This is a genomic window from Streptomyces sp. NPDC048002, from assembly GCF_040653275.1.
Lineage (GTDB): Bacteria > Actinomycetota > Actinomycetes > Streptomycetales > Streptomycetaceae > Streptomyces.
The window spans coordinates 247245-304915 of sequence record NZ_JBEZNL010000006.1 but is presented as its reverse complement, the minus strand read 5'-3'; the positions used below and the strand labels follow the sequence as shown (position 1 = coordinate 304915).

The window sequence follows — 57671 nt, the reverse complement described above, 5'->3', positions numbered from 1 at the left end:
CGTCCGAGACGTAGGTGGTGTGACCGTCGCCGCGGTCCGCGAGGCGCTCCATCAGGGCGTCCCCGTAGTCGCTGCCGACGCCCACGCCGAAGAGGGTGATGCCGTACTCCTCGCGGGCGCCCGCGACCCGTTCGAGGATGGTGTCGGCGTCCGTGTCGCCCGTGTTGGCGAGCGCGTCGGAGATCAGGACCACCCGGTTGGTCGCGCCCCGGCGCAGGCCCTCCACGGCCGTCGCGTATCCCTCCTCCACGCCCGCGCCCAGGTTCGTGGACTGGGCCGGTTCCAGGCCGTCGACGGCCGCGTGGATCTCGTCGCGGTGGCCGCCCACCCGGGTCATCGGCAGGACGGTCTCGGCCTCGCCGCTGAACGTGACGACCGCGACCGAGTCGTTCTCGCGCAGGCGGTCGGTCATCACGCCGAGGGACTCCCGGGCCAGGTCCAGGCGGCCCGGCTCGCTCATCGAACCCGACACGTCGATCACGAACGTCAGCGCGGCGGGCGGGCGTTCCTCCTCGCCCTCGGCGGCCCGGGTGGCCAGGCCCACGCGGAGCAGCGACCAGTCCTCGCGTTCGGTGCGCGCGCCGTCGACCGTCACCGTGAACCCGTCGCCGTCGGGGCGTTCGTAGTCCTGGCGGAAGCTGTTGACGAACTCCTCGGGGCGGACCGTCCACGGGTCGGGCAGCCGTCCGTCGGCCAGGGTGCGGCGGGCGTAGCCGTAGGAGGCGGTGTCCACGTCGAGGGCGAAGGTGGAGACGAGGTCCGGCGCGGGGGCGACGTCCCGGGCGGATCCGTCGCTCTCCTCGCTGTCCTCGCCGCGCTCACCGCCGTACTGGCCGCCGTCGGGGGCGGGTTGCCGGCCTTCGTCCCGATGCGCGCCGTCCGAGGCGCCGCCCTGGTTCGGGCCGGCGCTGCACCCCGTCAGCAGCAGTCCCGTCGCGGTGAGCGCGAGCACCGCGCCCCGCAGCCCCCGTCGTGTGCCGTACCGTGCCATCTTCCCTGCCCCCTCGGTCCGTTGACGTCACGTCGACTTCTGCGACTGTGACGGGGCGAGGGGGCGGAACGTGCGCCACGGAGCGTTGCGGGTCGGTCTCGAAGTGGGCACGACCGGCGCCCGCCGAGACCGGTGGGTGATCCTCCGTTGACCTAGGAGACGATGTCCTTGCGGGCGAAACCGCGGAAGGCCAGCGCGAACAGGATGACGGCGTACGTTACCGAGACGGCGGCGCCCTGGATCATGCCGGACCACTCCGGGGTGGGCTGCACGGCGTCCGCCCAGGCGAACTGCCAGTGCGCGGGCAGGAAGTGGCGCCAGTCGCCGAGAGCGGTCACCGCGTCCAGCACATTGCCGACGATGGTCAGGCCGACCGCGCCGCCGACCGCGCCGAGTGGGGCGTCGGTCTTCGTCGACAGCCAGAACGCGAGCCCGGCGGTGACCAGTTGGGAGACGAAGATGTACCCCACGACGACCACCAGGCGCTGGGCCGCGGTGCCCGCGTCGAGCGAGCCGCCGGTGGGGATGGCCAGCGGGCCCCAGCCGTAGGCGGCGGTGCCCACGGCCAGCGCGACCACCGGCAGCAGCACCATCGCGGCGAGGCTCAGGCCGAGCCCCACCACGAGCTTGGACCACAGCAGCCGGGCCCGGGGCACCGGTGCCGCGAGCAGATAGCGCAGCGAGGACCAGCCGGCCTCCGAGGCGACCGTGTCGCCGCAGAACAGGGCGACCGGGATGACCAGCAGGAACCCCGCGGAGACGAACAGGTTCACCGCGGCGAAGTTGGCGCCGGAGGAGGTGGCGGTGTCCATCAGGGTGATCCGGTCGCCGCGGCCGCCCGGCTCGCCGCCGATCGCGAAGGCGACCACCAGGACGAACGGCAGCGCGGCCAGGATCGCGCCCATGACCAGGGTGCGGCGGCGCTTGAGCTGGCGGACCAGTTCGACGCGCAGGGGCAGGGTGTGGCCCGCCCGGTAGCCGGAGGCGGCCTCGGTGAGCGTGCTCATGCGGAACCTCCGATCAGGGTGAGGAAGGCGTCCTCCAGGCGGCGGTGCGGGCCGACGGACCGCACCGGCACCTCCAGGCGGACGAGTTCGGCGATCAGGCGTTCCGCGCTGCCGTCGGCGTCCAGCCGGACGAGCAGTCCGTCGTCGGCGGGGACGGCCGAGGCGATGCCGGGCAGCGCCGCCACCTTCTCCGCCACGGGCTCCTCCACCGGTTCGGCGGTGCCGACCAGCAGGGTGTCGCCGGAGCCGACGATCTCGCCGACCGGGCCCGCCTGCACCAGCTGCCCGCGGTCCATGACCACGAGGTGGGTGCAGGTCTGCTCGACCTCGGAGAGCAGATGGCTGGAGACGATCACGGTGCGTCCGGCGGCCGCGTACCGGATCATCACCTCGCGCATCTCGCGGATCTGCGGCGGGTCGAGTCCGTTGGTGGGCTCGTCCAGGATCAGCAGGTCCGGCAGGCCGAGCATGGCCTGGGCGATGGCCAGGCGCTGGCGCATGCCCTGGGAGTAGGTGCGCACCGCGCGGGAGAGGGCGTCGCCGAGACCGGCGATCTCCAGCGCCTCGTCCAGGTGGGCGTCCTCGGCGGGGCGGCCGGTGGCGGCCCAGTACAGCTCCAGGTTCTCCCGCCCGGACAGGTGCGGCAGGAAGCCGGCGCCCTCGACGAAGGCGCCGACCCGGGAGAGCACCGGGGCGCCGGGGCGGATGGCGTGGCCGAAGACGCGGATCTCGCCGCCGTCGGGGCGGATCAGGCCCATCAGCATGCGCAGGGTCGTCGTCTTGCCCGCGCCGTTCGGGCCGAGCAGGCCGAGGACCTGGCCCCTGTCGACGGTGAAGGAGAGGTCGCGGACGCTGTAACGGTCGCCGCCCGCGTACTTCTTGCTCAACTCCGTGATCCGCAGCGGCACCTCGGCCAGCTCCGGGTCGGGGGCGGGGGCCGCCGTGCGGCGGCGGGCGGTCAGCAGCAGGGCCGCCGCGGCCAGCACACCGGCGAGCGGCAGCCACCACACCCAGGCGGGCAGCGGGGCGGCGGCGGTGCTCACGCCGGGGGCGGTCGGCACGGCCAGGCCGCTCCTCAGGGAGACCTTGTACGTGGCCGGGGCGGCCGGGGAGGCGTAGCCGAGGTCGGTGGAGGCGAGGACCAGGCGGAGCCGGTGGCCCTTGTCGATCTCGTGGTCGACGGCCGGGAGCGTGATCGTGACGTCCTTGCCGGACCCGGCGCCGGTCACCCGCAGCGGTGCGACGAGCTGGGCGGGCAGCACCTGCTGGGTGCCGTCGGCGCCGACGTCGTACACCTTGGCGAAGAGGACGGCGTCCTCGCTGGTGGACTCCACGTGGACGGTGACCGTCGGGGAGCCGGTGACGCGCAGGTCGTCCGTGACGGGGGCCGAGTCGAAGCGGGCGTACTGGCCGGGGAAGTCCAGCGAGACGCCGACGCCGAGGGAGGAGAGCTGGGCGAGTCCGCCGCCGCCGAGTCCGGGCAGCGCGGAGACGGCGGGCGGGCTGGCGCCGGCCGGGTTGGTGAAGCTCTGCTCGCGGCCGGTGAGGGCGATGTCCCGCGCCCCGCTCTCCAGGCCGGGGTAGCTGTCCCCGCTCGCGCCCCGCAGCTGGGCCTCGCCGTCGGTGGAGTCGACGCCGCCGGTGCGGGTGACGCGGAAGGCCGGGCCGGTGTCGGCGGACGTGTCGTCCTTCAGGTACCGGTCGAACCACGCCTGGACGCGGGCCCGGACGCGGTCGCCCTCCAGGTCGCCGCCGTCGTGGCCGCCCGCGATCCAGTCCACGGCGACGGGGGCGCCGTTGGCCTCGATCGCCTTCGCGGCCTGGTCGGCCTGGCCGAGCGGGAAGAGGGAGTCGGTCTGCCCCTGCACCAGGAGGGTGGGCACGTCGATACGGTCGGCGACGGCCGACGGCGAGCGCTCCTCCAGCAGCGCGCGGGCCGCGTCGTCCGGGACACCGGACTCGGCGACCCGGTCGTACATCCGGCAGAGCCGCTCCTCGAACCGGTCACAGCCGCCCGCGGTGTTGACGAAGATGCCGGCCCACAGCTTCTTGAAGACGCCGTCCGGGAACAGGGCGTCGGCGAGGTTCCAGTAGGTGATCGCGGGGGCGATGGCGTCGACGCGGTCGTCGTACCCCGCGCCGAGCAGGCTGATCGCGCCGCCGTAGGAGGCGCCCGCCATGCCGACGCGCGGGTCGCCGGCCTTGTCGAGCCGGACCCCGGGCTGCTCCGCGAGCCAGTCGATCAGCTCGGAGACGTCGGCGACCTCGCCCTCGGGGTCGTTCAGTCCGACCTTGCCGGTGGACTCGCCGAAGCCGCGGGCCGACCAGGTCAGCACCGCGTACCCGTCGGCGGCGAGTTCCTCGGCCTGCTCGCGCACGTCGTCCTTGCTGCCGCCGAAGCCGTGGCCGAGCAGGACCGCCGGACGGTCCCCCGCGGTGGATGCGGTGAAGTACGAGGTGTCCAGGCGCACTCCGTCGGCCACGGACAGCAGCCGGTCGGTACGGCGGACGGCGGGCCCGTCCTCGGCGGCGACGGCCGTCCAGGTGCCGGCGGCGGCGAGCACGGCGACGGCGGCCCCGGCGGCCAGCAGTCGCCGGGGCCGCCGGAGCAGCCCTCGCGGTCGAAGATCCATGAACCAACGGTACGGGGTGAACCTGTCGGGGAGTTGTCGACCACAGACCGAACCGGCGGACCTCCCAGCGGCGTACGGCGGTCGCCGCGCATACCGCGCCCGCGGTACGAGGACCGCTGTTCGACGGGCCACCCGATCCACTGAAATACCCCTCGCGCGGCGAGTGAATACCGCGAAAACGGGAGGTCCGGACGGAGGGCTCGGCAGATCCTCGAAGGTCAGCACCCTGTGAACGGAGACGCCCTGTGCGCACCACGGACATCCAGCGCTGCGAGGCCCGGCCGGGGAGGCTCGTCGAGTTCACCCTCTCCCCGGCGACCGTCGCGGCGGCCGCCGGCCTCCCGGACGACCCCCGGCCGCCCTCCTACATCCAGGAGTCCCACATCCGTACCGCCCGCTCGGTGCGGGAGGACGGTCTGGCGGTGCCGACCTGGCTCGGGGCCGCGTTCGACGTGCCCGGACCGGTCGACCTCGACGCGCTCCAGGAGGCGCTGCGGCAATGGACGCTGCGGCACGAGACGCTGCGCAGCGGCTTCCGGGCGGACGGCGGCGGACTGCGCCGCTTCACGCTCGACGCCGGCGCGGTGTCCCTGCACCGCCAGACGGTCGGCGACTTCACCGACGCCGGCGCGCTGGTGCGGCACCTCCAGGACCGCTTCGACGCCGCCGCGGACGCGCTCGGCTGGCCGAACCTGATCTACGCGGCGGTCGTCCGGGACGACGGCGCCAGCGTGTACATGGCCTTCGACCACAGCAACGTCGACGCCTACTCCCTGTACCGCATCCCCGCCGAGATCCACGAGCTGTACGCGGCGGCGGTCCGGGGCGAGCCGGTGGAGGAGTCACCGGTGTGCAGCTACATCGACTTCTGCGAGACGGAGCGGGCGGACGCCGACCGGATCGACGCGGACCACGAGATCGTGGGGCGCTGGCGGGAGTTCATCGCCCGGTGCGACGGCACGCTGCCGTCGTTCCCCGTCGATCTCGGGGTGCGGCCGGGCGGCCCGCTGCCCCCGCAGCGGCTGATGCGCGAGCCGCTGGCCGACGCGGAGGCCGCCGCCGCCTTCGAGGCGTACTGCCGGCCCCACGGCGGCGGCCTGGTCGGTGTCCTCGCGGCCACGGCGCTGATCGTGCGGGAGCTCGGCGGCGCCTCCGTGTACCGGACGGTGGTGCCCTTCCACACGCGGGTGAAGTCGCGCTGGTCGGACTCGGTCGGGTGGTACGTCGGGGGCGCGCCGATCGAGGTGCCGCTGGATCCGGAGCCCGACTTCCCGGCCGCCCTGCGCAGCGTGCGGGCCCAGTTGCAGGCGGCGCGGCCGCTGGCGCGGATGCCGCTGGCCCGGGTGCTGAACCTGCTGGGCACCGACTTCCGGCCCACCTCGCCCGACCTGTACTCGATCGTGTCCTACGTGGACGCCCGGGGCTTCCCGCGCGCCGCGGACTGGGCCGGGCTGTCGGCGTACGGGCTGATCCGGGTGTCGTACGGGGACCAGGTGTGCGCGTGGGTGAACCGGCTGCACGAGGGGCTGTGGTTCGCCGCCCGCTACCCGGACACCGAGGTGGCGCACAAGAACCTGCGGCTGTACACGGAGCGGCTGCGGGCCGTCGTGGCGGGGGTGCCCGCTACCGCTCGTCCGTCGGGAGGGTGACCAGCCAGCGGGTCTCGCGGCGGGGGCGGAGGTAGAGGGCCCAGTACAGGGTCGCGGCGAGGGTGATGCCGCCCGTCCACAGCAGGTACTCGGTCTCCTGCTGGGTCAGGATGTACGCGAGGACCGCGATCAGCAGGAGCGGCATCGCCGGCCACAGGGGCATCCGCCAGGCCGGGGTGTCCCGGTGGGCGCCGCGGCGGGCGAACAGGGCCGCCACCGCCACCAGCAGGTACATGCCGGTCACCGACACGCCCGTCACGCCGTACAGGGTGTCCAGGTTGACGAAGCAGAGGGCGGCGCCGGGGACGCCGACCGCGAGGGTCGCGACCCACGGGGAGCCGAACCGGCCGAGCTTGGCGAAGACCTCGTTGACCGGCCGGGGCCACGCCTTGTCCCGGGCCGAGGCGAACAGGACCCGGGAGTTCTGGATCACCATGACGATGCCGGCGTTGACGATGGCCAGGGCGACACAGAGGCTGACGAAGGTGCCGACCGCGGAGTTGGACCAGGCGGTGACCATCGAGCCGATGTCGCCGCCGGTCAGCTCGGCGAGGTCGGAGGCGCCGAGGGTGATGCCGATGACCGGGACCAGGATGATGACGGCGGAGATGGCGAGGGTGGCCAGCACCGTGCGGGCGACGTTGCGGCGCGGGTTCTCCAGCTCCTCGGAGAGGTAGACGGCGGTGGAGAAGCCCTGGGTGACGAAGAGGGCGATGGCGAGACCGGAGACGATCAGCAGGGCCGTCACGGTGTCGGTGGAGCCGTCGGCGCCGGCCACCTCCAGCGAGACCAGGCTGCCGGGGCCGCGCTCGGCGTGGGCGAAGCCGAGGACCGCGACGACGGCGGCCGCGACGACCTCCAGGACCAGGAAGATCCCGGTGATCCAGGCGTTGGCGCGCAGGTCGAGCAGTCCGGCGAGGGTGGCGAGCAGCATCACGCCGGCGGCGGCCGTCGACGGGTCGAGGTGGACGACCGGGGCGAGGTAGTCGGCCGTGCCCATGGCGATCACCGGCGGCACGATCATCACGACGAGCAGCGAGAGCACGAACACCAGCCAGCCCGCGAGCCGTCCGGCCATCGTGGTGACCATCGCGTACTCGCCGCCCGCGCTGGGGATCAGGGTGCCCAGCTCGGAGTAGCAGAAGGCCACCGCGATACAGAGCAGGGAGCCGATCGCGATGGTGAGGGCGGTGGCGGTGCCGAGCGAGCCGAACAGGTCGGGGACGACCACGAAGAGCGTGGAGGCGGGCGTCACGCACGAGAGCGTGAGGAGGGTGCCGCCGACGACCCCGATCGAGCGCTTCAGCTCCGGAGCGGGGTCCGAGGGCCCTTCCGTGAGCGGGGTGGTCTTCTCCAGCGTGTCGGTCATGCTGCGGTTCCGATCGGCAGTTGCGGCGGGGTTCGTTCGGGAGCGCTATCGCCTCCGGCGGCTTCGTTCGTTCGTCTGTCGTCCGCTCCCGGCGCTGCATCGAACACCCACGAAAACCAGCACGTCAATGGGTCTCAGGCTACGAAATCCGCATCCCCACGGGCCTCTTGATGGCGGATACGGCAGCACTGGCCAGTGATTGCCGCTCGGTCGACGGTGCGGGAACCGCAAGGTGAGGGCCGAAAAAACTGCCGACGACCGGCATACGGACGTGTCGGTGGGGGCCGCTACAGTCATTTGGTCACACAGCGGAGACACAGTGATGGACGGGGACACACAGATGAAGCTGAGGCACACCACGGCCTGGGTGGGGCTCACGGCGGCGGCCCTGGTGGCGGTCACCGGGTGCGGTTCCGGGGGAGCCGGGGAGACCACGCGCAAGGCCGCCGAGGCGGTCACCAACTCGGACAAGATCATGGCGGCGCTGACCCGCGCCACCGACCGGACCGAGGAACTCGGCTCCGCCGAGGTGAAGATGACGACCGACCTGGGCACCGGCACGCCGATAGCCATGAACGGCACGTACTCGTGGGGCGACGGCATCGCCTACGACGTCCAGATGGACACCAGGGCCGCCCAGATGGAGGCGCTCCAGGACGACCCGACGATCCACTGTCTGCTGGTCGACGGCGTGTACTACTACGACGTCGACGCGCAGCCGTCGGGCCCCATCGCGGGCAAGGAGTGGATCAAGGTCGACTCCTCCGCGGTGTTCGGAGACAGCGGCAGCGAGGCCTACAAGGGCGGCGGCGAGAACGGCAACCCGACGGCCTCGCTGAAGAGCCTGAAGTACGCCGACGACGTCGAGAACCTCGGCACCGAGACGGTGAACGGGCAGAGCGCCACGCACTACCGCGCGGTCCTCGACAAGGAGGACCTGGGCCAGTACCAGGAGGCCTACAGCGGCGAGGACAGCATGATCGGCGACATGACCGGCGGCGCCGACAGCATGTCCATGGAGATCTGGGTCAACGACGACGACCTGCCGGTGCGCCTGGAGCAGGTCATCGGCTCGCTGAAGGTGTCGATGGACTTCGACCGGTTCGGCGCCACGAAGGACATCTCCGCTCCTCCGGCCGCGCAGACCGCCGACCTGACCGAGGCCCTGAAGGAGGCCAACGGCCAGTGACCCGGACGGGCCCGGGCACCCGGGGCGAAGCACGCCCCGGGTGCCCGGGCCCCGCCGGTGCCGGTCAGTGGTTGCGCGGGAAGCCCAGGTCGACGCCGGCCGGCGCCTCGGACGGGTCCGGCCAACGGGTGGTGACGACCTTGCCGCGGGTGTAGAAGTGCGTGCCGTCGTTGCCGTAGATGTGGTGGTCGCCGAAGAGGGAGTCCTTCCAGCCGCCGAAGCTGTGGTAGCCGACGGGGACCGGGATCGGGACGTTCACGCCGACCATGCCGGCCTCGATCTCCAGCTGGAAGCGGCGGGCGGCGCCGCCGTCCCGGGTGAAGATCGCGGTGCCGTTGCCGAACGGCGAGCCGTTGATGAGGGCCACGCCGTCCTCGTAGGTGTCCACGCGCAGCACGCACAGCACCGGACCGAAGATCTCGTCCTGGTACGCCTTGGCGCTGGTGGGCACCTTGTCGAGGAGCGAGATGCCGATCCAGTGGCCGTCCTCGTGGCCGTCGACGGTGTAGCCGGTGCCGTCCAGGACGACCTCGCAGCCCTCGGCGGCGGCGCCCTCGACGTAGGTGGCCACCTTGTCGCGGTGGACCTTGGTGATCAGCGGGCCCATCTCGGACGTCGGGTCGTTGCCGGGACCGATCTTGATCTTCTCGGCGCGCTCGCGGATCTTCTCCACCAGCTCGTCGCCGATCGCGCCGACCGCGACGACCGCGGAGATCGCCATGCAGCGCTCGCCCGCGGAGCCGTAGGCCGCGCTGACGGCCGCGTCCGCCGCCGCGTCCAGGTCGGCGTCCGGGAGGACCAGCATGTGGTTCTTGGCGCCGCCGAGGGCCTGGACCCGCTTGCCGTGGGCGGAGGCGGTGGTGTGGATGTAGCGGGCGATCGGGGTCGAGCCGACGAAGGAGACGGCCTTGACGTCCGGGTGCTCCAGGAGCCGGTCCACGGCCACCTTGTCGCCGTGGACGACGTTGAAGACGCCGTCGGGCAGGCCCGCCTCGGCGAGCAGCTCGGCGATCCTGACGGCGGCGGACGGGTCCTTCTCGGACGGCTTCAGCACGAAGGTGTTGCCGCACGCGATGGCGATCGGGAACATCCACATCGGGACCATCGCCGGGAAGTTGAACGGCGTGATGCCCGCGACGACGCCCAGCGGCTGGCGGATCGAGGACACGTCGACGCGGCTGGCGACCTGGGTGGACAGCTCGCCCTTGAGCTGCACGGTGATGCCGCAGGCCAGGTCGACGATCTCCAGGCCGCGGGCGACCTCGCCGAGGGCGTCGGAGTGCACCTTGCCGTGCTCGGCGGTGATCAGCTCCGCGATGGCGTCCCGGTTGGCGTCCAGCAGCGCCCGGAACTTGAACAGGATCGTGGTGCGCTGGGCCAGCGAGGACTGGCCCCAGGTCGCGTAGGCCTCCTTGGCGGTGCGTACCGCGGCGTCGACCTCGTCGACCGAGGCGAACGCGACCTTCGTGGTGACGGCGCCGGTGGCCGGGTCGGTGACCGGCCCGTAGGTGCCCGACGCGCCTTCGACGGACTTGCCGCCGATCCAGTGGTTGACGATCTTCGTCATGACCCAGAACTCCTTCACAAGTGGCGGCGTCGAGCAGAGACGTGCCGGTCGTACTCCTCACGGGCCTTGACCGCCGACGGTCGGGTCGCGGTCTCGGCCACAGGAACATCCCACCAGGCCTGCGCCTCGGGCGCGCCCGACACTGTGTCGGGCGTTTCGGTCTCCACGTAGACACATGTGGGAGTGTCGGCGGCCCGCGCCTCGGCGAGCGCCGCACGCAGGTCACGGACGGTACGGGCGCGCAGGACGCGCATCCCGAGGCTGGCGGCGTTGGCGGCGAGATCGACCGGGAGGGGGGCGCCCGAAAGAGTGCCGTCGGGCGCCGGGAAGCGGTAGGCGGTGCCGAACCGCTCGCCGCCCACGGACTGAGAGAGGCCGCCGATGGAGGCGTACCCGTGGTTCTGGACCAGCACCATCTTGATGGCGACGCCCTCCTGGACGGCGGTGACGATCTCCGTCGGCATCATCAGATAGGTGCCGTCGCCGACGAGCGCCCAGACGGGCCGGGCGGGCGCGGCCAGCTTCACCCCGATCGCGGCGGGGATCTCGTAGCCCATGCAGGAGTAGCCGTACTCCAGGTGGTACTGGTCGGCGGAGCGGGCCCGCCAGAGCTTGTGCAGGTCGCCCGGGAGGGAACCGGCCGCGTTGATGATCACGTCCGACTCGTCCACCAGCGCGTCGAGGGCGCCGAGGACCTGGGGCTGGGTCGGCCGGGCGTCCTCGTCGGGGGCGGCGAAGCAGGCGTCGACGCGCCGCTCCCAGTCCGCCTTGCCAGCGCCGTACTCGGTGACGTAGGCGTCGTCGACCCGGTGGCCGTCGGCCCCAAGCGCCTCGGTCAGCGCGGTCAGTCCGCCGCGGGCGTCCGCGACCAGCGGCAGCCCGGCGAGCTTGTGGCCGTCGAAGGCGGCGATGTTGAGGTTGAGGAAGCGGACGCCCGGCCGCTCGAAGAGGGTGCCGGAGGCGGTGGTGAAGTCGGTGTACCGGGTGCCGACGCCGATGACCAGGTCGGCCGAGCGGGCCAGCGCGTCTGCGGTGGCGGTGCCGGTGTGGCCGATGCCGCCGACGTCCTGGGGGTGGTCGTGGCGCAGCGAGCCCTTGCCGGCCTGGGTGGAGGCGACGGGGATGCCGGTGAGGGACGCGAACTCGGCGAGGGCCCGCTCGGCGCGGCTGTGGTGGACTCCGCCGCCGGCCACCAGCAGGGGGCGCCGGGCGGCGCGGATGGCGGCGACCGCCCGGTCCAGTTCGGCCGGGTCGGCGGCGGGCCGCCGTACGGTCCAGACGCGGTCGGCGAAGAACTCCTCCGGCCAGTCGTACGCCTCGGCCTGTACGTCCTGGGGCAGGGCGAGGGTGACGGCGCCGGTCTCCACCGGGTCGGTGAGCACCCGTACGGCCTGGAGGGCGGCCGGGATCAGGGCCTCGGGGCGGGTGACGCGGTCGAAGTACCGGGACACCGGGCGCAGGCAGTCGTTGACGCTCAGGTCGCCCGCGTAGGGGACTTCGAGCTGCTGGAGCACCGGGTCGGCGGGGCGGCCGGCGAAGGTGTCGCCGGGCAGCAGCAGGACCGGCAGGCGGTTGACGGTGGCGAGGGCGGCGCCGGTGACGAGGTTGGTGGCGCCGGGGCCGATGGAGGTGGTCACGGCGTGGGTGGACAGGCGGCCCGACTGGCGGGCGTAGCCGACGGCCGCGTGCACCATGGACTGCTCGTTGCGGCCCTGGTGGTAGGGCATGAGGTCGGCGTACTCGACGAGTGCCTGGCCGAGCCCGGCGACGTTCCCGTGGCCGAAGATGCCCCAGGTGGCGCCGATCAGCCGCTGCCGTACGCCGTCCCGCTCGGTGTACTGGGCGGACAGGAAGCGCACGAGTGCCTGTGCGACGGTGAGCCGGGTGGTCATCAGTAGCCCTCCGTGTGGTCGGGGTGGAAGCAGATCCGCCACTCCCGGGTCTCGCCCGGTCCCGCCATGACGTTCAGGTAGTACATGTCGTGGCCGGGCTGCGCGATCGACGGGCCGTGCCAGCCGTCGGGGACGAGGACGGCGTCGCCGGAGCGGACCTCGGTGAGCAGTTCGGCGCCGCCCTCCCGGGAGGGCGTGATCCGCTGGTAGCCGTAGCCGTGCGGGCCGTCGATCTCGAAGTAGTAGATCTCCTCCAGCTCCGACTCCGCGCCGGGCCGGTGCTCGTCGTGCTTGTGCGGCGGGTACGAGGACCAGTTGCCGCCGGGGGTGATCACCTCGACGGCGATCAGCCGGTCGCAGTCGAAGGCGTCGGCGGAGGCGAAGTTGCGGACGTGGCGCAGCCGGTTGCCGCTGCCGCGCTGTTCCACGGGGACCTCCGGCGCGGGGCCGTAGCGGGCGGGGAGTCGTCGCTCGCACCTTGCTCCTGCCAAAGCAAAGCGGCCACCCGCGCCGGAGGCGATCTGTGCCCGGGCGTCTCGGGGTACGTACGCGAAGTCGGTGACCGACGCGAACACGCTCTCCCGGCCCAGGAGTTGGAATTCCCGGTCCTCCACTCGCACCGTACAACCGCCGCTGAGCGGCAGTACGATCCACTCGCTGTCCCCGGCGGTCAGGGTATGGGTCCCGCCGGGTTCCAGTTCCACGATCCGCAGCCCCGAGTGGTGCCAGCCGGCCCACTCGGGTCCGATGTCGAGCGCACGGCCCCGGCCGGCGGTCGAGCCCCGGGGGACGTACAGCCGCGTCTTGTTCGTCATCCGGCCCTCACAGCAGTCCTACGGCGGTGTCGACGGCGGCGGTCACGTCCCCGTCCGCCGGGTACAGCAGGGAGCGGCCGGCCACCAGTCCGCGCACGGTGGGCAGCCGGAGGGCGTCGCGCCACTTCTCGTAGGCGGAGACCTGGTCCTCGGCGGAGTCCCCGATGTCGCCGCCGAGCAGCACGGCGGGGAGCGTGGAGGTCTCCATGACGCGGGCCATGTCGTCCGGGTCCGCGGTGACCGGGACCTTGAGCCAGGTGTAGGCCGAACTGCCGCCGAGCCCGGAGGCGATGGCGATGGACCGGGTGACGGCGTCGGCGGAGAGATCGTTGCTCAGCTTCCCGTCGGGCGCGCGTCGGGAGATGAACGGCTCGACGAACAAAGGGAGTTGCCGGGCCGCCATCTCGTCGACGGCGCGGGCGGTGGACTCCAGGGTGTTGAGGGAGCCCGGGTCGTCGTAGTCGATGCGCAGCAGGAGCTTGCCCGCGTCGAAGTTGAGGCGCCGGATGTCCTCGGGGCGGTGGCCGGTGAAGCGGTCGTCCAGTTCGAAGCTGGCGCCCTGGAGGCCGCCGCGGTTCATCGAGCCCATCACGACCCGGTCGTCGAGGGCGCCGAGCAGGAGCAGGTCGTCGAGGATGTCGGCGGTGGCGAGGACGCCGTCGACGCCGGGGCGGGAGAGGGCCAGGCAGAGGCGTTCGAGCAGGTCGGCGCGGTTGGCCATGGCGAACTTGCGGTCGCCGACGCCGAGCGCGCCGCGGGCCGGGTGGTCGGCGGCGACGATCATCAGGCGGCCGGACGCGCCGAGCAGCGGGCGGCGCCTGCGGCGGGCGGCCGCCTCGGCGATGGCCTCGGGGTGGCGGGTGCGGGTGCGGACGAGTTCCGCGACGTCGACGGTCACCGGACGGCTCCGGCGGTCAGGGCGGCCGTCACCTCGGCGGGGGTGGGCATCGCGGAGGAGCACTCCAGACGGGAGGCGACGATGGCGCCGGCGGCGTTGGCGTGCCGCATGACCGTCTCCAGGTCCCGGCCGGCGAGCAGGCCGTCGGCGAGGGAGCCGCCGAAGGCGTCCCCGGCGCCGAGGCCGTTGAGGACGTCCACCGGCAGCGGCGGCACCTCGGCGCTCTCCCCGTCGCTCCGCACCGCGAGGACTCCCTTGGGGCCCTGCTTGACGACGGCGAGTTCGACTCCGGCGTCGAGGAGGGCGCGGGCGGCGGCGTGCGGTTCGCGGACTCCGGTGGCGACCTCCACCTCGTCGAGGTTGCCGACCGCGACGGTGGTGTGGCGCAGGGCCTCGGCGTAGAAGGGGCGGGCCTGGTCGGGGTCCTGCCAGAACATGGGGCGCCAGTCGAGGTCGAAGACCGTGATGCCGGAGCGGGCACGGTGGGCGAGCGCGGCGAGGGTGGCGGTCCGGCTGGGTTCCTCGCTCAGGCCGGTGCCGGTCACCCAGAAGACGCGGGCCTCGCGCACGGCGTCCAGGTCGAGGTCGTGGGCGTCGATCTCCAGGTCGGGCGCCTTGGGGCGGCGGTAGAAGTAGAGCGGGAAGTCGTCGGGCGGGAAGATCTCGCAGAAGGTGACCGGGGTGGCCAGGTCGGCGACCGGGGTGACCCAGCGGTCGTCGACGCCGAACTCGCGCAGGGCCTGGTGGAGGTAGGTGCCGAAGGGGTCGTCGCCGGTGCGGGTGATGACGGCGGTGTTCCGGCCCAGGCGGGCGGCGGCGACCGCGACATTGGCCGCCGAGCCGCCGAGGAACTTGCCGAAGGAGGTGACCTGCGGCAGGGGGACACCGGTCTGCAACGGATAGAGGTCCACCCCGATCCGCCCCATGGTGATCAGGTCGTACGCCATCGCGTTCCCTTCGTATCGGCTCTCCCCGGCTTTCTAGTCCCGCGCACGGAGCCCTGTCAATGTTTTGTCCGGACATTCGGACGAGAGAGCTTTCCGGCCCGCGCGCACCGGACCGCCCGCACCGGACCGCGGGACGGCGGACCCCGACCGAGTCAACGCGCCGCGCCCGTGCACCGGCGTGCGCCATTGCGCCAGTTGCGTCACAAACACCCCGCTTGTGTCACACATGTCGCGTGTACGCGGGTCCTGTGTCACACCCGGCGCACAGCACCTGACCCAGGGTCACCGGGCGCCGTTCACGGGGCACAGGCTTCGTGATCGCCCGCTTCGTGATCACCAGCGCGGCGCCCGGTACCCCCGACGGCCGATCCCGGCCGCCGCCGCGGCGCGCGCGGGGAGGTGCACCTCATGACCGACCGACCGCTGTGGTCCTACAAGGACATCGCGGCCCACATCCGCGTGCAGCCCGACACCGTGCGGTCCTACCGCAAGCACGGGCTGCTGCCGCCGCCCGACCACGTCGAGGGCGGCAAGCCGTACTGGTACGCCGACACCGTCCGGGCCTGGGTCGCCTCCCGCCCCGGCAACAGAGGCCGCAGGGAGGACTGAGGCGGCCGCCCCAGGGGCTCAGGCCCAGGGGGCGACGACCGTGACCCCCGGCCCCGGCGCGGCGCCGAGCGCGGCGAGCGCGGCCGGGGCCTCGTCCAGCGTGACGGTGCGGGTGACCAGCAGGTCGGGGCGTAGGGCACCGGAACGGACCAGTTCCAGCATCGGTGGGTAGGTGTGCGCGGCCATGCCATGGCTGCCGAGCAGTTCCAGTTCCCGGGCGACGGCGCGGGCCATGGGGACGGGAGTGGTGCCGTCGGACGAGGGCAGCAGGCCCACCTGGACGTGCCGGCCCCGGCGGCGCAGGCCGTTGACCGAGGCGGCGCAGGTGGCGGGCGAGCCCAGCGCGTCGAGCGAGAGATGGGCGCCGCCGCCGGTCAGCTCCCGCACCGCCGCCGCCGTGTCCGGCACCTCCCTCGCGTCGACACGGGCGGCCGCCCCGAACCGCCGCGCCAGGTCCAGGGCCCCGGGCGAGACGTCCACGGCGACGACCCGGGCGCCGGCGGCGGCCGCGATCATCACCGCCGACAGGCCCACCCCGCCGCAGCCGTGCACCGCGACCCACTCCCCCGCAGCGACCCGGCCGCGCTGCACCACCGCGCGGAACGCGGTGGCGAACCGGCAGCCGAGCGAGGCCGCGGTCGCGTACGACATGTTCTCCGGGACCGCGACCAGGTTCACGTCCGCGTGGTCGAGGGCCACGTACTGGGCGTAGGAGCCCCAGTGCGTGAAGCCGGGCTGGGTCTGCCGCTCGCAGACCTGCTGCTCGCCCGCCGCGCAGGCCGGACAGGAACCGCAGGCGCAGACGAAGGGCACGGTGACCCGGTCGCCGGGGCGCCACGCGGTCACCCCGGGGCCCACCGCCTCGACGACACCGGCGAGTTCGTGTCCGGGCACGTGCGGCAGCGTGATGTCCGGATCGTGCCCCTGCCAGCCGTGCCAGTCACTGCGGCACAGGCCGGTGGCCTCCACCCGCACCACCACGCCGTGCCCGGCGGGGCGGGGGTCGGGGACGTCGCGCACCTCGGCGGGTGCGCCGAACCTCTCGAAGACCACGGCTCGCACGGCGGCTCCTCTCGTTCCGGGGAGGCTGCGGCCTCACCACGACTCCGGCTCCCGCAGGGTCTCGCGCGGCGCCGGGCGCTCGCCGCGCAGCCGCAGTCCGAGCGACGGGAACACCAGCACCGAGATCATCGCCGCGGCGACCAGCGCCGCGGCCTCGTCGGAGCGCATGGTGCCGGCGTCGACGCCGATCGTGGTGATGGCCACCACCAGGGGCAGGGCGGTGGCGGCGAACAGGGTCAGGGCGCCCTTCTCGGAGCGGTCCAGGTCGCGCGGCGCGAGGACGTACACCGGCAGCCCGCGCACCACCAGGAAGAGCGCCAGGAACACCGGCAGGAGCAGCAGGGCGCGGCCGCCGTCGAGCAGGGAGTCCAGGTCGAACTCGATGCCGGTGACCACGTAGAAGACCGGCACCAGGAAGCCGAAGCCCATCGCCTCGACCTTCTCCATCACCGGCTCCGCGCTGCGCGGCGCCGCCCCGTGCAGCAGCAGGCGCGCCAGGACCCCGGCGGCGAAGGCGCCGAGCAGGGTGTCCAGGCCCATCTCCTGGGAGATGCCGAGCATGACCGCGAGCAGCAGCACCATCAGCCGTACGGCGAACTGGCCGCTGGTGTGCAGCGTCTTCTCGACCACCCGGGAGAACCAGGGCGGACGCGGCCGGGTCGCCCACCACACGGCCGCCGCCGTCAGCAGCGCGAACGCGGCCAGCACCACGGTGGAGCGGCCCGGCGAACGGCCGCTCAGCAGGACCGCGATGGCGATGATCGGCCCGAACTCCCCCACCGCGCCCACCGCGGACATCACCGAGCCGAACCGGGTGCGCAACTGCCCCGCGTCCCGCAGTACCGGCAGGACCACGCCGAGGGCGGTGCTGGTCAGCGCGGTGCCGATGTAGACGCCGCGGTCCCAGCCGGAGAGCAGGGTGCCCAGGCTCAGCCCCACCGCCAGGGAGATCAGCCAGGCCCACCCCGACCGGCGCAGCGTGTCGCCGCGGATGCGGTCGAACTCGATCTCGTAGCCCGCGAGGAAGATCAGCATCGCCAGACCGAGGTCGGCGAGGGTGTCGATGACCTGGCCCTCGCCCGCCCAGCCCAGGACGTCCGGGCCGACCAGGACGCCGAGCGCGATCTCGAAGATCACGAGGGGAACGGGCAGCCACCGGCTCACCCCGTGCGCGAGCAGCGGCGCCAGCACCGCGATGGACATGATGAGGATGAGCGTCCCGGCCTGCGACATAAGGGGTACCTACCATAAAGTGCGGTCGAATCAGCCCAATGGGGAACGCCCGCCGGGCTGCGCCGACCCTCCTTGGAGAAATACCCCGTAGGGGTATACGGTGGATGGAGTACGGGAAGACTCGTGGACCCCGTCAGCCCCATCCGCCTCTCCCGAGGAGAACAACATGAGCGTGAGCGCCGTCTACAAGGTCAGCGGGATGAGCTGCGGCCACTGCGAGGGCGCCGTCTCCGGCGAGATCTCCGAACTGCCCGGGGTCAGCTCGGTGCAGGCCGTCGCCGCCACCGGCGAGGTCACCGTCGTCTCCGTGGCCGCGCTGCGCGAGGAGGACGTCCGGGCCGCCGTCGACGAGGCCGGGTTCGAACTCGTCGGCGCCGTCTGAGGCCCTCCGGAGTCCGGCCCATGTCCTCCACCGCCCAGGCCCCGATAGCCGGCCCCGCCGAGGTCGAGCTGCTCATCGGCGGCATGACCTGCGCCTCCTGCGCCGCCCGCGTCGAGAAGAAGCTCAACCGGCTGGACGGGGTCACGGCCAGCGTCAACTACGCCACCGAGAAGGCGCGGATCAGCTACCCGGCGGGCGTGGAGGTGGCCGATCTGATCGCCACCGTCGAGCGCACCGGGTACACGGCCGAGGAGCCCGCCCCCCAACCCCCCGCGGCGGAAGCCGGGCCCGAGGACGATCCCGAGACGGCCGGCCACCGGCGGCGCTTCACCGTCTCCGCGCTGCTCGCGGCGCCGGTGGTCCTGCTCTCCATGGTCCCCGCGCTCCAGTTCGACAACTGGCAGTGGCTGGCCCTCACCCTCGCCGCGCCCGTGGTCGTCTGGGGCGGGCTGCCCTTCCACCGTGCCGCGTGGACCAACGCCCGGCACGCCGCCGCCACCATGGACACCCTCGTCTCGCTCGGCACCCTGGCCGCCTTCGGCTGGTCGCTGTGGGCGCTGTTCCTCGGCGACGCGGGCATGCCGGGGATGCGGGAGGAGTTCCGGCTCACCGTCGGCGGCATGGACGGCGCCTCGACGATCTATCTGGAGGTCGCCTCCGGGGTCGTCGCCTTCATCCTGCTGGGCCGCTGGCTGGAGGCCCGCGCCAAACGGCGCTCCGGCGCGGCGCTGCGGGCGCTGATGGAACTGGGCGCCAAGGACGTGGCCGTCCTGCGGGACGGGCGCGAGCTGCGGATCCCGGTCACCGCGCTGGCCGTCGGCGACCTGTTCGTCGTACGCCCCGGCGAGAAGATCGCCACGGACGGCACGGTCGTCGAGGGCGCCTCGGCGGTGGACGCCGCGATGCTGACCGGAGAGTCCGTGCCGGTGGACGTGACGGCCGGGGACACCGTCACCGGGGCCACGGTCAACGTCGGCGGGCGGCTCGTCGTCCGGGCCTCCAGCGTCGGCGCCGACACCCGGCTGGCGCGGATGGCGCGGCTGGTGGAGGAGGCGCAGAACGGCAAGGCCGAGGTGCAGCGGCTGGCCGACCGGATCTCCGCGGTGTTCGTACCGGTGGTCCTGGTCCTGGCGGTCGCCACCTTCGGCGGCTGGCTGGGCGCCACCGGCGACACCGTGGACGCGTTCACCGCGGCCGTCGCCGTCCTGATCATCGCGTGTCCGTGCGCCCTGGGCCTGGCGACCCCGACCGCGCTGATGGTCGGCACCGGACGCGGGGCCCAGCTCGGCATCCTGATCAAGGGCCCGCGGGTACTGGAGTCCACCCGCCGGATCGACACGGTCGTCCTCGACAAGACCGGCACGGTCACCACGGGCCGGATGACCCTGCACGAGGTGTACGTGGCCGAGGGCACCGACGAGCGGCAGGCGCTGCGGCTCGCCGGCGCCCTGGAACACGCCTCCGAGCATCCCGTGGCACGGGCGGTCGCCGCGGGCGCCGAGGAGCGGGCCGGGCGGCTGCCGCGGGCCGAGGACTTCGAGAACGTGCCCGGACGGGGCGTGCGCGGACGGGTGGAGGGCCACGAGGTCGCCGTGGGGCGCCTCTTCGCCGAGCTGCCCGAGGAACTGGCCCGCGCCCGGGAGCGGGCCGAGCGGGACGGACGTACGGCCGTGGTGGCGGGCTGGGACGGCGCCGTGCGGGCCGTGCTGGCGGTGGCCGACACGGTCAAGGAGACCAGCGCCGAGGCGGTGCGCGAGCTGCGCGCGCTGGGGCTCGAACCGGTGCTGCTGACCGGCGACAACCGGACGGTGGCCGAGGCGGTCGCGCGGGCCGTGGGCATCGAGCGGGTGATCCCGGAGGTGCTGCCCGAGGAGAAGGTCGAGGCGGTCCGGCGGCTGCGGGCCGAGGGGCGGACCGTCGCCATGGTCGGCGACGGCGTCAACGACGCGGCCGCCCTGGCCGCCGCGGACCTGGGGCTCGCCCTGGGCACCGGCGCGGACGCGGCGATCGAGGCCGGTGACCTGACGCTGGTGCGCGGGGACCTGCGGGTCGCGGCGGACGCGATCCGGCTGTCCCGCCGGACCCTCGGCACGATCAAGGGCAACCTGGTGTGGGCCTTCGGCTACAACGTGGCCGCGCTACCGCTCGCCGCGGCCGGACTGCTGAACCCGATGATCGCGGGAGCGGCGATGGCCTTCTCCTCGGTCTTCGTGGTCTCCAACAGTCTGCGATTGCGTACGTTCCGCTGAACCCGGCGGAAGTTGCCGGGAGTTTGGCACGGTGAGGGCGGGGGCCCTCTGGAGTCCGGCGCGAGCCTCACATAAGCTCTTCACAAGGCTCGCGCATCATCCTTACGCTTGGGTCTCGTCCGGCGTATCCGTGCCCTTGCGCATCTAACGGACATATGCAAGAGACGCAGATCACAGTGATGTGAACGTAACCATCGAAGGGGTTCGAAGGTCTAAGTTGGCGATGTCAGGAAGCGTCTTGGGGGGCGCGGACTGGCATCTGGGGATGTCTTGGGGGACTTCCTCAGAGATGCGTTGCCGGGGCACGCACCCCGGGGAGCTTGAGCGGCCCTCCCGAGTGCGCTGTCCCGGCAGACCGCACGACGAGTAGTACGGGCGTGCACGCCCGATCCACTCAACGCAGTACCGAACAACAGCGAATTCAGGCGCTGTCCTCACAGACGCCCGGCCGGATCCCGTGGGGGGAATCCGCACCGGGACATGGGAAGGCGCCCTGGACGTCGGCCCGTGGGGGGACCGGCGCCAGGGCGCCTTTCACTATCTCCGGCGGCTCTCCGGATCACGCGGGGCCCACCCGTGCGGCAGGCCCCTTCCGCTACGGCGCGCTCAGCGCTCCTCGACCGGGACGAAGTCGCGCTCGACGACGCCCGTGTAGATCTGGCGCGGGCGGCCGATGCGGGAACCCGGCTCCTTGATCATCTCGTGCCACTGGGCGATCCAGCCCGGCAGACGGCCGAGGGCGAACAGGACCGTGAACATCTCGGTCGGGAAGCCCATGGCCCGGTAGATCAGGCCGGTGTAGAAGTCGACGTTCGGGTAGAGGCTGCGCGAGACGAAGTAGTCGTCGGAGAGCGCGTGCTCCTCCAGCTTCAGCGCGATGTCCAGCAGCTCGTCGGACTTGCCGAGGGCGGACAGCACGTCGTGCGCGGCGGCCTTGATGATCTTGGCGCGGGGGTCGAAGTTCTTGTAGACCCGGTGGCCGAAGCCCATCAGGCGGACGCCGTCCTCCTTGTTCTTCACCTTGCGGATGAAGGAGTCGACATCGCCGCCGGATGCCTGGATGCCCTCCAGCATCTCCAGGACGGACTGGTTGGCGCCGCCGTGCAGCGGGCCCCAGAGCGCGGAGATACCGGCGGAGATCGAGGCGAACATGTTCGCCTGCGAGGAGCCGACCAGGCGGACCGTCGAGGTGGAACAGTTCTGCTCGTGGTCCGCGTGCAGGATGAGCAGCTTGTCGAGGGCGGAGACCACGACCGGGTCCAGCTCGAACTCCTGCGCCGGCACCGAGAAGGTCATGCGCAGGAAGTTCTCGACGTAGCCGAGGTCGTTGCGCGGGTAGACGAACGGGTGGCCGATCGACTTCTTGTAGGCGTAGGCCGCGATCGTCGGAAGCTTGGCGAGCAGGCGGATCGTGGAGAGGTGGCGCTGCTTCTCGTCGAAGGGGTTGTGGCTGTCCTGGTAGAACGTCGACAGCGCGGAGACCACCGAGGAGAGCATCGCCATCGGGTGGGCGTCCCGCGGGAAGCCGCGGTAGAAGTTCTTGACGTCCTCGTGCAGCAGGGTGTGCTGGGTGATCTCGTTCTTGAACGTGCTGAGCTCGTCGACGGTGGGCAGCTCGCCGTTGATCAGCAGGTAGGCGACCTCCAGGAAGGTCGAGCGCTCGGCCAGCTGCTCGATCGGGTAGCCGCGGTACCGCAGGATGCCCTGCTCGCCGTCGAGGTAGGTGACGGCGGATTTATACGCGGCCGTGTTGCCGTAGCCGCTGTCCAGGGTCACCAGACCGGTCTGGGCGCGGAGCTTGCCGATGTCGAAGCCCTTGTCGCCGACGGTGCTGTCGATCACCGGGTAGGTGTACTCGCCGTCGCCGTACCGCAGTACTACAGAGTTGTCGCTCACGTCATCCCTCACCGACGTTGTGCCTCTTCTTCGAGGTTGCCCTGACTGTCTCTACCATCCCCCATTTGGCGCAGGAGAGTGCACTCGGGGTCGACCATTGGGCTCATTGGCGGCACTGAGTGCCGCCAACCTGCTCATCCTGCCCCCTTGATACCGGCATCCGGAAGAGCTGTGTGACCTTTACGACTCGTTTGATCGATCAAATTTCACTCACCGCTCCTCCGGCGACGCCGAGAGGGTGCCGCGAGGGTGGCACTCAGCCCTCCAGCGGGCGTGGTGCGAGCCTGAAGTCCAGCGCCGTACAGCGGCGTCCGGCCGACACCGTGCGCACCGCCTGGCCTATCGCCTTGCGCGAGCCGACCAGCACGACCAGCCGCTTCGCCCGGGTAACGGCCGTATACAAAAGGTTCCGCTGGAGCATCATCCACGCGCCCGTGGTGACCGGGATCACCACCGCCGGGTACTCGCTGCCCTGGGAGCGGTGGATGGTCACCGCGTACGCGTGCGCCAGCTCGTCCAGTTCGTCGAAGTCGTAGGGCACCTCCTCGTCCTCGTCGGTCAGGACCGTCAGTCGCTGGTCGACGGGGTCGAGCGAGGTGACCACGCCCACGGTGCCGTTGAAGACGCCGTTCGCGCCCTTGTCGTAGTTGTTGCGGATCTGGGTGACCTTGTCCCCGACCCGGAAGACCCGCCCGCCGAACCGCTTCTCCGGCAGGTCGGGGCGGCCCGGAGTGATGGCCTGCTGGAGCAGGCCGTTGAGGGTGCCCGCGCCGGCGGGCCCGCGGTGCATGGGGGCGAGGACCTGGATGTCCCGGCGCGGGTCGAGCCCGAATTTGGCCGGAATCCGACGGGCCGCCACGTCCACGGTGAGCCGGCCGGCCTCCTCGGTGTCGTCCTCGACGAAGAGGAAGAAGTCCTTCATCCCCTCGGTGACGGGGTGCTGCCCGGAGTTGATGCGGTGCGCGTTGGTGACCACGCCGGACTGCTGGGCCTGGCGGAAGACCCGGGTGAGCCGGACGGCGGGCACCGGGCCGCCCTCGGCCAGCAGATCCCTCAGCACTTCCCCCGAGCCGACGCTGGGCAGCTGGTCGACGTCGCCCACGAAGAGCAGGTGCGCGCCCGGCGGCACCGCCTTGACCAGCTTGTTGGCGAGCAGCAGGTCCAGCATCGACGCCTCGTCGACGACCACCAGATCGGCGTCGAGCGGGCGGTCCCGGTCGTAGGCCGCGTCGCCGCCGGGCTTGAGCTCCAGCAGCCGGTGCACGGTGGACGCCTCGGCGCCGGTGAGTTCGGCCAGGCGCTTGGCCGCGCGGCCGGTGGGGGCGGCGAGGACCACCTTCGCCTTCCTGGCGCGGGCCAGCTCGACGACCGACCGGACCGTGAACGACTTGCCGCAGCCGGGGCCTCCGGTGAGCACGGCGACCTTCTCGGTCAGCGCCAGCTTGACGGCGGCCTCCTGCTCGGGGGCCAGGTCGGCGCCCGTGCGGTCCTTCAGCCAGGCCAGCGCCTTGTCCCAGGCCACGTCACGGAAGCCCGGCATCCGGTCCTCCTCGGTGCGCAGCAGCCGCAGCACCTGGCCGGAGAGGGAGAGTTCGGCGCGGTGGAAGGGGACGAGGTAGACGGCGGTGACGGGCTCGCCGTGCTCCCCGGGCACCTTCTCCCGTACGACGCCGGACTCGCCCGACTCCTCGTCGGGGACGGCCAGTTCGGCGAGGCACTCGATGACGAGCCCGGTGTCCACCTGGAGCAGTTTCACCGCGTCGGCGATCAGCCGTTCCTCGGGGAGGAAGCAGTGGCCCTGGTCGCTGCCCTGGGAGAGCGCGTACTGGAGGCCGGCCTTGACCCGCTCGGGGCTGTCGTGCGGGATGCCGACCGACTGGGCGATCCGGTCGGCGGTGAGGAAGCCGATGCCCCACACGTCGGCGGCGAGCCGGTAGGGCTGGTTCTTCACCACGGAGATGGAGGCGTCGCCGTACTTCTTGTAGATGCGCACGGCGATGGAGGTGGAGACCTCCACGGTCTGAAGGAAGAGCATGACCTCCTTGATCGCCTTCTGCTCCTCCCAGGCGTCGGCGATCTTCCTGGTCCGCTTCGGGCCGAGCCCGGGGACCTCGACGAGCCGCTTGGGCTCCTCCTCGATGATCCTCAGGGTGTCCGTGCCGAAGTGCTGGGTGATGCGGTCGGCGAAGACCGGTCCGATGCCCTTGACCAGCCCCGATCCGAGGTAGCGGCGGATGCCCTGGACGGTGGCGGGCAGCACGGTGGTGTAGTTGTCGACGGTGAACTGCTTGCCGTACTGCGGGTGGGAGCCCCAGCGTCCCTCCATCCGCAGGGACTCGCCGACCTGCGCGCCGAGGAGCGCGCCGACGACGGTCAGCAGGTCGCCGGCACCGCGGCCGGTGTCGACTCTGGCGACCGTGTAGCCGTTCTCCTCATTGGCGTACGTGATGCGTTCCAGCACGCCTTCGACCACCGCCGGATTGGACATGCCCCGACGGTACCGTCCGGCACCGACAGCCCGGCCGGGTACCGGATCGGGCGGATCCGGCGGAACCGGGGGCGGGCCGTGGGCGGTCGGGGAGAGAGTGGTCGGGACGGAGCGCGCCGCGGCCCGGCCCCGGCGGGCTCCTGACGGTTCGTCGCGACGGGGGGACTCTCATGTACGACTACGACCTGCTGGTCGTGGGATCGGCCAACGCCGACCTGGTGATCGGGGTGGAGCGCAGACCGGGGGCCGGGGAGACGGTGCTCGGCTCCGATCTCGTGGTCCACCCGGGTGGCAAGGGCGCGAACCAGGCCGTCGCGGCGGCCCGGCTCGGTGCCCGGACGGCGCTGCTGGCCCGGGTCGGCGACGACGCCCACGGCAGGCTGCTGCTGGACTCGCAGCGGCGGGCCGGGGTGGACACGGTGGGCGTGCTGGTCGGCGGGGCGCCGACGGGGGTGGCGCTGATCACCGTGGATCCGTCCGGGGACAACAGCATCGTGGTCTCACCGGGCGCCAACGCCCTCCTCGCGCCCGGGGACGTGCGGGCCGCGGCGAGTCTGTTCCAGGCTTCCCGGGTGGTGTCGGCGCAGTTGGAGATCCCGCTGGGGACGGTCGTGGAGGTGGTGCGGAACCTGGCGGACGGCGGCCGGTTCGTGCTGAACCCCTCGCCGCCGCGGCCGTTGCCGTCGGAGGTGCTCGCCGTCTGCGATCCGCTGATCGTCAACGAGCACGAGGCGCGGGTGATCCTGGGGGACGCGTGCGTCGGCGCCGGGCCCGCGGACTGGGCGCGGATCCTGCTGGCGAAGGGGCCGCGGTCGGTGGTCGTGACCCTCGGGGCCGAGGGTGCGCTGGTCGCCTCGGACCAGGGGGTGTCCCGGATCCCGCCGGTGCGGGTGACGGCCGTGGACACCACCGGCGCGGGTGACGCGTTCACCGCGGCGCTGGCGTACCGGCTGGCGGGCGGTGCCTCGCTCGCCGACGCGGCGGCGTACGCGGCGCGGGTGGGCGCGGTGGCGGTCACGCGGGGCGGGGCGCAGGACTCCTATCCGTCGGCCGCGGAGGTCGAGGCGCTCTGACGGGGGCTCGGGCGGCGGGGTCTTCGGTTGACGGGTTCTTTCGCGCGGAGACGCTTCGAGGGGGCCCGGTCCGTCGACCGGGCCCCCTCGCGCTGTCCCCCTCCGTGTCAGAACCCCCCGCGATCCCCCCAGATCCCCCTCCAAGAAGTTCCGACGCCATGTACGACCCGCGACCCCCGGGAAGGGTTGCACGGTCTTCCGAAGATTTTTTCCGCGTCCCGCGGACGGGGTCGCGGGACGCTGATCATCCTTGCCTGCGGGGGCAGACGCCGGGGTGTCACCAGCGCTAAGCTGCCCGCCATTGTTTGAGCCGTGGCCAGATCCGGTGGGGGGCAGGGGTCATGGAGGGGGAACTCGATTTCTCCGGCGGGGACGTGGCGCGGCTGCGGTTCGCCGTGTCGCCGCTGTGGGAGGTGGCGACCAGCTTCCGGCTGCTCGCCGAGGGGCGCGCGCATCCGGTGCACGGGCGGTGGCTGGAGCAGGTACGGCCGCGGGTGACGGCCGCGGGCCTTGATCGCGAACGGCTGGCCGAACTCGTGCCGTGCGACGGCTATGTGCCCGACTTCCTCAATCCGGCGCCGGCGCACCCGGCGCCGACCCTCGGGGAGGAACTGTCCGCGCTGCGGGCCGCTCCGGCCGAGCGCGTACGGCGGGACCTGATCCGTCTGGAACGCGAGCAGGGCCTGTCGCTGGGGCCCCGGCTGCGGGCGCTGTACGACGAACCGGAGGCACAGTTGCCGAGGTTCGCCGAGGAGATCGAGGCGTACTGGCAGCTGGCGCTCGCGCCCTACTGGGCCCGGATCCGGGCCGTGCTGGACGCCGATGTGCTGTACCGGGCCCGCCGGCTCGCCGAGCACGGCACCGCCCGTCTGCTGGACGAACTGCGCTACCCGGCCGAGGGCGTGGGGGGACCGCTGCGCCTGAGGGAGCGCAGGCGCGGGCTGTCCCGGGCGGTGGCGGGGGCCGGGCTGGTCGTCGTGCCGTCGGTCTTCACCGGTCCGGGACTGCTCACCCGGGTGGCTCCTCCGGAGCCGCCGCAGCTCGCCTATCCCGCCCGCGGCACCGCGACCCTGTGGCAGCCCCGGCCGACGCCCGCCGCCGACGCCCTGGCCGCGGTGCTCGGGCGTTCCCGCACCCGGCTGCTGACCGAGCTGGACGTGCCCGCCTCCACGACCGGCCTCGCGGCCGGCACGGGGCTGTCCCCGGCCGCCGTCTCCCAGGCGCTCACCGCGCTGCGGGACGCCGGTCTGGTCAGCGCGCACCGCGCCGGACGCTGGGTCCTGTACGCCCGCACCGCCACGGCGGACGCGCTGCTCACCGCGCACGTCTCGGACGCGCCGGAGGTACCGCCCCAACGCACGATCGCCCCCCGCCCGGCGGCAGGCGCGCGCAAGGGGGACGCCACGGGCTGACGCCCCCGGCCGGCGCACCGCCCTCCGGCGGCCGGCACGCGAGAAGGGGGACGCCACAGGCCGACGTCCCCGGAGACGGCCACCCCCACGCGCCCGCCGCCCCACAGCCACTCGCCGCACGACTCCCCGGCCCGAACCCACCACCCCGAGACACGATCGACAGCGGGCACGCGGTTGCCGTCCCCCGGTGTCCACGGCCGCGAGGGACCCCCGGTGGCGGGCGTGGGAAAGGGGGACGTCACCGGGTGACGTCCCCCTTTCCCGGCCGAGCCGGTGGCCCGCACGCCGCCGGCTCGTGCCCTGCCTCTTCCCTCAGTCCGCGTGCTGGAGGAAGCGCCGGGCCGTCTCGGCCAGTACCTCGCGGCCGTCCCTGGCCCACAGGGCGTCGTTGAACAGCTCCACCTCGATGGCACCGGTGTAACCGGCCGCCTCGACGTACCCGCGCCACTCGCGCATGTCGATCGAGCCGTCCCCGATCTGCCCGCGGCCGTTGAGCACGCCCTCGGGCAACGGGGTCGTCCAGTCCGCGAGTTGGAAGGTGTGGATACGGCCGCCCGCGCCCGCCCGCGCGATCTGCGCGGGCGCGTCCTCGTCCCACCAGATGTGGTACGTGTCGACCGTGACGCCGACCTGGCGGGCCGGGAAGCGTTCCGCGAGGTCCAGGGCCTGGGCCAGCGTGGAGACCACGCAGCGGTCGGCGGCGTACATGGGGTGCAGGGGTTCGATGGCGAGCCGCACCCCGTGGTCCTCGGCGTACGGGCCGAGCACCGCGAGCGCGTCGGCGATCCGCTCCCGCGCCCCGCGCAGGTCCGTGGAGCCGGCCGGGAGGCCGCCCGAGACCAGGACCAGGGTGTCCGTGCCGAGCGCGGCGGCCTCGTCGACCGCCCGGCGGTTGTCGTCCAGCGCGCGGGCCCGCTCGTCGGGGTCGATCGCGGTGAAGAAGCCGCCGCGGCACAGGGTCGTGACGGTCAGCCCCGCGTCCCGGACCAGCTTGGCGGTCGCCTCCAGGCCGTACTCCTGGACGGGCTCCCGCCACAGGCCGACCTGACCCACGCCGAACTCAGCGCAGGCGGCGACGAGTTCGGGCATCGACAGCTGCTTGACCGTCATCTGGTTGATGGAGAAACGCGCGAGTCCGCTCACTGGTCCACCCCGTACACCGACAGCAGGTTCTTCATCCGTTCCTCGGCCAGCTTCGGATCGGGGAACAGGCCGATGGTGTCGGCGAGTTCGTAGGCGCGGGCGAAGTGGGTCAGGGAGCGGGCCGACTGAAGGCCGCCGACCATCGTGAAGTGCGACTGGTGGCCCGCGAGCCAGGCCAGGAACACCACGCCGGTCTTGTAGAAGCGGGTCGGGGTCTGGAAGAGGTGCCGGGACAACTCGACCGTCGGGTCCAGGAGTTGACGGAAGCCCGCCTTGTCGCCGGTGTCCAGGATCCGTACCGCCTCGGCGGCCAGGGGGCCCAGCGGGTCGAAGATGCCGAGCAGGGCGTGGCTGAAGCCCTGCTCGTCACCGGCGATCAGCTCGGGGTAGTTGAAGTCGTCGCCCGTGTAGCAGCGGACGCCGTCGGGGAGCCTGCGCCGCAGGTCGATCTCGCGCTGCGCGTCCAGCAGCGAGACCTTGATGCCGTCCACCTTGTCCGGGTGGGCGGCGATGACCTCCAGGAAGGTCTCGGTGGCCGTGTCCAGGTCGGCGGAGCCCCAGTAGCCCTCCAGCGCCGGGTCGAACATGGGGCCGAGCCAGTGCAGGATCACCGGTTCGGCGGCCTGGCGCAGCAGGTGGCCGTAGACCTCCAGGTACTCCTCGGGGCCGGAGGCGCTCGCGCACAGGGCGCGGGAGGCCATCAGGATCGCCTGGGCGCCCGCCTCCTCCACCACCGCGAGCTGCTCCTCGTAGGCGGCCCGCACCTGGGTGGTGGAACCCGCGGCGAGCTGGTCGGTGCCGACGCCGCAGGCGATGCGTCCGCCGACGGAGCGGGCCTCGGCGGCGCTGCGCCGGATCAGTTCGGCCGCGACCGCCCAGTCCAGGCCCATGCCGCGCTGGGCGGTGTCCATCGCCTCGGCGACGCCGAGTCCGTGCGACCACAGATGGCGGCGGAAGGCGAGGGTGGCGTCCCAGTCGACGGCGGCCGGCGCGTCGGGGCCGGCGTCGGCGAAGGGGTCGGCGACGACATGGGCGGCCGAGAAGACCGTACGGGAGGCGAAGGGGGCGGACGAGCCGGGCACGAAGGGGTCCGTGCGGGGCTCGTAGGTCCGCAGCCCGCCGCTCGCGTCGGGGAGTCGGAGGGTCACAGCGAGATCTCCGGCACGTCGATGCGGCGGCCCTCGGCCGAGGACCTCAGGCCCAGGTCGGCGAGCTGGACGCCGCGGGCGCCGGCCAGCAGGTCCCAGTGGTAGGGGGCGTCGGCGTAGACGTGGCGCAGGAACAGCTCCCACTGCGCCTTGAAGCCGTTGTCGAACTCGGCGTTGTCGGGGACCTCCTGCCACTGGTCGCGGAAGACCTCGGTGGCGGGGATGTCCGGGTTCCAGACCGGCTTGGGGGTGGCGGAGCGGTGCTGGACGCGGCAGTTGCGCAGTCCGGCGACGGCGGAGCCCTCGGTGCCGTCGACCTGGAACTCCACGAGTTCGTCGCGGTTGACGCGCACGGCCCAGGAGGAGTTGATCTGGGCGATGGCGCCGCCCTCCAGCTCGAAGATGCCGTAGGCGGCGTCGTCGGCGGTGGCGTCGTAGGGCTTGCCGTTCTCGTCCCAGCGCTGCGGGACGTGGGTGGTGGCGATGGCCTGCACGGACTTCACCCGGCCGAACAGCTCGTGCAGGACGTACTCCCAGTGCGGGAACATGTCGACGACGATGCCGCCGCCGTCCTCGGCGCGGTAGTTCCAGGACGGGCGCTGGGCGGCCTGCCAGTCGCCCTCGAACACCCAGTAGCCGAACTCGCCGCGCACGGACAGGATCCGGCCGAAGAAGCCGCCGTCGATCAGGCGCTTGAGCTTGAGCAGGCCCGGCAGGAAGAGCTTGTCCTGGACGACGCCGTGCTTGATGCCGGCCGCGTCGGCGAGCCGGGCCAGCTCCAGGGCTCCGTCGAGGCCGGTGGCCGTGGGCTTCTCGGTGTAGACGTGCTTGCCCGCGGCGATGGCCTTCTTGATCGCCTCCTCGCGGGCCGAGGTCACCTGGGCGTCGAAGTAGATGTCGACGGACGGGTCGGCGAGGACCGCGTCGACGTCCGTGGAGATGTTCGCCGGGTCCAGGCCGTGCCGTTCAGCAAGCGCGTTCAGCGCGTGCTCGCGACGGCCCACCAGGACCGGCTCCGGCCACAGCACCGTGCCGTCACCGAGGTCGAGGCCGCCCTGCTCGCGCAGCGCGAGGATGGAGCGGACCAGGTGCTGGCGGTAACCCATGCGCCCGGTCACGCCGTTCATGGCGATACGCACCGTCTTGCGTGTCACGTCAATCCCTTCGTAGGTGTCGTACGCGGGGTACGCGGTCGTGCGCGCCGCGTACGTCCCACCGGCCCGGCGATCCGTCGGTATGACTGGTGAGCCATGCAGCAAGCGCTTTCTATACGAGGAGAAGCTAGCCTCTCAGCAGTGGTCCGGACAAGAGCGCGACTCGGAAGAGTTGTTCGAGGGGGCGAACAAACGGGGTGCCCGGCCTTATGGTCTGCACGGCACCTTGGAACCGCGGGCGGCACAGGCCTGTCTACGAGCACGGACGACGTACGAGGGGGTACGAGAGATGCGCGACCGAAGGACGACGAGATGACGGTGACCCTGGCGGACGTGGCGGCCCGCGCCCAGGTCTCCCCCGCGACGGTGTCGCGCGTACTGAACGGGAACTACCCCGTGGCCGCTTCGACCCGGGAACGGGTGCTGCGCGCGGTGGACGAGCTGGACTACGTGCTGAACGGGCCGGCCAGCGCGCTGGCCGCCGCCACGTCCGACCTGGTCGGCATCCTCGTCAACGACATCGCCGACCCCTTCTTCGGGATCATGGCGAGCGCGATCCAGGCGGAGATCGGCGGACCCGGCGGACGCGCCGGCGGTGAGCGGCTGGCGGTGGTCTGCAACACGGGCGGCTCGCCCGAGCGCGAACTGACCTATCTGACGCTGCTTCAGCGGCAGCGGGCGGCCGCGGTGGTGCTCACCGGCGGCGCCGTGGAGAACGCGCCGCACGTGGCGGCGGTCTCGGCGAAGCTGCGCAAGCTCGCAGACGCGGGCACCCGGGTCGTGCTGTGCGGGCGCCCGCCCGCGCCGGACACCGGGGCCGTCGCGCTGAACTTCGAGAACCGCGGCGGCGGCCGGGAACTGACCGAGCACCTGATCGGCCTCGGCCACCGGCGGCTCGGCTACATCGCGGGCCCGGAGGAGCGCACGACCACGCGGCACCGTCTGGAGGGACACCGGGCGGCGCTGCGGGCGCACGGCATCGAGGAGGACCCGCGCTGGACGGTGCACGGACGGTACGACCGCCGTTCCGGGTACGAGGCCACGCTGGAGCTGCTGCGCCGGGATCCGACGCTGACGGCGGTGGTCGCCGCGAACGACTCCGTCGCCCTCGGCGCGTGTGCCGCGCTGCGGGAGTCCGGGTTGCGCATCCCCGAGGACGTCTCGGTGGCCGGCTTCGACGACCTGCCGTTCAGTGTCGACGCGGTGCCGTCCCTGACGACGGTGCGGCTGCCGCTGGCGGAGGCGGGGGCGCGGGCCGGCCGCATCGCGATGGGCCGCGAGGAGGAACCTCCCGGTGGGATCGCCACCATCCGTGGGGAGCTGATGGTCCGGGGGTCTACGGGGGTGCCGCGCGGCTGAGGGGTTCGATTCCCTCGGCTGCGGCATCGTGACGGGCCGATGCGGCGGGGTCGTGTTTCGGGTGCGGCGGTGTGGGGGCTGGTCGCGCCGTTCCCCGCGCCCCTGAAGACCGCGTGCCGGACGCCTAGGGGTGCGGGTCCGTGGCGGGGGCGTGTTTCAGGTGCGGCCGTGTGGGGGCTGGTCGCGCCGTTCCCCGCGCCCCTGAAGACCGCGTGCCGGACGCCTAGGGGTGCGGGTCCGTGGCGGGGGCGTGTTTCGGGTGCGGCCGTGTGGGGGCTGGTCGCGCCGTTCCCCGCGCCCCTGAAGACCGCGTGCCGGACGCCTAGGGGTGCGGGTCCGTGGCGGGCTGGTGCGGCGGGGTCGCGTTTCGGGTGCGGCCGTGTGGGGGCTGGTCGCGCCGTTCCCCGCGCCCCTGGAAGGCGGGGGCCGGGGTCGGTTTCCCTCGTCAGGGGAACACACTCGGACTCACGGCCGGGTGCCGGACGGCCCCTCGCCTGCCGCGGCGCGGGTGGGGTGGGCGCGTAGAGTCGCGGGCATGAAGCTGGCGTTCTCCACTCTCGGTGTCCCCGGTCTTCCGCTCGACGACGTGGTGCGGCTCGCGACCGCCCACGGCTACCACGGGGTCGAGCTGCGCGCGCATCCCGAGGAGCCGGTCCATCCGGGCCTCGGACCGGACGGGCGGGCCGAGGCGGCCGCGGTGTTCAGGGCGGCCGGCGTCGAGGTGGTCGGGATCGCCGGGTACGCCAAGGTGGCCGCCCCCGGCCCGGACGCGCCGGTCGTCGAGGAGATCCGCACCCTGATCGACCTCGCCGTCGACCTCGGCACCGGATTCGTCCGGGTCTTCCCCGGCGGCGAGGAGTCGCGAAGCCCCGAGGAGGCCGAGGCCACGGCCGCCCGCCGGCTCGGCACCGCCGCCGAGTACGCGGCCGGGGCCGGCGTGCGGATCCTGCTGGAGACGCACGACTCGCACCGCACCGGGGCCGCCGCGATCCGGATCCTCGGCCCGGTCGGGCACCGGAACATCGGCTCGCTGTGGGACGTGATGCACACCTGGCTGGGCGGCGAGCAGCCCTCGGAGTCGTACGCCGCGCTCGCGCCCCACCTCGGCTACGTCCAGGTCAAGGACATCGCCTCGGCCTCCGACACCACCCCGCTGGCGCTCGGCGCGGGCGTGCTGCCGCTCGCCGAGTGCGTGGAGGTCCTCTCCCGGCACGGCTGGGACGGCTGGCTCTGCTGGGAGTACGAGAAGCGCTGGTACGAGAAGGCGGCGCCGCTGCCGGATCTGCTCGGCGCCGGCCACGACCACCTCTCCCGGCTGCTCAACGACTCCGCGTAGTGCGGGGGCCCGCCCGCGCGACGGCCCCTACCGGTTCGCGGTGAGGCGGGCGGTGCGGCCCAGGCACCAGTCCAGGACCGAAGGCCAGGGGCCGTAACCGGCGTCCAGGTCCAGGTGGGCGGCGCCCGGGAGCACGTCGCAGGGGATGCCGAGCGGGTCGGCGAACAGGGCGCGGGCGCCCTCCGGGCAGTACGGGTCGTCGTCGCCCGCGACCAGCCGCGTCGGCCCGGGGAGCCGGAAGTCCAGGGCGGGCGGGGAGAACGCGGCGACCTCCGGGTGGCGGCGCAGCACCGCGCCGGCCGGCGGGGCGACCAGCAGCACCCGGTCGACGTCGGCGACACCGGGCAGCGAGCGCGCGGCCGCGTGCAGCCACAGCACGGCGGAGAGGCTGTGCGCGACCACGACCCGCTGCCCCGGCAGGTGCCGGGACAACTCCTGGAGCCACACCTCCGGTTCGGGGTCGTCGGCGTCGGGCAGCTGCGGGTAGGTGACCTGGTGGCCGAGTGCGGTGAGACGGTCGGCGAGCCAGTGCTGCCAGTGCGGTTCGGGCCGGTGGTTCTGCCAGCCGTGCAGGATGAGGTACGCGGTCATGGGCCGATGTTTTCCGATCACCGATCCCCCGGTCCAGTTAATCTTTCGCGATGGAACCGGTAAGCGAGACCTTCACGGTCGATCTGCGCCGACTCGCGGTGCTGCGTGAACTGCGGCGCCGGGGCAGCCTGGCCAGCACCGCCGAGGCCCTCCATCTGACCCCGTCGGCGGTCTCCCAGCAGCTCGCCGCGCTGGCCAGGGATGTCGGCGTACCCCTGACCGAGCGGGAGGGCCGGGGCGTACGGCTCACCGGGCAGGCCCGCATCCTCCTCGCGCACGCGGACCTGATCGCGGCCCAGCTGGAGCGGGCCCGCGCCGACCTGGCGGCCTACGGGGAGGGCGGGCGCGGGCAGGTGACGATCGGCTGTTTCTCCAGCGGCATCCTCGGCCTGCTGCCCGGGGCGCTGGCCTCGCTCGCCGAACGGCTGCCCCGGCTGCGGGTGGACGTGGTGGAGGCCGAGCCGCCGGACGTGTTCACCGCGCTGGACGCGGGCCGGGTCGACGTGGCGGTGGCCGTCGACTTCGCGGCGACGCCCCCGCACACCGACCGCCGGTACCACCGCGTGGACCTGCTGACCGACGTGCTGGACCTCGCCGTACCGGCGGACCACCCGCTGGCGGACCGGCGGGACGTCGCCCTCAAGGAGCTGGCCGGGGAGCCGTGGATCGTCGGCGACGCCCGCAGCTGCTGCGGCGCGGTGACCCGCTCGGTGTGCGCCGCGGCCGGTTTCACCCCCGACATCCGGCACGCAGTGAACGACTGGGCGGCGCTCACCGCGCTGGTCGCGGCGGGCCGGGGAGTGGCACTGGTCCCGCGTCTCGTCCAACGTCCGCACCCGCACCCGCACCCGCACGCCGGCCCGGTGCTGCTGCCCGTCCGGGGCGAACCGCCGTCCCGGAACGTGTTCGCGGCCGTACGGGCCGGCGCGGAGCGCGACCCGGTGCTGGCCGCCGTGCGTCAGGCGCTGGCCGGGGCGGTCTGACGAGGGGGCACAGCAACGGTCACAGACGGGCGCGCAGCGCGGCGAACTCCTCGTGGAAGCCGGGGAAGGTCTTGCGCACGCAGCCGGGGTCGTCGAAGGAGATGCCCGGCACCCTGAGTCCGGTGACCGCGAAGGACATCACCATGCGGTGGTCGCCGTGGGTCCTGATCCCCGTACCGGACGGCACCGCTCCGGGCCGGATCTCGATCCAGTCGGGTCCGGTCTCCACCGTCACGCCGAGCGCCCGGAGGTTCTCCGCGCAGGCCTCCAGCCGGTCGCACTCCTTGACCCGGGTGTTGGCGACGTCCTCGATGCGCACCGGGCCCGAGGCGAAGGGGGCGAGGGCGGCGAGGGTGGGCATGGTGTCGGAGATGTCCCGCATGTTGACGGTCAGGCCGCGCAGTTCGCCGGTGCCGCGGACCGTCGTGCGGTCGGTGCCGATCTCCACGTGCGCGCCCATCCGGCGCAGCACCTCCACGAAGCCCAGGTCGCCCTGGAGCGCGCCCTCGCCCAGCCCCGGCACGGTCACCTCGCCGCCGGTGAGGGCGGCCGCGGCGAAGAAGTAGCTGGCCGTGGAGGCGTCGGGCTCGATCGCGTAGGTGGTGGCGCGGTAGCCGCCCGGCGGGACGACGAAGTCGTCGCCCTCGCGGGTCACCGTCACCCCGAACTCCCGCATCATCGCCAGGGTGATCTCGACGTAGGGCACCGAGACCAGGTCGGTGACCTTGATGCGCAGGCCCTTCTCGGTGAGCGGACCGAGCAGCAGCAGGGCGGTCAGGTACTGCGAGGACTGGCCGGCGTCCAGCGTGACCTCGCCGCCCGGGACGCCGGACGCCCGCACGGTCAGCGGGTGGTGGCCCTCCCGCTCCTCATGGCGCAGGTCCACGCCCAGGTCGCGCAGGGCGCGGGTGAGGGGCAGCAGGGGGCGGCGGCGCATCTGCTCGGAGGCGTCGAAGCGGTAGGTGCCGTGGCCGGCCGCGGCGAGGGTCGGCAGGAAGCGGGCGGTGGTGGCGCCGTCCCGGCAGTAGACGTCCGCCTCGGCGACGGCGGGGCCCTGCGGGCGGCCGTCCACCTGCCAGCTCTCCGGAGTCCGGCCCACCCGGTAGCCGAGGCTGACCAGCCCTTCGGCGAAGCCCTCGGTGTCGTCCGACCGCAGCGGCCGCACGAGGGTGGTGACTCCGTCGGCCGCCGCCGCCAGGAAGAGGGCGCGCGCGGTGATGGACTTGGAACCGGGAATGTCGGCAACTGGCATACCCCCATGATCGCCCGCCCCGTCCCCCCACCGCCCCCAAGTCCACAAGATGGACCCCGAACAGCCAGCCCCCGGCCATGTCCCCAGGGCCGCAAGGCCCCAGGGGCGCGGGGAACTGCGCGACCAACCCCCACCCACCCGCACCCAAAGCACAGCCCCAACCCCCACCCCCCAGGGGCGCGGGGAACTGCGCGGCCAACCCCCACCCACCCGCACCCAAAGCACAGCCCGCCGAACCACCCCGCCGAATCAGTCGGTCACGACATCCTCCGGCGCCGACCGCGCCAACTGCGCGAGAAGCGACAGCGCGGACGCCAGTTCGTCGGTCCGCGGCGTCGCCAACCCCACCCGCACCGCGTTGGGAGCGTGCGCGTCCCCGACGGTGAACGCGGCGGCAGGCGGCACCCCGATCCCGTACCGCGCGGCGGCGGCGACGAACGTGTCCGCGCGCCACGGCCGCGGCAACCGCCACCAGCAGTGGTAGGACCGCGGATCGGTCCGCAGCTCGAACCCGGACAGCTGCCGCGCGGCGATCTCCTGGCGCACGGCGGCATCCTGCCGCTTGGCCCGCACGAGCCGCCCCACGACCCCCTCCCCCTGCCAGCGGACGACGGCCTCCAGGTTGAACCGCTGCGCGGTCCACCCGCCGGACCGCAGGCCCGCGGCCAGACTCCCGAGCAGCGGGCCCGGGGCGGCCGGGGCGACCACGAAGCCCAGCGAGAGACCGGGCGCGACCCGCTTGGAGAGGCTGTCCACCAGCACCGTCCGCTCGGGCAGCAGCGCGGCCAGCGGGGGCAGTTCGTCGTGCAGGAAGGCCCAGATGGTGTCCTCGACCAGGGGCAGGTCCAGCCGCCGCAGCACCTCGGCGAGCCGTCGCGCGCGCGGGGCGGGCATGGTGAGGGAGAGCGGGTTGTGCAGGACCGGCTGGGCGTAGACGGCGGCGAGCGGTCCGGCCCGGTGGGCCTCCTCGACGGCTTCCGGGACGAGTCCGTCGTCGTCCATGGCGAGCGGGACGAGGGTGATGCCGAGGCGGCCGGCGATGGCCTTGACCACGGGGTACGTCAGCTCCTCGACGCCGAGCCGGGCGCCGGGCGGGACCAGGGCGGCGAAGACGGCGGAGAGCGCCTGCCGGCCGTTGCCGGCGAACAGCACCCGCGCCGGGTCGGGCCGCCAGCCGCCCCGTACGAGCAGGTCGGCGGCGGCCTCCCGGGCGGCGGGGTGACCGGCCGGGCCGACCGGGCGCAGGGCGTCCGCGAGCACGTCGGGGCGGAGCAGGCCCTCCAGGGACGCGGCGAGCAGTTCCGGCTGCCCGGGGGCGACCGGGTAGTTGAACTCCAGGTCGACGCGGCTGCCCGCGGGTTCGCCGAGCGCGGGCGGGTCGGTGGGGGCGGCGGCGCGGACGAAGGTGCCGCGGCCGACCTCGCCGACGGTCAGTCCGCGGCGGCCGAGTTCCTGGTAGACGCGGGTGGCGGTGGAGTTGGCGATGCCGTGCCGCCGGGCGAAGGCGCGCTGCGGGGGGAGCCGGTCGCCCGGCTTGAGCACGCCGGAGGTGATCTCCGCCGCGACCTGGTCGGCGACGCTCCGGTAGTCCCGCACGACGGCTCTCCTCTCGGCTCCGGGTGACCGGTCGGCTCCGGGTGACCGACCACCCAACCACAGAATTGCACCGAGAGCAATATCGTCATTGCATCGAGGCAATATCCCTCCCTAGACTCGGTGCATTGCCAGACGGCGCGGCACGTGCGCGGAAGCGGCACGGGAAGAGGGGGACTCCATGGTCACGGCGAGCGGAGTGCTCGGGGTGTTCGTCATCGCCCTGGGCATGGTCCTCACCCCCGGTCCGAACATGCTGTACCTCGTCTCCCGCAGCATCACCCAGGGCAGACGCGCCGGGGTGATCTCGCTCGGCGGGGTCGCCGTCGGCTTCCTCGTCTACCTGACGGCGGCCAACCTGGGCCTGTCGGTGGTCTTCTACGCGGTGCCGGAGCTGTACGTCGCGGTGAAGCTGGCCGGCGCCTGCTATCTCGGGTGGCTCGCGTGGCAGGCGCTCAAACCCGGCGGGATCTCGGTGTTCGCGCCGAAGGAGGTGCCGCACGACCCGCCGCGCAGGCTGTTCACGATGGGCCTGGTGACCAATCTGCTCAACCCGAAGATCGCCATCATGTACCTGTCGCTGATACCCCAGTTCATCGATCCGGGGGCGGGACACGTCCTGTTCCAGGGGCTGTTGCTGGGGTCGGTGCAGATCGTGACGGCCGTGACGGTCAACCTGTGCATCGTGCTCGCCGCGGGCACCGTCGCGGTCTTCCTCGCCCGTCGTCCCGGCTGGCTGCGGGCGCAGCGCTATGTGATGGGCACGGTGCTCGGCGGGCTCGCGGTGTCCCTCGCGGTGGACACCTCCGGCCCCGCGCGGGCGGGCTGACGGTGTCGCAGCCGTCCCGCCCGGCCCGGCCGTACCAACTTCGGCGGATCGGCGCCGCGGCGGGAACCCGCCCCCGACGCCCGGCGTCCAAGCGGCACGCTGTCGGAGAGTCACCTCGGTGCGGTGTCGGCCTCGCTGCTGGCTGCGAACGCCGACCACCCCTCTCCGCCGTACCGCGGCCGACAGCTCTCCGCCATCGGCGCGCCCCCCTCCAACTGCGCCGATGGCGGACCCCTTTCCGGGGCGCGGCCCCGGCCCGCGTTCCTGTGCGTTCCCTTGACTGGCAGAAACTTCCCGGATATTGGTGGCTCCTCGGAAGTTTCCTTCAGCGGATCAACTCCGGAAGGAGCGCACGTGCCCTCCAGACGCACCGTCCTCGCCGCAACGGCGGGAGTCGCCGCGACTCTCGCCCTGAGCGGCACCGCCCACGCGCACGACAAGAAACTCCGCTCCCTCGTCTCCCGCATGACGCTTGAGGAGAAGGTCGGCCAGCTCTTCGTGATGCGGGTCTACGGCCACTCGGCGACCGCCCCCGACCAGGCCGACATCGACGCCAACCTCAAGGAGATCGGCGTCCGCACCGCGGCCGAGCTGATCTCCCGGTACCGCGTCGGCGGCATCATCTACTTCGCCTGGGCGCACAACACCCGCGACCCGCACCAGATCGCCGACCTCTCCAACGGCATCCAGAAGTCGTCCCTGGACCTGCCGCGCGGGCTCCCCGTGCTGATCTCCACCGACCAGGAGCACGGCATAGTCGCGCGCGTGGGAAAGCCCGCCACCCTCTTCCCCGGCGCCATGGCGATCGGCGCGGGCGGCTCGCGCACCGACGCGCGCACCCTCGGCCGGATCGCCGGCCGGGAGCTGCGGGCGCTCGGCATCCGCCAGGACTACGCGCCGGTGGCCGACGTGAACGTCAACCCGGCCAACCCCGTCATCGGCGTACGCTCCTTCGGCGCCGACCCGGCGGCGGTGTCCCGGCTGGCCGCCGCCGAGGTCACCGGCTACCAGCGGTCCTCGGTCGCGGCGACCGCCAAGCACTTCCCCGGGCACGGCGACACGGCCGTCGACAGCCACTACGGCTTCCCGGTCATCACCCACACCCGGGCCCAGTGGGACGAGCTGGACGCGCCCCCGTTCCGGGCGGCGATCGAGGCGGGCATCGACTCGATCATGACCGCGCACCTCATGGTCCCGGCGCTCGACGACTCCGGCGACCCGGCCACCCTCTCCCACCCGATCCTCACCGGCATCCTCCGCGAGGAACTGGGCTACGACGGCGTCGTGGTCACCGACTCCCTCGGCATGGAGGGCGTGCGCACCAAGTACGGCGACGACCGGGTCCCGGTACTGGCGCTGAAGGCGGGCGTGGACCAGCTGCTCAACCCGCCGAACCTGGACCTCGCCTGGAACGCGGTGCTGACGGCGGTGCGGGACGGGGAGCTGACGGAGGACCGGCTCGACGAGTCGGTCCTGCGGGTGCTGCGGCTGAAGGCGAAGCTGGGTCTCTTCGGCGACCCCTACGTCAGCCACCGCGGCGTGGACCGCACGGTGGGCGTGGAGGACCATCTGGAGGCGGCCGACCGCATCGCCGAGCGGACGACGACCCTGCTGGTCAACGAGGGCGGCCTGCTGCCCCTGTCGGCGGAGGACACCCCGAGGATCCTGGTGGTCGGCGCCGACCCGGCCTCCCCCTCGGGCTCCACGGGCCCCCCGACGGGCGTCCTGGCGGCGGCGCTCACCGAACTCGGGTTCACCGCGACCGCGCTGTCCACGGGAACGGCGCCGTCGGCCACCACCATCGCGCGGGCGGTGGCGGCGGCCGGGGACGCGGACGCGGTGGTGGTCGGCACGTACAACGTGACCGCGAGCAGCAGTCAGCGGACGCTGGTGGCGGAGCTGCTGGCGACGGGCAGGCCGGTGGTGGCGGTCGCCGTCCGCAACCCCTACGACGTCGCCCAGCTGCCCGCGGTCCGCGCCTACCTGGCCTCGTACTCCTGGACCGACGTCGAACTGCGGGCGGCGGCCCGGGTGATCGCCGGTGCGGTGCGGCCCTCCGGCCGGCTCCCGGTGCCGGTGCAGCGGGCGGACGATCCGGCCCAGGTGCTGTATCCGCTGGGGCACGGGCTGAGGTATCCGGCGTAGCGGCGCTACGCCTCCACCCCGGCGCACCACCCCCAAGAGGCGCAAAGCGCCCCGTATGTCTGGCGTGCGCCCGCCGCGGCGGGCCACGCTGGACCGGGGGAACCGGGGGGAGCGCGATGCGTGGGAGACATGCCGTGGGGGCGGCCGTGCTGGCGGCGGTCCTGGTGGCCGGGTGCCAGTCGGAGGACACCCCCGGGACGGAGACGGGCACGGGCGGGCCGGTGTCCGCGTCACCGAGCGCGAGCCCGCCCTCGGGCTACGGCCGGGAGTTCCTCGGGGTGGACGAGTGCAGTTCGTTCGGGACGACCAGCTTCACCGAGGTGGCCTGCGCCGGTGAACGGGCCGCGGCCCGGGTGGTGGCCCGCTTCGACGGGGCGGTCGGCGACGGCCCGCCCTGTCCCGCGACGACCGACTTCGTCCTGCACATCAGCGAGCAGAGCCCCTCGGACGAGGACGGCGACGGCGCGGTCCCGCAGGGCTACGCCTGTATGCGCAACCTCAGCGCCCCGCACCCCGGCGACCCGGGCGCCGGCGGCGGCCCCCGCACGATCGTCGGCGACTGCGTCTACGACTCCGGCGGCCGGCAGGTCCGCGAGACGTCCTGCGACGGCGAGTCGGAGAAGAAGCCGGAGTACAAGGTGGTGAAGGCGGTCGGGAAACGGAAGGACTGCCCCGCCTCGACGGCCCTGTACGTGCAGCTCGGCGGCGAACGGCCGGTGGGGTGCGCCCGGCCGGTGTGAGCGGCCGGGCGCGTCGAGCGGTCACGCCCTACGGGCGCAGGGTCCGCTCCACCGTGCGCTTGTCGAGCTTCGCGTCGAACGTGGCCAGCGGCTTCGCCGAGGCCGGGTCCGCCTGGACCGAGGCGGGGGCGACGCCCGCCCACTGGAGGATCTTCGCCGTGGCGAGGGCCTTCTCGTCCTCCACCAGACCCGCCACCCGGGCCCCGTGGTTGGCGCCCGGCGCGGTGAAGACGTACGAGTCACGGGCGCCCTTGCCGAGGCGGAAGGGTTCCGCGCCCCAGGGGTCGTTCTCGCCGTAGACGAACAGCATGCGGTTCGCGTGGTGGCGGACCCAGCTGTCGACGTCCCGCATGGCGCCCGGCTCGAACCTCATCGGGATGGAGCGCGGGACGAAGTACCGCGGCGGCAGGTAGCCGTAGCGGACGTAGCGCTTCTCGATGTGCGGGAAGACGATCGTCGGCGCGCCGAGCTGGGTGCCCGCCTGGTAGTAGTACGGCGTGTACGGCTCCAGGCCCTGGTCGGTGTAGAAGCTGAAGCCGGCGATCGTGTCGATGGAGGTCCAGATCTCGTCGTCGGTCGCGTTCTTCGCGTCCGCCGGGATCGTCCCGCAGTCCTCCAGCAGGCTGTACTGCCAGAAGCCCCACACGTAGTCGAGCACCGTCGCCTCGTAGGCCTTGTCCAGGCTGCCGACGGTGTCGAAGGTGTAGCCGTTCTCGGCCGCGTAGGCGGCGTACCGCTGCTCCAGCGGCTCCCGGCGGACCAGCGCCTCGCGCTGCACACCGTTGAGGCGGTCGCGGCACTCCTCGGTGCCGACGTTGGCGAAGAACTCGTCGTACGCCGAGTCCTCCTTGTTCACCACGTCGTTGGGGGCGACGTAGGCGACCACGCCGTCCATGTCGCGCGGGTAGAAGCGCTCGTAGTAGGTGGCGGTCATGCCGCCCTTCGAGCCGCCCGTGGAGAGCCACTTCTTGTCGTACAGCGGCTTGAGGGCCTTGAAGATGCGGTGCTGGTCGCTGGCGGCCTGCCAGATGTCCAGCTTCGTCCAGTCGGCCGGGGCCGGGCGGGACGGCGTGAAGTAGCGGTACTCCATGGAGATCTGGTTGCCGTCCACGATCTGGGTCGGCTCGCGCCGGCTCGGGGTCGTGGAGACGTTGTAGCCGCCGGTGTAGAACACCGTCGGCCGGCTGACGTCCTTGTGCAGCACGGTGATCCGCTGCTGGAACGTGCCCTTGGACGGGCGCCGGTGGTCCACCGGCTGCGTGTAGTTGAGAACGAAGAAGCGGTAACCGGTGTACGGCTTCTCCTCGATCAGGCTCATGCCCGGGATCGCGAGCAGCCGGTCCTTGATGTCGGCGGTGGCCTCCGGCTGGGCGGCGGTGGCCGCCCCGGCCGTGCTCAACGTGCCTATCAGCACCGTGAGCGCCAGCAGCCATCTGAGCGCTTTGCGCATGCACCCTCCCCTGTGAGTCAGATGTGCGCCCGGAAGCTATCGGAGCAACTGACGATCACACCAGAGGAGTTGACGACAAACCCGTTAAGGATCCGGCCGGATCAGCACAGAATCCAGCCGGAGGCGACCGAACCGCGGCCCACCCTGCCGGTCACCTTCACACAGCGGTGCCCCGCGTACACCGCCACGGTGAGCGTCTTGCGCCGGTGTTTGCCCTGGTAGGACACCGGACGGTGGCCGCGCGCCTGCACGCTGACCCCCATGGTCCGGCGCGGGCCGGCCCGCTCGGCGAGGGTGAACGCGCACACCGTGCCCCCGCTCCGGTACACCTGTACCGATCCCGTGGAGAAGGGCACCGTGCGGACCTTGCGCCCCGGGCACGAGGTGCCCGCCGCCATCGCCTCGCCCGGCGCCGCGACGGCCAGCAGTCCGGACGCGGCCAGCACGGCCAGGCCCGCCCCCAGCCGTCGGCGTATCGCACCACTGTCCACAGCTCGTCCTCCCCGTACCCCGGCGATGAGCGTACTGGTGTACGGACGCCGGACGTATGCCGGACGGTTGCGCGCCGGGATCAGACCGGCTCGACCCCGACGGGTTCGCCGACGAAGGTCCGCCACAGCGCCGCGTACCGTCCGTCCAGGGCCAGCAGTTCCTCGTGGGTGCCGTCCTCGGCGACCCGGCCGTGGTCCATCAGCACCACCCGGTCCGCGCGGGCGGCCGTGCTCAGCCGGTGGGCGACCACCAGCGTCGTACGGCGGCCCGCCAGCCGGTCGGTCGCCTGGTTGACCAGCGCCTCGGTGGCCAGGTCCAGGGCGGCCGTCGCCTCGTCGAGCAGCAGGACGTCGGGGTCGACCAGCTCGGCGCGGGCCAGCGCGATCAGCTGCCGCTGGCCGGCCGAGAGGTTGCGGCCCCGCTCGGCCACCTCGTGGAGGTAGCCGCCGTCGAGGGTCGCGATCATCTCGTGGGCGCCCACCGCGCGGGCCGCCGCCTCCACCTCGGCGTCCGTCGCGGCGGGACGGCCGTAGGCGATGGCGTCGCGGACGGTGCCCTGGAAGAGGTACGCCTCCTGCGGGACGACCCCCAGCCGGTGCCGGTAGGAGGTCATGTCCAGGGCGCGCAGATCGGTGCCGTCGACGGTGACCCGGCCCTCGGTCGGGTCGTAGAACCGGGCGACCAGCTTGACCAGGGTGGACTTTCCGGCGCCGGTCTCACCGACGAAGGCGACCGTCTGCCCGGCCGGGATGCGCAGGTCGACGTCGGTGAGCGCCTCCTCGGCGGTGCCGTAGGCGAAGCGCACGTTCTCGAAGGCGATCTCGCCGCGCAGGGAGAGCACGTCGAGCGGTTCGTCGGCGGACCGGGTGGAGGTCGGCTCGCGCAGCAGTTCCTGGATGCGGCCGAGCGAGACGGTCGCCTGCTGGTAGCCGTCGAAGACCTGGGAGAGCTGCTGGACGGGGGCGAAGAACAGGTCGATGTAGAGCAGGTACGCCACCAGCGCGCCGGTCGTCAGCGTCGCCTCGTCGATCCGGCCGCCGCCCACGATCAGCACCGCCGCGACCGCCACCGACGACAGGAACTGCACGAAGGGGAAGTACACGGAGATCAGCCACTGGCCGCGGATACGGGCCTGCCGGTAGCTGTCGCTGCGCTCGGCGAACCGGGCGCCGCCGTCCCGCTCGCGCCGGAACGCCTGCACGATCCGCAGTCCGGAGACCGACTCCTGGAGGTCGGCGTTGACCACCGACACCCGCTCGCGGGCCAGCTCGTACGCCTTCACGCTCGCCCGGCGGAAGTAGTAGGTGGCGAGGATCAGCGGCGGCAGCGTCGCGAAGACGACCAGGGCCAGCTCCAGGTCGATCACCAGCAGGGCGCCCATGATGCCGAAGAAGGTGACGACCGAGACGAACGCGGTGACCAGGCCGGTCTGGAGGAACGTCGACAGGGCGTCGACGTCCGTGGTCATCCGGGTCATGATCCGGCCGGTCAGCTCGCGCTCGTAGTAGTCGAGCCCGAGCCGCTGGAGCTGGGCGAAGATCTTCAGGCGCAGCGCGTACAGCACCCGCTCACCGGTGCGCCCGGTCATCAGGGTCTCGCCGACCTGCGCCGCCCACTGCACGCTCACCGCGAGCAGCGCCAGCAGGGTGGCCACCCAGACCGCGCCGAGGGCCAGCTCGGAGACCCCGCTGTCGATGCCGTGCCGGATCAGCACCGGCAGCAGCAGGCCGGTGCCCGCGTCCACGGCGACCAGCGCGAGGCTGATCAGCAGGGGCCGCCCGAAACCGCGCAGCAGGCGGCGCAGACCGTAGGAGTCCTCCGGGGTGACCGCGCGGACCTCGTCCACCTCGGGGACGTCGGTGGCCGGGGGCAGCGCCTCGACCTGGGCGAGCAGCTCCGGGGTGGCGGGGGCACCCTCCGTGGCGGTGTCGCGCGGGGTGCGCTCGCCCGCCCACAGACGGGGGGTGATCCCGCGTTCGGCGTCGAACTCGGCGTCCAGTTCCGCCCGCACCGAGGTGTCCTCGTCGGGGACGGCGGGCGGGGTGTGGCCGGGCGAGACGCCGCCCAGTTCGTCGGGGTCGGTGAGCAGCTTGCGGTAGAGGGCGGAGCGCTCCTGGAGCTCCTCGTGGGTGCCGAGGTCGGCGAGCCGGCCGCCGTCGAGGACGGCGATGCGGTCGGCGAGGTTCAGGGTGGAGCGGCGGTGCGCGATGAGCAGGGTGGTGCGGCCCTCCATGACCTGGGCGAGTGCCTCGTGGATCTCGTGCTCCACGCGGGCGTCCACGGCGGAGGTGGCGTCGTCCAGGACCAGCAGCCGGGGGTCGGTGAGGAGGGCGCGGGCGAGCGCGACGCGCTGGCGCTGGCCGCCGGAGAGGGTCAGGCCGTGCTCGCCGACCTTGGTGTCGTAGCCCTCGGGCAGCTCGGCGATGAAGCGGTCCGCCTGGGCGGCGCGAGCGGCCTGCTCGATCTGCTCCTCGGTGGCGTCGGGGCGGCCGTAGGCGATGTTGGCGCGGACGGTGTCGGAGAAGAGGAAGGAGTCCTCGGGGACCAGTCCGATCGCGGCGCGCAACGAGTCCTGGGTCAGCTCGCGGACGTCGTGGCCGCCGATCAGGACGGCGCCGCGGGTCACGTCGTAGAAGCGCGGCAGCAGCAGGGAGACGGTGGACTTGCCGGAGCCGGAGGAGCCGACGACGGCGAGGGTCTCGCCGGGGCGGATCTCGAAGCTGAGGCCGTTCAGCACCAGGCCCTCGGCGCCGCCGTAGCCGAAGGAGACGTCGTCGAACTCGACGGTGGCGGGCGCGTCGGCGGGCAGTTCCTTGGTGCCGTCCCGCATGGACGGCTCGGTGTCGATCAGCTCCAGGACGCGTTCGGTGCCGGCGCGGGCCTGCTGGGCGACGGTCAGGACCACGGCGAGCATCCGGACCGGGCCGACGAGCTGCGCGAGGTAGGTGGAGAAGGCGACGAAGGTGCCGAGGGTGATGTGGCCGCGCACGGCGAGCCAGCCGCCGAGGGCGAGCATGGCGACCTGGCCGAGGGCGGGGACGGCCTGGAGCGCCGGGGTGTACTTGGAGTTGAACCGGATGGTGCGCAGCCGCCCGGCGAACAGGCGCCGGCCGACGTCCCTGAGCTTGCCGGTCTCCTGCTCCTCCTGCCCGAAGCCCTTGACCACCCGGACCCCGCTGACGGCGCCGTCGACCACTCCGGCGACGGCCGCGGCCTGGGCCTGCGCGTACCAAGTGGCGGGGTGGAGCCGGGAGCGGCTGCGCCGGGCGATCCACCACAGGGCGGGCGCGACGGCGAGCGCCACCGCGGTCAGCGGCAGCGACAGCCAGGCCATGACGACCAGCGAGACGAAGAAGAGGGCGAAGTTCCCGATGGTCATCGGGAGCATGAACAGCAGGCCCTGGATCAGCTGGAGGTCGCTGGTCGCGCGTCCCACGACCTGCCCGGTGGACAGCTCGTCCTGGCGCCGCCCGTCGAGCCGGGTGAGGGTGCCGTACATGTCGGTGCGCAGGTCGTGCTGGACGTCGAGGGCGAGCCGGCCGCCGTAGTAGCGCCGGACGTAGGTGAGGAAGTAGACGAGGACGGCGGAGGCGATCAGCAGACCCGCCCACAGCGCCATGCCGCGAGTCTTGTCACCGATCACGTCGTCGATGATCACCTTGGTGATCAGCGGGACGAGGGCCATCAGGGCCATGCCGGCCAGCGAGGACCCCAGGGCGAGGACGACGTCCTTCGGGTAGCGCCAGGCGTACCCCCACAGTCTCCGCGCCCAACCCTGCCGCTCCACCACGCCCCGGCTCCCCGTCTGATCGTCCACGACAAGCCCCAACGTGTCCGGCCCCGGATTTCATCCCGTCGGCTCAGGACAGCAGCCGCTGCTCCTTCGCCACCGCGACCGCGCCCGCCCGGGTGTCGACGCCGAGCTTGTCGTAGATCCGGCCCAGGTGGGTCTTGACCGTGGCCTCGCTGATGAACAGGGCCTTGGCGATCTCCCGGTTGCCCAGGCCCTGGGAGAGCCGGCCGAGGATCTCCCGCTCGCGGTCGGTCAGGGCGGGCCGCGGGTTGCGCAGATTGGCCATGACCCGGCCCGCCACCGGCGCCGAGAGGGTGGTGCGGCCCTCGGCCGCGGCGTGGATCGCGGCGAACAGCTCGTCCGGCCGTTCCGCCTTGAGCAGATAGCCGGTGGCGCCCGCCTCGATGGCCCGGGTGATGTCGGCGTCGGTGTCGTAGGTGGTGAGCACCAGCACGTGCGGGCCGCCGCCCGGCGCCGAGGTCAGCCGGCGGGTGGTCTCCACGCCGTCGATGCCCGCGCCGAGCTGGAGGTCCATCAGCACCACGTCCGGGGTGAGCTTCGCGGCGAGCGCGAGGGCCTCCTCGCCGGTGCCCGCCTCGCCGACGACCTCGATGCCCCGGGCGCTGTCGAGGAGGGCGAGCAGTCCGGCGCGGACGACGGCGTGGTCGTCGCAGAGCAGGATGCGGACGGTCATGGCGTGGGCTCCAGGGGGATCGCGGCGGACAGGACGGTGCCCTCGCCGGGCGCCGACTCCACGGTGAGGGTGCCGCCGAGCTGGCGGACCCGGGCGCGGATGGCGGGCAGCCCGTGGCCGCGCACCCCGGACGGGTCGGCGGACGGGTCACCTGACCGGGCCCCGGGGTCGAATCCGCGGCCGTCGTCGGCGACGTCCAGGACGGCCTGGTCGTCGAGGAGGGTGAGGGTCAGCGCGGCGGCGGTGGCCCCGGAGTGCTCCCGTACGTTGGCCAGCGCGCCCTGCGCGATGCGCAGCAGCGCCGACTGGACGCGGTCGGGGAGCAGCTCCGGGGCGCGGCCGCCGGCGTCCACGTGGACGCGGACGGTGAGGGTGTCGCCGGACTCGCGGGCGGCGAGCCTGCGCAGCGCCTCGCCGAGTCCGCCGCCGCCCGCCAGGTCGGCGGGGGCGAGGTCGTGCACGAAGCGGCGGGCCTCGGTGAGGTTGTGCTCGGCGACCGTCTCGGCGGTGCGGACGTGGGCGCGTGCTTTGTCCGGGTCCGACGCCCAGACCCGCTCGGCGGCCTGAAGCAGCATCTGCTGGCTGGACAGGCCCTGGGCGAGGGTGTCGTGGATCTCCATCGCCAGGCGCTGGCGCTCGGCGAGGGTGCCCGCGCGGCGCTCGGTGGCGGCCAGTTCCCGGCGGGTGCGGACCAGGTCGTCGATGAGGGCGCGCTGGCGGGCCGCCTGATGGCGCAGGTGCACGAAGATCGCGGTGGCGAAGCCGGCGACGGCGGCCGGGCCGACCACCAGGTCGAGGTCGAAGCGGGGGGCGAGCTGGAGCTGGGCGCCGATCACGAACGCCGTCAACACGGTGACCAGGACGTACGCGACGGTCGGCGGGAGGTGGCGCAGGGCGGCGTAGAAGAGGGGGACGGCGACCCAGGCGAAGCTCGGCGCGAGGGCGACCAGGACGCCCCACACGGCGACCACGCTGCCGAGCCAGAGCAGGCGGGGCGGGGCGGGCCAGCCGGGGTCCGTGTCCCGCGCACCGGGCCGGTCGCCGAAGCGGCCCAGCACGTACAGCACGGCCAGTACGGCGGCCAGCGCGATCACCCAGGGGGCGCGGGGCTCGCCGCCGTGGCGCTGGAGGTAGCGGGCCATGGCGGTGGCGAGGAGGACGAGGAAGGTGGCGTGCAGGACCGCGGCGAGCCGACGGGCGTCGGGGTCGCCGGGGGCGGCCCGCGTGGCCGCGGGGTCCTGCCGTGGTGTCCGCTGCACGCCCGGACCGCCTTCCTGAACTGGACAAACACCTCCAGTGTCCCCTCCGGTGCGGGTGGCCGGGGTCAACCGTTCGGATGACCCCCGGGTCAGCCGTTCCGTCGGCCGCGAGGAGCCGGAACGCCGACGGGCCGGCACCGGTTGCGGGCCCAGGCTGGAGAGCGGAAGCAGAAACCGCATCGGATCCAGGAGTTGCCGACCATGAAGAAGTTCTCCCGGCGTGCCCGTGTCGCCACCGGCGGCGTCGTCCTCGCGACCGTGGCCGCCGGCACCGTCGGTGCCGTCTCCGCCGGCGCCTCGGAGCCCGCCGCCGCGCAGGGCCGGCCCGCTGCCGTGAAGCCCTCGGACACCGTCACCTCCACCCACCTGTCGGTCGCGGCGGCCACCGAGGCCGCCGAGGCCGTCCTGGACGCGGCGAGGAAGGAGAACCAGCGGGTCTCGGTCGCCGTCGTCGACCGCAACGGGAACACCCTGGTCACCCTGCGCGGCGACGGCGCCGGTCCGCAGTCCTACGAGTCCGCGGTCCGCAAGGGCTTCACCGCGGTCTCCTGGAACGCGCCCACCTCCGTGCTGGCCGAGCGCCTGGAGCAGACCCCGAACCTGAAGGACATCCCGGGCACCCTGTTCCTCGCCGGCGGCGCCCCGGTGACGTCCGGCAACGCCCCGATCGCGGGCATCGGCGTGGCGGGCGCCCCGTCCGGCACGCTGGACGAGAAGTTCGCCCGGGCGGGCGTCGCGGCCCTGACCCGCTGAACCCCTCCCCATCCGGGCGCCCCACCGGGGCGCCCGGATCCGCCCCCGGACACGGGGTGACCGGGTCCGCCCGAACACGGGGTGACCGGGGAACGCCCTCGGGGATCGCGGTGCTGGACCGCTGAGACCCTTCACGGCGTCAACTCGCGGCCAGATCCCGGTGGATGACCTTGGCGACGCCCTGGATGGTCGAGATGCCGTAGTTCATGGTGCTGTTGCCGTGGGTGAGCACCGTGATCATGTAGTCGTGCCCGTTGCCCTTGAAGGTGCCGACGCTGTGCACCCGCCAGCCGTGCGTGGCGCGCTCCAGCCAGCCGTTCTTGACGTGCGGGAGGACACCCGAGGGCGTGCCGTACGGGGTGCCCCAGCGCTGGGAGGAGACCACGTCGCCCATCAGCTTGCGGACGTACCAGCGGGAGTCGTCGGTGAGCACCGTGTTCTTCGCGGTGAGCAGCTTCATCAGCTTCTGCTCGTCGGTGACGGTGATCTGGGTCAGGCCCCAGTAGCCGTTGGCGCCGGGCTTGGTCTGGGTCATCCCGGCCGCGGTGAGGAAGTTCTTCACCTTGGTCACGCCGAGCTGGGCCCACAGGGTGGACGTGGAGGCGTTGTCCGACTTGGTGATCATCGCGGTGGCGAGGGACTTCTCCCGGCTGGTCAGGGAGCGGCCGGTCTTCTGCGCGTCCCACAGCAGCGTCGCCAGCACGGTCACCTTGACCACGCTGGCCGAGTCGAAGGCGGTGGAGGAGCGCAGGGTGCAGGTGGTCTTGGTGGACCGGTCGTAGAGGCCCACGGCGACGGTGCCCTTGCGGGTGGCCAGCGCGGCGGTGATGTCCTTCTTCAGCTTGTCGGCGAGCCCGGCCACACCCGACGTACAGCTGACGGTGGGCGTGGTCGCGGCCGTGGCGGGGGTCACGGCGGCCACGGAGGCGACGAGCACACCTCCGGCCACCCATCGGGCCCGTCTGGATATTCGGTGAGTCATGCCCTGGTGACTCACTCGTCCGGGCGAATGGTTGTAGCCGTTGACGAATGGTTGTACGAGTCGTTACCCGCCCCTTGGCCCCTTCACAGCAGGACGCCAGGTACGGCACAGCCCGCGCCCACCCTCGCCGCGCAGGCTGCACAGGTGACATCTGCCACCGATCCGCACCCCGACGCCCAGACCCTCTCCCCCGAGGCCCCGCCACCGGACCCGGCGGCGGCGCCCGAAACGGTGAGGGCGCCCCGCTGGTCGCTTCCCGCCCTGCTGGCGATCCTGGCGCTCGCGGCGGCGCTGTACTCCTGGAACCTGTCCGGCTCGAACCTCAACAGCTTCTACAGCGCGGCCGTGCTCAGCGGTACGCAGAGCTGGAAGGCGTGGTTCTTCGGCTCGCTGGACGCGGGGAACTTCCTCACCGTCGACAAGCCGCCCTTCGCGCTGATGGTGATGGGGCTGTCCTGCCGGCTCCTCGGCTTCGGCACCTGGCAGATGATGCTGCCGATGATCCTCGTGGCGCTGGCCTCGATCTGGATCGTGCACTCCTCCGTGAAGCGGGTGTGGGGCCACGGAGCGGCGGCGGTCGCCGCGCTGGTCCTCGCCCTCACCCCGATCACGGTCGCCATCAACCGGGACAACAACCCCGACACGCTGCTGGTGTTCCTGATGACGGCGGGCGCCGCGCTCGCCCTGCGGGCCGCGCGTGACGGCCGGCTGCTGCCGCTGCTCGGCTCCGCCGCCTGCTTCGGGTTCGCCTTCAACACCAAGATGCTCCAGGGCTGGATCCCGCTTCCGGTGGTCTTCGCGGTCTACCTGTACGCGGCCCGGCCCACGCTGGTGAAGCGGCTGGTCAACCTCGCCCTCGCGGCCGTGGTCCTGGCCGTCTCCAGCTTCTGGTGGGCGGCGGCCGTGTCGCTGGTCCCGGCCGGTGAACGGCCCTACGTCGGCGGGTCCACGGACGGCAGCGCCTGGGATCTGATCATGGGCTACAACGGCCTCGGCCGGATCTTCGGCGGCGACGGCAACGGCGGAGGCGGAGGCGGGGGCGGCGGCTTCTCCGGGACGGCCGGGATCGGGCGGCTCTTCAACGACATCCTCGGCGGCCAGATCTCCTGGCTGCTCCCCTTCGCCGCCCTGGCCTGCGTCGGCGGCCTGATCCTGTGCGGCCGCGCCCCGCGCACCGACATGACCCGGGCCGCGCTGGTGATGTGGGGCGGGTGGACCGGCCTGCACTATCTGACCTTCGCCATGGCCGAGGGCACCATGCACCCCTATTACACGACCGCGCTCGCCCCCGGGATCGCGGCGCTGTGCGGGGGCGGCGGCGTCATGCTGTGGCGGGCTTTCCGCACGGACCGGCGCTGGGTGTGGGTGCTCCCGGCGGGCCTGGTCGTCACGGCCGTCTGGGCGGCGGTGCTGCTGCGGCGCGCCTCCGGCTGGAACACCTGGCTGTGGCCGACGGTCCTGGTGGTCATGGCGCTGGCGGTGACCGGTCTGCTGGTCTTCCGGTCCGGCCACCGGGCGCGGCTGCTGGCGGCCTCGGTCGCCGCGGCGGTCGTCGCGTCGGTGGCGGGGCCCGCGGCCTACTCCTGGTCGGTGCCGTCCGGTTCCGGCGGCGGGATGGGCGGCACCAATCCGACGGCCGGTCCCACGACCGGGAGCGGCGGGTTCGGTGGCGGTGGCGGCGGTATGGGCGGCGGCTTCCCCGGAGGTGGGGGCGGTGGCAACACCGGGGGCGGACCCGGGCAGGGCGGCCAGGCGGACGGCCAGGCGAGCGGCCAGGCGGACGGTCAGGCGGACGGCCAGGCGGACGGCCAGGCGGACGAGGGCGGCTTCCCCGGCGGCGGGCAGCAGCCTCCGGGCGGCGGGAACGGCGAGATGCCGGACGGCGGCGGCCAGATGGGCGGCACGCCTCCCGGCGGCACGGGCTCGCAGGACGGCGCGGGTGCGGGCGACGGTGCCGCCGAGGGTGGCGGCGCGCCGGGCGGCGGGCGTACCGGCGGCGGCATGGGCGGAGGCGGCATGGGCGGCGGGGTCGACGCCGAGCTGATCTCGTACCTCAAGAAGCATCAGGACGGGGCGACTTGGCTGCTCGCGGTGTCGAGTTCGCAGAGCGCGGCGCAGCTCATCATGAGCAGCGGCGAGCCGGTGATCTCCATGTGGGGCTGGTCGGGCAGCGACAAGGCGATGACCCTGGCCCGGCTCAAGGAGCTGGTGAAGAACGGCGAACTGCACTACATCCAGCTCGGCGGTCAGGGCATGGGCGGCGGACCGGGCGGCGGCTCCGACCTGAGTTCCGAGGTCACGGAGTGGGTGCAGCAGCACGGCACAGCGGTGAAGGAGAGTGAGTACAGCGGGAGTTCGGCGTCGGACTCGACCTCGGACTCCACCTCCGACTCGACCTCGGACTCCTCCTCCGGCTCGACCACCTCCACGATCTACCGTCTGGACCCCTCGGACCTCGACTGACGGACCGTCCGGACGACCGAAGGCCCCCGACCCACCCGGGTCGGGGGCCTTCTCCGCGTGTCAACTCGCGTAGACAACGGGCGATTTGCCGTTTCCGGTCACCGGATGGACACGTGGATTCCATTTACACCGCCGCATGTCCATGTCACTCTCCCTGGTGCCGCCTCCATTCAACCCGCGTAGATGGGACCCCCGCTTATGCTGGCGACACCGATAGGCCGCTGGAAGTCGGTGGCACTCACCACCGCCGCCGTCCTGGTCGGCCTGACCGTACCCGCGCTCACCGCGTCCCCCGCCGCGGCGACGACCACCGCGTACGACAGCACGTACTACAAGAACGCGATCGGCAAGTCCGGTACCAGCCTCAAGAGTGCGCTGCACACGATCATCAGCCCGCAGACCAAGATCTCGTACTCCGCGGTCTGGGAAGCGCTGAAGGTCACCGACCAGGACCCCAACAACAGCAGCAACGTCGTCCTGCTCTACTCGGGCATCTCCCGCAGCAAGTCGCTCAACGGGGGCAGCACCGGCAACTGGAACCGTGAGCACGTGTGGGCCCAGTCCCACGGCGACTTCGGCACCTCGGCCGGCCCCGGCACCGACCTGCACCATCTGCGTCCCGAGGACGTCCAGGTCAACTCCACCCGCGGCAACAAGGACTTCGACAACGGCGGCAGCTCGTTCACCAACAGCGGCGGCAGCCTCACCGACTCCAACTCCTTCGAGCCGCGCGACGCGGTCAAGGGCGACGTCGCCCGCATGATCCTCTACATGGCCGTCCGCTACGAGGGCGACGACGGCTGGCCGAACCTGGAGCCGAACGACGCCGTCACCAACGGCAGCGTCCCGTACCACGGCCGCCTCTCCGTGCTGAAGGCATGGAACGACGAGGACCCGCCGGACGCCTTCGAGGAGCGCCGCAACCAGCTCATCTACACCACCTACCAGGGCAACCGGAACCCGTTCATCGACCACCCGGAGTGGGTCGAGGCGATCTGGTAGCACGTCTCCGGACCAGGGCTGAACTCCCCGTCATCGGCTGGGGAGTTCAGTCCGAGCCCGGTGATGCTGCTCGCGCCACGCCCGCGGCGAGAGACCGTACGCCTCCTTGAACACCTTGCTGAAGTGCGTCGCGTCGACGAAGCCCCAGCTCCGCCCGATCCCCGCGACGGTCCTCAGCCTGCCGTTGGGTCCCGCCAACTCCCTTCTGCACTCGGCCAGTCGGTGCGCGCGGATCCAGGCTCCGAGGCTGATGCCCGCCTCGGCCAGCACGCTGTAGAGGTGGCGTACCGAGATACCGTGCGCGGCGGCGATCCGCGCGGCCGACAGGCCCGGATCGGCGAGGTGCGCCCGCGCGTACTGGGTGATCCGCAGACTGAGCGGCACCTCCGCCGGAGCCGCCCGGACGTGCCCGGACGCTCCGGGCCGCGAGGTCATGACGGCCCGGAGGAGTTCCAGACTGGGATCCACGATCGTCGAGGACTCCGCCACGTCGTGCAGTTCCTCGCTGACGGCCAACTGGGCGAAGTACGTGAAGGCAAGCCGCGCGACGGCGTTGTCGGGGCCGAGCGGGATGGCCGCGATGTCCCGCAGCACCCTTCCCGGCACGGCGAGCGCCGCACGCGGAACGCGGAACGCGCAGTAGTCGACCCCCGCGGCGAAGTGGAGCGTGTACGGGGCGTTCGACTCGTGGACCACGAGGTGACCCGGCGGGACCAGGGCCTGCCGGCCGTGCTGAGTCACCAGGTTGGTCCCCCTCAACTGGAGCCCGACGAACACGGCGGGTTCGTCGTCGTCCTGCCGGGCCAGCCGTTCCGTACGACGGAACGTCACCGGGGTCGCCTTCGCGGAGCAGAACCTGATGGGCCCCAGCGCGCTGAGCCTCATCCGTCCGGAGATCTTCCCCGGCGGGGCGTGGTGGTCGATGTCGACCCGGGAGAAGGAACCCCATAAGGCGTGGCGGATGATCTCCTCACGTTCCCGCGTCGGCATGGCCGAGGCATCCAGCACGGCCTTCCCGCCAGCCGCTCCCCCCACAGGCCACCTCTCCCCCACAGATGGTTCACATGTTCGGCGGAGTACAGGATGAGGCGGGCGCCGTCCGGGCGCAAGGCCGAATCCGCCGGCCCGGCGCCCGGAGGACGGCCTGCACAACTGGCCAAGATCGGCGCACGCACGACAAAGTCGGCCCCGCCCCACGCCCCTAATCTCCTCCGTGAAGCCGCAGCCGAACCGCAGTCCCGGCGCTCGATCGCGGCCGTTTCCGAACTCACTGTGGAATTCGCCGCGTTGGACCGAGGGGAAGGGTGCGCCCACCATGCGAGGCAGGACGTCCCTTCTCCTCTCGACCGTGTTCCTCATGTGCCTGACCGCCGGCTGTGCGGCCGGGAGCGGGGAACGGCCGGACGCTGCGGGCCCGAGCACCCCGCCGAGGGATCTGACCCTCGCGGAGGAGGTCGAGATCGACCGCGCCGAGGACGTCCTGGTCCGCCGGTGCATGCAGCGCCAGGGCTTCCGCTACTGGCCGGGCCCGGTGGCGGGGGTCGACGAACGCAAGGCGGGCCGATACGTCGTGGACGACGTCGGCTGGGCCCGCCGGTACGGCTACGGCCGGCCGTTCGACGTCGCGGCGGAGGAGGACCGCCGCAGCCACCCCAACATCACGTACCCGAACGCCCTGCCCCAGGAGCGGCGCATCCGCTACTCCCTGGCACTGGACGGGGACTTCGACGACACCATCACCGTCGACCTGCCGTCCGGAGGTTCGGTCCGCACACCGCGCACCGGCTGCCACGCGGAAGCGCGCGAGCGCTTGTACGGCGACCACGCGGCCTGGTTCCGGGCCGCGAAGACCGTCACCTCCCTGACGCCTCTGTACGTCCCCCGGATCCTTGAGGACGAGCGTCTGGTGACCGCGTCGGACGCGTGGGCGCGCTGCATGAAGAAGGCGGGAAAGCCGTTCCGGAGCCCGGACGAGATACGCGCGCGGCGAGACGGCCTGGTCCGGGGAATGAGCGAGCGGGAAGCCCAGCGGGCGGAAGTCGCACTGGCCGTCACGGAGGCCGAATGCGCCCGGAGGACATCACTGGGAGAAACCGCGCGCTCCCTGGAGAAGGAGTACCGGGCGAAGGCGCTCAAGAAGTACGCCGCGGAGTTCACCGCCTACCGGGCGATGCGGATGACCGCGCTCACCCGGGCCAGGAGCCTCTGAATCCGGCTCCCCCGCCCCACCCCAGACTTCCGTGACCTGACGGCCACGGAACCTTCCCGATCCCGACAGAGAACCGAGGAGTCCCGCCCATGAGGAAGATCCCCGCCGCCCTGACCGTCCTGGCCACGGCCGCGCTCGGAGTGGTCGTCCCCGCGTCCGCCGCCCAGGCCGCCGCGACCTGCTCCGACAACTACTCGGCCGCCGTCGCCGGCTACATGTACGCCTACGACTACACCTACTGCGAAGGAGGACTGGGCCGGGCCGAGGGCAACGACTCAAACTGGGGGGACAGCGGCGGCAGCTTCCAGGGCGGCGACACCAACAAGGCGACGTCCATCCTGAACAAGGGCAACAACTACGAGGTCCAGTTCTTCAACGGTACGGGCACCTGGACCGGCGGCCACATCTGCCTGTCCCGCAACGAGGCGTACGCCTCCGACCTCACCAACGACTACTTCACCAGCGGTGTCCTGGTGAACAACGCCATCAGCTCGCACCGCTGGGTGAGCGCCGGCACCTGCGACAAGTGGGCGGTCTGACCCTCCGTCACGGTGGTTGACCTCCCTGGCCGATGAGGGAGGTCAACCGCTCCGGACGGTCACCGGCGCTCAGGCGTCGAGATGCGTCGGCGCGAACATCCTCAGGAGCGCCGGGAGTACGACCACCGAAGGTCCGGGGGACGCGAGTGCCTTCGTCAGGTCCGCCTCCAGGGTCTCCGGTGAGGTCCGAAGACCCGGGACCCCGAAGGACTCGGCGAGGGCCACGTAGTCCGGGCGGGTCAGTTCGGTCGCCGTGGCCTGGCCGAAGGCGTCCGTCATGTACTCGCGCAGGATGCCGTAGCCGCCGTCGTCGACGATCAGCCAGGTGACGTTCAGGTCGTACTGGCGGGCCGTCGCCAGCTCCGCGATCGAGTAGAGCGCGCCGCCGTCGCCGGAGACCG

45 protein-coding genes (2 of these 45 cut by a window edge) are annotated in these 57671 nt (G+C 72.7%); 18 read left to right on the top strand and 27 right to left on the bottom strand.

The window, feature by feature from the left end:
• The 3 genes from AB0E07_RS11950 to AB0E07_RS11940 form a co-directional block, all read right to left on the bottom strand.
• Positions 1-991: the 5' portion of a von Willebrand factor type A domain-containing protein gene (locus tag AB0E07_RS11950; protein WP_362248993.1), read on the bottom strand. 554 nt of this gene lie to the left of the window's left edge; 991 of the gene's 1545 nt are visible here — the first part of the coding sequence; its start codon is at positions 989-991; the stop codon falls past the left edge of the window.
• 152 nt (positions 992-1143) lie between these two features.
• A complete protein-coding gene (locus AB0E07_RS11945) occupies positions 1144-1998 on the bottom strand; it encodes an ABC transporter permease (RefSeq protein ID WP_362248990.1) in 855 nt (284 codons plus the stop codon).
• Positions 1995-4631 (bottom strand): alpha/beta fold hydrolase, encoded by a 2637-nt coding sequence (locus AB0E07_RS11940; protein WP_362248988.1) that lies wholly within the window; start codon positions 4629-4631, stop codon positions 1995-1997. The genes AB0E07_RS11945 and AB0E07_RS11940 overlap by 4 nt, the downstream gene beginning before the upstream one ends.
• A gap of 245 nt (positions 4632-4876) precedes the next feature.
• On the opposite strand from AB0E07_RS11940, the gene AB0E07_RS11935 reads away from it, so the two are divergent.
• Positions 4877-6280, top strand: coding sequence for a condensation domain-containing protein (locus AB0E07_RS11935; RefSeq protein WP_362248985.1), 1404 nt, complete (start codon positions 4877-4879; stop codon positions 6278-6280).
• Here AB0E07_RS11935 and AB0E07_RS11930 read toward each other — a convergent pair.
• A complete protein-coding gene (locus AB0E07_RS11930) occupies positions 6255-7649 on the bottom strand; it encodes an APC family permease (RefSeq protein ID WP_362248982.1) in 1395 nt (464 codons plus the stop codon). The two genes, AB0E07_RS11935 and AB0E07_RS11930, sit on opposite strands and share 26 nt — an antisense overlap.
• 340 nt (positions 7650-7989) lie before the next feature.
• On the opposite strand from AB0E07_RS11930, the gene AB0E07_RS11925 reads away from it, so the two are divergent.
• On the top strand, positions 7990-8838 hold the full coding sequence (locus AB0E07_RS11925) for a hypothetical protein (protein WP_362248979.1): 849 nt from the start codon (positions 7990-7992) through the stop codon (positions 8836-8838).
• A gap of 64 nt (positions 8839-8902) precedes the next feature.
• On the opposite strand, the gene mmsA is transcribed toward AB0E07_RS11925, so the two are convergent.
• From mmsA to iolC, 5 genes are read right to left on the bottom strand one after another with little or no spacing between them, the layout of a single operon-like run.
• A complete protein-coding gene (gene mmsA / locus AB0E07_RS11920; protein ID WP_362248976.1) occupies positions 8903-10405 on the bottom strand; it encodes a CoA-acylating methylmalonate-semialdehyde dehydrogenase in 1503 nt (500 codons plus the stop codon).
• A 14-nt stretch (positions 10406-10419) separates the two neighbouring features.
• Positions 10420-12297, bottom strand: coding sequence for a 3D-(3,5/4)-trihydroxycyclohexane-1,2-dione acylhydrolase (decyclizing) (gene iolD / locus AB0E07_RS11915; protein ID WP_362248973.1), 1878 nt, complete (start codon positions 12295-12297; stop codon positions 10420-10422).
• On the bottom strand, positions 12297-13112 hold the full coding sequence (iolB, locus tag AB0E07_RS11910; RefSeq protein ID WP_362248970.1) for a 5-deoxy-glucuronate isomerase: 816 nt from the start codon (positions 13110-13112) through the stop codon (positions 12297-12299). Before iolB ends, iolD begins: the two co-directional genes overlap by 1 nt.
• Positions 13113-13119: 7 nt before the next feature.
• A complete protein-coding gene (locus tag AB0E07_RS11905; protein WP_362248968.1) occupies positions 13120-14010 on the bottom strand; it encodes a deoxyribose-phosphate aldolase in 891 nt (296 codons plus the stop codon).
• A complete protein-coding gene (gene iolC, locus AB0E07_RS11900; RefSeq protein WP_362248965.1) occupies positions 14007-14957 on the bottom strand; it encodes a 5-dehydro-2-deoxygluconokinase in 951 nt (316 codons plus the stop codon). Before iolC ends, AB0E07_RS11905 begins: the two co-directional genes overlap by 4 nt.
• Positions 14958-15365: 408 nt before the next feature.
• Between iolC and AB0E07_RS11895 the strand changes: the two genes are divergently transcribed.
• Positions 15366-15566 (top strand): MerR family transcriptional regulator, encoded by a 201-nt coding sequence (locus AB0E07_RS11895; protein ID WP_362248961.1) that lies wholly within the window; start codon positions 15366-15368, stop codon positions 15564-15566.
• Between the two features lie 18 nt (positions 15567-15584).
• On the opposite strand, the gene AB0E07_RS11890 is transcribed toward AB0E07_RS11895, so the two are convergent.
• Entirely contained in the window at positions 15585-16628 is a 1044-nt protein-coding gene (locus AB0E07_RS11890; RefSeq protein ID WP_362248958.1) for a zinc-dependent alcohol dehydrogenase family protein, read from the bottom strand.
• A gap of 33 nt (positions 16629-16661) precedes the next feature.
• Positions 16662-17861: a cation:proton antiporter gene (locus tag AB0E07_RS11885; RefSeq protein ID WP_362248955.1), complete on the bottom strand. Its 1200-nt coding sequence runs from the start codon at positions 17859-17861 to the stop codon at positions 16662-16664.
• 166 nt (positions 17862-18027) lie between these two features.
• Here AB0E07_RS11885 and AB0E07_RS11880 point away from each other — a divergent pair, with 166 nt between their 5' ends.
• Entirely contained in the window at positions 18028-18243 is a 216-nt protein-coding gene (locus tag AB0E07_RS11880; RefSeq protein ID WP_362248952.1) for a cation transporter, read from the top strand.
• A gap of 20 nt (positions 18244-18263) precedes the next feature.
• A complete protein-coding gene (locus AB0E07_RS11875) occupies positions 18264-20492 on the top strand; it encodes a heavy metal translocating P-type ATPase (protein WP_362248949.1) in 2229 nt (742 codons plus the stop codon).
• 606 nt (positions 20493-21098) lie between these two features.
• On the opposite strand, the gene AB0E07_RS11870 is transcribed toward AB0E07_RS11875, so the two are convergent.
• Both AB0E07_RS11870 and AB0E07_RS11865 read right to left on the bottom strand, forming a co-directional pair.
• A complete protein-coding gene (locus AB0E07_RS11870) occupies positions 21099-22388 on the bottom strand; it encodes a citrate synthase (protein WP_362248946.1) in 1290 nt (429 codons plus the stop codon).
• 256 nt (positions 22389-22644) lie between these two features.
• Positions 22645-24876, bottom strand: a complete 2232-nt coding sequence (locus tag AB0E07_RS11865; protein ID WP_362248943.1) for an ATP-dependent RecD-like DNA helicase — start codon at positions 24874-24876, stop codon at positions 22645-22647.
• 170 nt (positions 24877-25046) lie between these two features.
• Here AB0E07_RS11865 and AB0E07_RS11860 point away from each other — a divergent pair, with 170 nt between their 5' ends.
• Both AB0E07_RS11860 and AB0E07_RS11855 read left to right on the top strand, forming a co-directional pair.
• The gene (locus AB0E07_RS11860; protein ID WP_362248940.1) at positions 25047-25949 is read left to right on the top strand and encodes a ribokinase; all 903 of its coding nucleotides are present in this window, start codon (positions 25047-25049) and stop codon (positions 25947-25949) included.
• A 341-nt stretch (positions 25950-26290) separates the two neighbouring features.
• On the top strand, positions 26291-27361 hold the full coding sequence (locus AB0E07_RS11855; RefSeq protein ID WP_362248937.1) for a DUF5937 family protein: 1071 nt from the start codon (positions 26291-26293) through the stop codon (positions 27359-27361).
• A 312-nt stretch (positions 27362-27673) separates the two neighbouring features.
• Here AB0E07_RS11855 and AB0E07_RS11850 read toward each other — a convergent pair whose 3' ends face one another.
• From AB0E07_RS11850 to AB0E07_RS11840, 3 genes are read right to left on the bottom strand one after another with little or no spacing between them, the layout of a single operon-like run.
• Positions 27674-28504 carry a sugar phosphate isomerase/epimerase family protein gene (locus tag AB0E07_RS11850; protein ID WP_362248934.1) on the bottom strand — a complete coding sequence of 277 codons (831 nt, stop codon included), beginning with the start codon at positions 28502-28504 and terminating at the stop codon, positions 27674-27676.
• On the bottom strand, positions 28501-29652 hold the full coding sequence (locus tag AB0E07_RS11845; RefSeq protein ID WP_362248932.1) for a dihydrodipicolinate synthase family protein: 1152 nt from the start codon (positions 29650-29652) through the stop codon (positions 28501-28503). Before AB0E07_RS11845 ends, AB0E07_RS11850 begins: the two co-directional genes overlap by 4 nt.
• The gene (locus tag AB0E07_RS11840; protein WP_362248929.1) at positions 29649-30806 is read right to left on the bottom strand and encodes a Gfo/Idh/MocA family oxidoreductase; all 1158 of its coding nucleotides are present in this window, start codon (positions 30804-30806) and stop codon (positions 29649-29651) included. The genes AB0E07_RS11845 and AB0E07_RS11840 overlap by 4 nt, the downstream gene beginning before the upstream one ends.
• Positions 30807-31118: 312 nt before the next feature.
• Here AB0E07_RS11840 and AB0E07_RS11835 point away from each other — a divergent pair, with 312 nt between their 5' ends.
• Complete coding sequence (locus AB0E07_RS11835) at positions 31119-32165, top strand: LacI family DNA-binding transcriptional regulator (protein ID WP_362248926.1); 1047 nt, start codon at positions 31119-31121, stop codon at positions 32163-32165.
• 535 nt (positions 32166-32700) lie between these two features.
• Positions 32701-33501, top strand: coding sequence for a sugar phosphate isomerase/epimerase family protein (locus AB0E07_RS11830; protein WP_362248923.1), 801 nt, complete (start codon positions 32701-32703; stop codon positions 33499-33501).
• A gap of 27 nt (positions 33502-33528) precedes the next feature.
• Here the strand turns inward: AB0E07_RS11830 and AB0E07_RS11825 are convergent, their stop codons facing one another.
• Positions 33529-34092 (bottom strand): alpha/beta hydrolase, encoded by a 564-nt coding sequence (locus AB0E07_RS11825; protein WP_362248919.1) that lies wholly within the window; start codon positions 34090-34092, stop codon positions 33529-33531.
• Between the two features lie 50 nt (positions 34093-34142).
• Here AB0E07_RS11825 and AB0E07_RS11820 point away from each other — a divergent pair, with 50 nt between their 5' ends.
• Positions 34143-35075, top strand: a complete 933-nt coding sequence (locus AB0E07_RS11820; RefSeq protein ID WP_362248916.1) for a LysR family transcriptional regulator — start codon at positions 34143-34145, stop codon at positions 35073-35075.
• Between the two features lie 19 nt (positions 35076-35094).
• On the opposite strand, the gene aroA is transcribed toward AB0E07_RS11820, so the two are convergent.
• Positions 35095-36327, bottom strand: a complete 1233-nt coding sequence (gene aroA / locus AB0E07_RS11815) for a 3-phosphoshikimate 1-carboxyvinyltransferase (protein ID WP_362248913.1) — start codon at positions 36325-36327, stop codon at positions 35095-35097.
• Positions 36328-36576: 249 nt separating this feature from the next.
• Positions 36577-37923: a PLP-dependent aminotransferase family protein gene (locus AB0E07_RS11810; RefSeq protein WP_362248910.1), complete on the bottom strand. Its 1347-nt coding sequence runs from the start codon at positions 37921-37923 to the stop codon at positions 36577-36579.
• 178 nt (positions 37924-38101) lie between these two features.
• Here AB0E07_RS11810 and AB0E07_RS11805 point away from each other — a divergent pair, with 178 nt between their 5' ends.
• From AB0E07_RS11805 to AB0E07_RS11795, 3 genes are all read left to right on the top strand, one after another.
• A complete protein-coding gene (locus AB0E07_RS11805) occupies positions 38102-38749 on the top strand; it encodes a LysE family translocator (RefSeq protein WP_362248908.1) in 648 nt (215 codons plus the stop codon).
• 354 nt (positions 38750-39103) lie between these two features.
• Entirely contained in the window at positions 39104-40894 is a 1791-nt protein-coding gene (locus AB0E07_RS11800) for a glycoside hydrolase family 3 protein (RefSeq protein WP_362248906.1), read from the top strand.
• Positions 40895-41010: 116 nt separating this feature from the next.
• Positions 41011-41634, top strand: a complete 624-nt coding sequence (locus AB0E07_RS11795) for a hypothetical protein (RefSeq protein ID WP_362248903.1) — start codon at positions 41011-41013, stop codon at positions 41632-41634.
• 28 nt (positions 41635-41662) lie between these two features.
• On the opposite strand, the gene AB0E07_RS11790 is transcribed toward AB0E07_RS11795, so the two are convergent.
• From AB0E07_RS11790 to AB0E07_RS11770, 5 genes are all read right to left on the bottom strand, one after another.
• Complete coding sequence (locus tag AB0E07_RS11790) at positions 41663-43084, bottom strand: S28 family serine protease (RefSeq protein WP_362248900.1); 1422 nt, start codon at positions 43082-43084, stop codon at positions 41663-41665.
• Between the two features lie 101 nt (positions 43085-43185).
• Positions 43186-43575, bottom strand: a complete 390-nt coding sequence (locus AB0E07_RS11785) for a hypothetical protein (protein WP_362248897.1) — start codon at positions 43573-43575, stop codon at positions 43186-43188.
• An 80-nt stretch (positions 43576-43655) separates the two neighbouring features.
• Positions 43656-47366 (bottom strand): ABC transporter ATP-binding protein, encoded by a 3711-nt coding sequence (locus AB0E07_RS11780; protein ID WP_362249085.1) that lies wholly within the window; start codon positions 47364-47366, stop codon positions 43656-43658.
• A gap of 70 nt (positions 47367-47436) precedes the next feature.
• Positions 47437-48063, bottom strand: a complete 627-nt coding sequence (locus AB0E07_RS11775; protein WP_362248894.1) for a response regulator transcription factor — start codon at positions 48061-48063, stop codon at positions 47437-47439.
• Positions 48060-49322 (bottom strand): sensor histidine kinase, encoded by a 1263-nt coding sequence (locus tag AB0E07_RS11770; protein ID WP_362248892.1) that lies wholly within the window; start codon positions 49320-49322, stop codon positions 48060-48062. The genes AB0E07_RS11775 and AB0E07_RS11770 overlap by 4 nt, the downstream gene beginning before the upstream one ends.
• Positions 49323-49523: 201 nt before the next feature.
• Here AB0E07_RS11770 and AB0E07_RS11765 point away from each other — a divergent pair, with 201 nt between their 5' ends.
• A complete protein-coding gene (locus tag AB0E07_RS11765; protein ID WP_362248889.1) occupies positions 49524-50075 on the top strand; it encodes a heme-binding protein in 552 nt (183 codons plus the stop codon).
• A gap of 139 nt (positions 50076-50214) precedes the next feature.
• Here AB0E07_RS11765 and AB0E07_RS11760 read toward each other — a convergent pair whose 3' ends face one another.
• A complete protein-coding gene (locus AB0E07_RS11760) occupies positions 50215-51057 on the bottom strand; it encodes a serine hydrolase (protein ID WP_362248886.1) in 843 nt (280 codons plus the stop codon).
• A 144-nt stretch (positions 51058-51201) separates the two neighbouring features.
• Between AB0E07_RS11760 and AB0E07_RS11755 the strand changes: the two genes are divergently transcribed.
• Both AB0E07_RS11755 and AB0E07_RS11750 read left to right on the top strand, forming a co-directional pair.
• Entirely contained in the window at positions 51202-53520 is a 2319-nt protein-coding gene (locus tag AB0E07_RS11755; RefSeq protein WP_362248884.1) for a glycosyltransferase family 39 protein, read from the top strand.
• Between the two features lie 198 nt (positions 53521-53718).
• Positions 53719-54522, top strand: coding sequence for an endonuclease (locus AB0E07_RS11750; RefSeq protein WP_362249081.1), 804 nt, complete (start codon positions 53719-53721; stop codon positions 54520-54522).
• 30 nt (positions 54523-54552) lie between these two features.
• Here the strand turns inward: AB0E07_RS11750 and AB0E07_RS11745 are convergent, their stop codons facing one another.
• On the bottom strand, positions 54553-55512 hold the full coding sequence (locus AB0E07_RS11745) for a helix-turn-helix domain-containing protein (protein WP_362248881.1): 960 nt from the start codon (positions 55510-55512) through the stop codon (positions 54553-54555).
• A gap of 325 nt (positions 55513-55837) precedes the next feature.
• Between AB0E07_RS11745 and AB0E07_RS11740 the strand changes: the two genes are divergently transcribed.
• On the top strand, positions 55838-56731 hold the full coding sequence (locus AB0E07_RS11740; RefSeq protein WP_362248878.1) for a hypothetical protein: 894 nt from the start codon (positions 55838-55840) through the stop codon (positions 56729-56731).
• A gap of 89 nt (positions 56732-56820) precedes the next feature.
• Positions 56821-57270 carry a hypothetical protein gene (locus AB0E07_RS11735; RefSeq protein WP_362248875.1) on the top strand — a complete coding sequence of 150 codons (450 nt, stop codon included), beginning with the start codon at positions 56821-56823 and terminating at the stop codon, positions 57268-57270.
• A 69-nt stretch (positions 57271-57339) separates the two neighbouring features.
• On the opposite strand, the gene AB0E07_RS11730 is transcribed toward AB0E07_RS11735, so the two are convergent.
• On the bottom strand, positions 57340-57671 hold the 3' end of the coding sequence (locus tag AB0E07_RS11730; RefSeq protein ID WP_362248872.1) for a thiamine pyrophosphate-binding protein. It continues 1357 nt past the right edge of the window; 332 of the gene's 1689 nt are visible here — the last part of the coding sequence; the start codon falls outside the window, past its right edge — the gene reads right to left on this strand; the stop codon is at positions 57340-57342.

What these genes read in the sequence shown, in the direction of transcription:
- AB0E07_RS11945 (WP_362248990.1), bottom strand. Translation starts at nt 1,998, where the DNA reads ATGAGCACGCTCACCGAGGCCGCCTCCGGCTACCGGGCGGGCCACACC.
- AB0E07_RS11940 (WP_362248988.1), bottom strand. Translation starts at nt 4,631, where the DNA reads ATGGATCTTCGACCGCGAGGGCTGCTCCGGCGGCCCCGGCGACTGCTG.
- AB0E07_RS11930 (WP_362248982.1), bottom strand. Translation starts at nt 7,649, where the DNA reads ATGACCGACACGCTGGAGAAGACCACCCCGCTCACGGAAGGGCCCTCG.
- AB0E07_RS11925 (WP_362248979.1), top strand. Translation starts at nt 7,990, where the DNA reads ATGAAGCTGAGGCACACCACGGCCTGGGTGGGGCTCACGGCGGCGGCC.
- mmsA (WP_362248976.1), bottom strand. Translation starts at nt 10,405, where the DNA reads ATGACGAAGATCGTCAACCACTGGATCGGCGGCAAGTCCGTCGAAGGC.
- iolD (WP_362248973.1), bottom strand. Translation starts at nt 12,297, where the DNA reads ATGACCACCCGGCTCACCGTCGCACAGGCACTCGTGCGCTTCCTGTCC.
- iolB (WP_362248970.1), bottom strand. Translation starts at nt 13,112, where the DNA reads ATGACGAACAAGACGCGGCTGTACGTCCCCCGGGGCTCGACCGCCGGC.
- iolC (WP_362248965.1), bottom strand. Translation starts at nt 14,957, where the DNA reads ATGGCGTACGACCTGATCACCATGGGGCGGATCGGGGTGGACCTCTAT.
- AB0E07_RS11895 (WP_362248961.1), top strand. Translation starts at nt 15,366, where the DNA reads ATGACCGACCGACCGCTGTGGTCCTACAAGGACATCGCGGCCCACATC.
- AB0E07_RS11885 (WP_362248955.1), bottom strand. Translation starts at nt 17,861, where the DNA reads ATGTCGCAGGCCGGGACGCTCATCCTCATCATGTCCATCGCGGTGCTG.
- AB0E07_RS11880 (WP_362248952.1), top strand. Translation starts at nt 18,028, where the DNA reads ATGAGCGTGAGCGCCGTCTACAAGGTCAGCGGGATGAGCTGCGGCCAC.
- AB0E07_RS11875 (WP_362248949.1), top strand. Translation starts at nt 18,264, where the DNA reads ATGTCCTCCACCGCCCAGGCCCCGATAGCCGGCCCCGCCGAGGTCGAG.
- AB0E07_RS11865 (WP_362248943.1), bottom strand. Translation starts at nt 24,876, where the DNA reads ATGTCCAATCCGGCGGTGGTCGAAGGCGTGCTGGAACGCATCACGTAC.
- AB0E07_RS11860 (WP_362248940.1), top strand. Translation starts at nt 25,047, where the DNA reads ATGTACGACTACGACCTGCTGGTCGTGGGATCGGCCAACGCCGACCTG.
- AB0E07_RS11855 (WP_362248937.1), top strand. Translation starts at nt 26,291, where the DNA reads ATGGAGGGGGAACTCGATTTCTCCGGCGGGGACGTGGCGCGGCTGCGG.
- AB0E07_RS11835 (WP_362248926.1), top strand. Translation starts at nt 31,119, where the DNA reads ATGACGGTGACCCTGGCGGACGTGGCGGCCCGCGCCCAGGTCTCCCCC.
- AB0E07_RS11830 (WP_362248923.1), top strand. Translation starts at nt 32,701, where the DNA reads ATGAAGCTGGCGTTCTCCACTCTCGGTGTCCCCGGTCTTCCGCTCGAC.
- AB0E07_RS11825 (WP_362248919.1), bottom strand. Translation starts at nt 34,092, where the DNA reads ATGACCGCGTACCTCATCCTGCACGGCTGGCAGAACCACCGGCCCGAA.
- AB0E07_RS11820 (WP_362248916.1), top strand. Translation starts at nt 34,143, where the DNA reads ATGGAACCGGTAAGCGAGACCTTCACGGTCGATCTGCGCCGACTCGCG.
- aroA (WP_362248913.1), bottom strand. Translation starts at nt 36,327, where the DNA reads ATGCCAGTTGCCGACATTCCCGGTTCCAAGTCCATCACCGCGCGCGCC.
- AB0E07_RS11805 (WP_362248908.1), top strand. Translation starts at nt 38,102, where the DNA reads ATGGTCACGGCGAGCGGAGTGCTCGGGGTGTTCGTCATCGCCCTGGGC.
- AB0E07_RS11795 (WP_362248903.1), top strand. Translation starts at nt 41,011, where the DNA reads ATGCGTGGGAGACATGCCGTGGGGGCGGCCGTGCTGGCGGCGGTCCTG.
- AB0E07_RS11790 (WP_362248900.1), bottom strand. Translation starts at nt 43,084, where the DNA reads ATGCGCAAAGCGCTCAGATGGCTGCTGGCGCTCACGGTGCTGATAGGC.
- AB0E07_RS11775 (WP_362248894.1), bottom strand. Translation starts at nt 48,063, where the DNA reads ATGACCGTCCGCATCCTGCTCTGCGACGACCACGCCGTCGTCCGCGCC.
- AB0E07_RS11765 (WP_362248889.1), top strand. Translation starts at nt 49,524, where the DNA reads ATGAAGAAGTTCTCCCGGCGTGCCCGTGTCGCCACCGGCGGCGTCGTC.
- AB0E07_RS11760 (WP_362248886.1), bottom strand. Translation starts at nt 51,057, where the DNA reads ATGACTCACCGAATATCCAGACGGGCCCGATGGGTGGCCGGAGGTGTG.
- AB0E07_RS11750 (WP_362249081.1), top strand. Translation starts at nt 53,719, where the DNA reads ATGCTGGCGACACCGATAGGCCGCTGGAAGTCGGTGGCACTCACCACC.
- AB0E07_RS11745 (WP_362248881.1), bottom strand. Translation starts at nt 55,512, where the DNA reads ATGCCGACGCGGGAACGTGAGGAGATCATCCGCCACGCCTTATGGGGT.
- AB0E07_RS11740 (WP_362248878.1), top strand. Translation starts at nt 55,838, where the DNA reads ATGCGAGGCAGGACGTCCCTTCTCCTCTCGACCGTGTTCCTCATGTGC.
- AB0E07_RS11735 (WP_362248875.1), top strand. Translation starts at nt 56,821, where the DNA reads ATGAGGAAGATCCCCGCCGCCCTGACCGTCCTGGCCACGGCCGCGCTC.